Source organism: Aeromicrobium tamlense (assembly GCF_013408555.1).
In the GTDB taxonomy this organism is placed as follows: domain Bacteria; phylum Actinomycetota; class Actinomycetes; order Propionibacteriales; family Nocardioidaceae; genus Aeromicrobium; species Aeromicrobium tamlense.
The window spans coordinates 3035357-3092506 of the sequence record NZ_JACBZN010000001.1; the positions used below are offsets into that span (position 1 = coordinate 3035357).

Here is a 57150-nt window from a genome sequence, read left to right on the forward strand (position 1 = left end):
GTCTGACCACGCTCGCGCGCCACGTCGGCCAGACCGCGCAGCCGGTCGCGGTTGCCCTCGACCACCGAGGCGTCGAACGACGACCGCCCCCCGGACCGCTCGACCGGCTCGTCGCCGAGGTAGCGGTCGGTGAGCAGGCCCTGCGCGAGCGGCGTGAAGGCGATCGAGCCCATGCCCGTGTCCTCCAGGGTGGCGAACAGCTCGTCCTCGACCCAGCGGTTGACCATCGAGTACGCGGGCTGGTGGATCACCAGCGGCGTGCCGAGGTCGGCCGCCACCTCGGCCGCGCGCCGCGTGCGCTCGGCCGAGTACGAGGAGATGCCCACGTAGAGGGCCTTGCCCTGGCGCACCGCGGTGTCGAGCGCGCCCACGGTCTCCTCGACGGGCGTGTCCGGATCGGCACGGTGCGAGTAGAAGATGTCGACGTGGTCGAGGCTCATCCGCTGCAGCGACGCGTCGAGGCTCGACAGCAGGTACTTGCGCGACCCGAGGAAGCCGTACGGGCCCGGCCACATGTCCCAGCCGGCCTTCGTGGAGATGACGAGCTCGTCGCGGTAGGGCGCGAAGTCACCGCGCATCATGCGGCCGAAGTTCTCCTCGGCGGAGCCGTAGGGCGGGCCGTAGTTGTTGGCCAGGTCGAAGTGCGAGATGCCGAGGTCGAACGCGTGGCGCAGCACCTCGCGCTGGGTGTCGAACGTGCGGTTGTCGCCGAAGTTCCACCACAGGCCGAGGCTGATCGGGGGCAGCAGCAGGCCCGACCGGCCCACGCGGCGGTACTCCAGGCCCTGGTAGCGGTCGGCGTCGGCCTGCCACGGCTGATGGGTCTCGGGAACGCGGTTGCGGGTCCAGTCGGTGCTCATGGCTCCACCGTAGGGCGCGCCGCGGACACCGGCGACCGGCGCGGGAGCCAACCGTCCCGCGCTCAGGCCAGGCGAGTGATCTCGACCTCGACGGCGGTGCTGAACTCACCGCTGGTGGAGTAGATGCCGCGCAGGTTCGGGTTGTCGTCGAAGTCGCGGCCGCGGGAGACCACGATGTGGCGCTCGCCCGGGGCCTCGCCGTGCGTGACGTCCCAGCCCACCCAGCGGCCGTCCCACCACTCGAGCCAGGCGTGCGGCTCGGACGCCACGGGAGCGTCGACCTCCGGGTCGGCCTCGGGGTGCACGTAGCCGGCCACGAAGCGCGCCGGGACCTGCGCGTGGCGGAGCGCGCCGATCGCGACGTGGGTGATGTCGTGCGTGACGCCCTTGCCGGACTCCCAGGTCTCCTCGGCGGTCGCGCTGACGTGGGTGGCCGCGACGAGGCGCTTGACGCGACCGCGGATCAGCTCGACGACCCGCTCCACGTAGGCGCTCGGGGCGGCGGACTCGGCGCGGATCGCATCGAGCTCGGCCACGAGGGACTCGGCGGGGCGCACCTTGTCCTGCTGGTGCACGAACTCGCAGTACCGGTCGAGGGTGTTGGCGTCGAGAGCGTCCCAGCCGATCGACTCGCCGGGCTCGGCCGGGTCGGCGGTGTCGACCACCGACGTGGCCACGACGGTGAGCTCGTCGTGCGGGTCGGTCACCTCGAACGCGGTGACCGTGGCGCCCCAGTAGTCGCGGTACTCCTGCGACCACGCGGTCGGCGCGATCTCCAGGCGCGTGCGGCGGACGTACTGGTCGGCGGTGGTCTGCGGCGTCAGGCGGGCCTCGCTGTACGAGGCCACCGTCGGCTCGGAGTAGGTGTAGGTCGTCGCGTGACGCACCCGCATACGCATGCTCACGCCGCCACCTCGTTCACTCGCTGACGCTCGCTCACAGTGACACCCTCCCCGTCCAGCTGTGCCAGTCCTCCTGCGCGAAGTACCGCGCCGTGATCGCGTCGCTCGCGGCGGCACAGGCGCGCTGCAGGCGCTCCATCTCGAACGGCATCGTCTCGAGGATCTCGTTCAGGGGGCGGTACTCGATCTCGGTGCGCGCCCGGCCCAGCAGCCGCAGGCCCTCGTCGGAGAAGCCCGCGCGACGGCCGGCGACGTCGAGCCGGGTCAGCGCCCGCTCGGCCTCGCTCAGGCTCGACACGATCGAGCGCGGGAACCACCGGTCGAGCAGCAGGTACTCGGCGGCGGCGGTGTCGCGCTCGATGCCGCGGTAGGTCCGCAGGAAGCTCTCGTAGCCGCCGCAGGCGCGCAGCGTGTTCTGCCACGCGATCCCCGAGGCGCCGGCGCTGGCCGCGGTGGACAGCAGCCGGGCGGTCATGTCGGTGCGCTCGATGCTGCGGCCCAGGACGTAGAAGTACCAGCCCTGGTCGCGCGGCATGGAGTCGTCGGCGGTGCCCGAGATCATCGCGGTGCGGCGACGCACCCAGTTGAACATCTCCACCGGGCGCATCGACGTGGCGGCCGGGACGCCCTGCCACGTGGTGTTGATCGCCGACCAGACGTCGGTGGAGAGGGTCTCGCGGGCGCTGCGGGCGGCCTCGCGCATCGAGCCGATCACCGAGGCGATCGCGCTCGGCGACTTCTGGTCGTAGGCCAGCAGGTCGAGCATCGACCAACGGTTGGGCACGCCCTCGAAGTCCTCGATGCCCATGACGGCGAACAGCTGCTGGCAGCTGGTGACCTCGTCGGTGGCGGGGTCCTCCACGAGCATCTGCATCTGCACGTCGAGCAGGCGCGCGGTGTCGTCGGCTCGCTCCAGGTAGCGGCCGATCCAGAAGAGCGACTCGGCGATGCGGCTGAGCATCAGGCCTCCCCCCTCAGCGGAGCGGTGATCGGTGCCATGGTCTGCGTGCTGGTGACGGGGTCGAGGTCGTCGTCGGGCTCCTCGATCGGCTCGGTGGGCCGGGCCAGCACCCACGTGTCCTTCGAGCCGCCGCCGCGGCTGGAGTTCACGATCAGCTCGCCCTCGGGAAGCGCCACGCGGGTGAGGCCGCCGGGCAGGACCCACACGTCGTCGCCGTCGTTGACCGCGAACGGGCGCAGGTCGACGTGACGCGGACGGATGCCGTCCTCCACGAGCGTGGGCACGGTGGACAGCGAGATCACCGGCTGGGCGATCCAGTCGCGCGGCGCCGCGATGACCTTGGCGCGCAGCTCGTCGAGCTCCTCGCCGGTGGCCGACGGGCCGATCACGATGCCCTTGCCGCCCGAGCCGTCGACCGGCTTGAGCACGAGCTCGTCGAGGCGGTCGAGCACCTCCTCGCGCTGTTCGGCGTCGCCGCAGCGCCACGTGTCGACGTTGCGCAGGATCGGCTCCTCGTGCAGGTAGTACCGGATCAGGTCGGGCACGTAGGTGTAGAGCAGCTTGTCGTCGGCGACGCCGTTGCCGACCGCGTTGGCGATCGTCACGTTGCCGGCGCGCGCGGCGTTGATGAGGCCGGGGACGCCCAGCGCGGAGTCGGCGCGGAACGACAGCGGGTCGAGGAAGTCGTCGTCGATGCGGCGGTAGATGACGTGCACCGGCGCGAGGCCGTCGGTGGTGCGCATCATGACGCGGCCGCCGTGGCACACCAGGTCGCGGCCCTCGACGAGCTCGACGCCCATCGTGCGCGCCAGCAGCGTGTGCTCGAAGTACGCGGAGTTGTAGACGCCGGGGGTCAGGACGACGACGGTCGGGTCGCTCACGCCGGCGGGCGCCGCGGCGCGCAGGGCCGAGAGCAGCTGGCGCGAGTAGCGCGCGACGGGCCGGATGCGGTGGTCGGCGAAGACCTCGGGCAGGCCGCTGGACATCGCACGGCGGTTGGTCATGACGTAGGAGACGCCCGACGGCACGCGCGCGTTGTCCTCCAGCACGCGGAAGTCGCCGTTCCCATCGCGGATCAGGTCGATGCCCGAGACGTGGATCCGCACGCCGTTCGCGGGGTCGATGCCGGCGACGACGCGGTGGTAGTGGCTCGAGGTCACGACGGTCTCGCGCGGGACGACGCCGTCGCGGAAGAGCTCTCCGGCGCCGTACGCGTCGGCCAGGAACGCCTCGAGCGCCTTGACCCGCTGCTTGACGCCGGCCTCGACCTCGTCCCAGGCGTCGGCCTCGATGATGCGCGGCACGATGTCGAGCGGGAAGGGTCGCTCCTCGCCCGCGACGCCGAACGTGATGCCCTGCTCGAGGTAGGACGAGGCGAGCCCGTCGGCCCGCTGACGGACCTCCTCGGGCGGCATCTTGCCGAAGGCCGCGTGCACGGCGGTGTAGAGGTCGCGGACGCCCGACTCGCCGTACATCTCGTCGTAGCCCGCGACGGGTCCGTATCCCTCGAACAGCTGCGCCTCGGTCACGAGACCACCTTAGGGGCGGTTTGTCACTTGCACGTTTCGGCGAGCGTTCACCCCGGAATGACCGCGTTCTGGTTACGCTTCGTAGCGGAAAGGGGCGCGCCCATGACCGCTGGTGACGTCTTGGTGCTCAACGCGAGCTACGAACCTCTGCAGCGCGTGTCGCTGCGCCACGCGATCAAGATGCTGGTGCGCGAGGTGGCGGTCATCGAGGAGGCGGCCGACGACTCGTTCGGCCCCTTCCCCCGGCCCCGGGTGCTGCGCCTGGTCCGCTACGTCGTCGCGCGGTGGATGCACCGCCGCTCGCACCTGTGCACGAAGAGCGCCATCAAGGCCCGCGACCGCTCGTGCGCCTACTGCGGCGGCCTGGCCGAGACCGTCGACCACGTGATCCCGCGCTCGCGCGGCGGGGCGCTCACGTGGGAGAACGCCGTCGCGGCCTGCCTGCGCTGCAACCACAAGAAGGGGAACCGCACCCCGGCCGAGGCCGGCATGCCCCTGCTCATCACCCCGTCGCGCCCGGCCTCGTTCGTCGCCTGATCCGCCTGCTGGACGGCCGGGTGACCCCGCTCGCCACATCGGTTAGGCTCGCCTAACTCGACGAGGAGGAGCCATGGCGAAGGCGAGCGAGCTGGTCAAGCCGGACCGTCAGCAGCTGATCCGGCTGGAGGTCCTGCGGAGCGAGCGGATCTCGCCGCACTTCCAGCGCGTCACGGTCGGCGGCGGGTCGATCGAGCAGTTCACGCCGATGGGCTGGGACCAGTGGTTCCGCATGTTCATCCCCACCGCTGGCGAGACCGGACTCGACCAGCTGCCCGACCGGGTCAACCTGCTCGGCTACCTGCGCTACCTGCGGATCGACAAGGGCGAGCGGCCCGTGCTGCGGAACTACACGGTGCGGGCGTTCCGGTCCGTCGGCGTCGACGGGCCCGAGCTGGACATCGACTTCGTCCTGCACGGCAACGTCGAGGACGGCACCGCCGGCCCCGCCTCGACGTGGGCGCAGACCTGCCGGCCGGGCGACCCGATCGGCATCGTCGACGAGGGCATCGCGTTCAACCCCGGCCGCGGGACCGACCGCGTGCTGCTGCTGGCCGACGAGACCGGCGTGCCCGCGGTGGCGGGCGTCCTGTCCAGCCTGCCGGACTCCGCGACCGGCACCGCCATCCTCGAGGTGCCGACGCAGGAGGACCGGTTCGACCTGTCCCACCCGCCGGGCGTCGACGTGTGGTGGCTCAGCCGTCCCCCGGAGGCGCACGCAGGCGACATCGCCCTGCCGGCCCTGGTCACCGTCCCACCCGGCACCGACGTGCACGCGTTCCTCGTCGGCGAGCAGTCGATGGTGCAGGGGGCCCGCCGCCACCTCGTCGCCGCCGGCGTCCCCAAGGACCGGATCAGCTTCGTCGGCTACTGGCGCCGCGGCGCCGCCGGCCACTGACCGCGCCTCCGGCGCGCGAGATCTGTAGCGGTAACCACCGTTTCTCCGGCAGATCGGCCGAAAAAGGGTGGACAGCCCTACACATCTGGCCCGCCGGAGGCGGGACTCAAAGGCCGACGGACTCGTAGATCGTGTCGAGCTCGTCGAGGTAGGCGCCCTCGTCCTCGCCGGCGCGCTGGTAGGCCTCCATGGCCTGGGCCTGCACCTGCTCGGCGACCTGCTGGTAGCGCGCGTTCCACTTCTCGGCCTCGATCTGCCAGTAGCCGCAGGTGTAGAACGACGTCTGCGGCCAGCCGAGCTCGCGCCGCAGGTGCTTGCGGGTGGCGCGTCCGGCGCGGGCCTCGCCGGCCACCCAGACGTAGCGACCGGACGGGTCGGCGGGCAGGTCGCGTCCGCGGACGACGGCCTCGATCGCATCGGGGATGTCGTGGTCGTTCTCAACGACCTGCCACGTCACCGCGACGTCGGCGACGGACGGCAGCGGGACCTCGTCGGCGGCATCGGTGAGGACGACGTGCACGTCAGCGCGGACCTCGGGCTCGAGACCACGCAGGATGCGCGCGAGCGCGGGCACGCCGGTGAGGTCGCATACGAGCAGCTGGTCGGTGGCGTCCGCCGCGGGGCGGTAGAGGCCGTGCGGCTCGAGGATGCCGACACGGTCGCCAGGCTCGCACTTGCGGGCCCAGTCGGAGCCGACGCCGTGGTCGTGCAGAGCGACGTCGATGTCCACGCGCACGCGGCCGTCGACGATGCGGTGGTCGGAGATCGTGTAGACGCGGGGCACGAGCTCCTCGGCGCCCTCGGGGTACGTGATCGACCAGTCCTCACCGATCTCGGGCAGCACCACCGGTGCACCGGGACGCGGCGGCAGCAGTAGGCGGACGTACTCGTCCGGGATGCCCGTGGACTCCCACGCGTCGATGTCACCCAGGGTGATCGAGACGAGGTGGGGGGTCAGGACACGGCGACCGAGCACGGTCGCGACAAAGGTCTTCACGAGGATTCCTCCGATGTTTCGGCCGCGAGGCCGACGGCCCGGAACGACGGTCGGGCCCGTCCGGGGTGCTTCGTTAGGAGAGCCTAACAAACATTGTTGGATAGCCTCGAGCCGTGAGCTTGCACGTACGGACCATCGGACCCGATCAGCACCTGGCGTTCGTCGCCTCGCGCGGTTCCGCGAGTTTCCTGCAGACGCCCGCGTGGGCGGCGGTCAAGGGCGAATGGCGCGGGGAGTCGATCGGCTGGTTCCGGCGCGACGAGCTCGTCGGCGTCGGCCTCGTCCTCTACCGCCAGGTGCCGAAGCTGAAGCGCTACCTGGCCTACCTGCCCGAGGGTCCGGTCCTCGACTGGAGCGGCGACGTCGCCGAGGCGCTCGACGCGATGCGCACCCACCTCAAGGCGAACGGCGCGTTCGGCATTCGCATGGGTCCCGCGCTGGTGACCCGCCGCTGGGGCGCCGCCACGCTCAAGGCCGCGCTGGCCGACGACGTCCTCACCCGGCTCGGTGACGTCCCCGCCGACCACACCGACGACGCCGCGGTCGCGGTGGCCGACCAGCTGCGCTCGCTGGGCTGGAAGGAGCAGGCCGCCGAGGGCGGCTTCTCCGCAGGGCAGCCGAAGTACAACTTCCAGGTGCCGCTGGCCGGCCGCTCGGAGGACGACGTCCTCGCCGGCATGAACCAGCTGTGGCGCCGCAACATTCGCAAGGCCGCGAAGCAGGGCGTCGAGGTCACCACGGGTATCCGCGAGGACCTCGCCGAGTTCCACCGCGTGTACGTCGAGACCGCCGAGCGCGACCACTTCACGCCGCGGCCGCTGTCGTACTTCGAGACGATGTGGGACGCGATGACCGCCGAGGACCCGCAGCGGCTGCGGCTCTACCTCGCCCGCCACGAGGGCGACCTCGTCGCCGCCACCACGCTCGTGCAGGTGGGCACGCACGCCTGGTACTCCTACGGCGCGTCCACCACCGCGAAGCGCGAGGTCCGCGGCTCGAACGCGGTGCAGTGGCAGATGATGCGCGACTCGCTCGCGGGCGGCGCCGAGGTCTACGACCTGCGCGGCATCACCGACACGCTCGACACCGACGACTCCCACGTGGGCCTGCTGCAGTTCAAGGTCGGCACGGGCGGCGAGGCCGTGGAGTACCTCGGCGAGTGGGACCTGCCCATCAACAAGCCGCTGTACGCCGCCTTCACCGCCTACATGAAGCGCCGCGGCTGACCTCGTCCTGACGGCACGCGGGCTCGCCCGCGCCAGATCTGTAGCGGTAACCACCGTTTTTCGGCCGATCCGCCTGAGAAAAGGTGGATACCGCTACACATCTCGCCCGCCGGAGGCGGGACCTCGGGAGCGGTCCGGAATGATGGAGCCATGGCGTTCGACCTCGAGATCCGTGCCGCCGACTGGCGGGCCCACCTGGCCGCGACCCACGCCGCCCTGCCGGGGCTCGTGCCGGTCGTCAAGGGCAACGGCTACGGCCTCGGGCGCCAGCGACTCGCGCACGAGGCCAGCCGGCTCGGCGCCGACCTGATCGCCGTCGGCACGTACGAGGAGGCCCACGAGCTGCTCGGCTCGTTCCTCGGCGACGTGCAGGTGCTGACGCCGTGGCGCCCGTTCCTGCCGCGCGTGGCCGACCCCCGGCTCGTGCACACGCTCGGCCGCCTCGCGGACATCCCCGCCCTCGCCCAGCAGCAGCCCGGTGCGCGCGTGGTCGTCGAGATCGAGACGTCGATGGCACGCCACGGCTTCGACCGCCACCACCTCGCCGAGGCCGCCCGCGCGATCGCGGAGGCCGGCCTCACGGTCGAGGGCTTCGCGATGCACCTGCCGATGACCGGCGGCAACCTCGACGAGGCCCGCCTGTGGTGCGCCGTCCTGGAGGCGTCGGCCCTCGAGACCACCACCGTCTTCTGCTCGCACCTGACCCTGACCGAGCTCGAGCAGCTGCGCGGCGAGCGTCCGAACCTCACGCTGCGCCCCCGCGTGGGCACGCAGCTGTGGCTGGGCCGGCTGGACACCCTTGCCGTGCGCGCCACCGTGATGGACGTCCACACCGTGCAGCGTGGCGAGCGGATCGGCTACCGCCAGGGCCGCGTGCCCCGCGCCGGCCACGTGCTGGTGATCGCCGGCGGCACCAGCCACGGCATCGGCCTCGAGGCGCCGCGCGCGGTCGCCGGGGTCGCGGGTCGCGGCAAGGCCGCCGCCAAGGGAGGCCTCGCGGCCGCCGGGCTCGCCCTCTCACCGTTCACGATCGACGGCAAGCTGCGCTGGTTCGCCGAGCCCCCGCACATGCAGGCCAGCATGGTGCTGCTGCCCGAGGGCGCGAAGCTGCCCGCCGTCGGCGACACCGTGACGGCGCAGGTGCGCTACACGATCGCCAGCTTCGACACCGTCCGCGAGATCTGAGAGGCCCGCCCACCCCGAGGGGTGAGCGGGCCCCGGCTCAGTCCTGACCGGCTCCGTCGCCGGGCGCCGGGATCGACGGCTCGGTCGGATCCGGGGACGGCGGAGGCGTCGTGACCGGCGGCGGCGTCGTCGGCGCCGGGGTGGTGGGCGCCGGCGTCGTCGGCTTGGGCGCCGGCGTGGTCGGACGCTTCGTGGGCTCGGTCTTCTTCTTCTCCGGCTCCTTCTTCTTCGGAGCCTGGTTGAAGATCTTCGTGCCCTTCTCGCCCTTGATGTTCGCGCGCGCCGGGAACGAGCCGCACTCCGATCCCTCGAGCGCGCTGTTCATGTACGCGCGGAACGTCTGCGCCGGGTACGTGCCGCCGAAGAACGGGTTGAGGTAGCCCTCGAGCTCCTCGTTGCCCTTGCCGCGGTTGTACATGACGGCCGTGGCCATCTTCGGCGTCGCGCCGACGAACCACGAGGACGAGACGCGCTCGTTGTCGCCGTCGCCGTCGGTGGCCGTGGCCGTTCCGGTCTTGCCAGCCGTGGGGCAGAACGTCCGGGCCTGGACGCCGGAGCCGCTGCGGACCACGGTCTGCATCGCCGCGAGCGTGTCGGCCGCGACGTCCTCGTCGATCGCCTGTGTGGTGGCGACCTTGTGCTCGAAGACCCGGGTGCCGCGCGCATCGTTCACCCGGTCGATGACGAACCAGTCGGCGCGCTTGCCGTCGGCCGCGAGCGTCGCGTACGCGTTGGCCATGTCGATCGGCGACACCGGGGCGTAGCCCAGCGAGACGCCGATGACGGGCTCGATGCGGTCGATCGTGGACTCGGGGATGCCGGCCTCGCGGGCGGCCTCGATGATCTTCTCCGGACCGTCCTCCATCTGGTCGGTCAGGTCGACGAACGCGGTGTTCACCGAGAACTCGGTGGCGCGCTCGAGGTTGATCTGGCCGTACGAGCGACCGCCGGAATCACCCTGGTTCTGGATCTCGGCGTCGCCGATCCGCAGCGGCGCGTTGCCGTTCAGGCTGGTCTGCAGGCTGTAGCCGTTCTCCAGCGCCGCGACCACCGCGAACACCTTGAACGTCGAACCCGGCTGCGTGCCGAGCGTGGCCCAGTTCAGCTGGTTCTTCAGGTAGTCGGGGCCGCCGTACAGCGAGCGGACCGCGCCGGTGCCCGGCTCCACCGAGACGAGCGCGGTGTTGAGCTCGTCGAGGCCGTCGGGACGAACCTCCTTGACGGCGGCCACGGCGTCGTCCTGCATGTCCTTGTCGATCGTGGTGACGACCCGCAGGCCGCCGCCCTCGATCTCGGAGTCGAGGAAGCCCTCGGTGCGCATCTGCTTGCGGACCAGGTCGAGCACGTGACCCTTCGGACCCTCGAACCGCTGGTTGGCGCGCTGCTTCTTGAACTTGGGGAACTTGCCCTTGTGCGCGGCGGCCTGCTCGGCGGTGATCGAGCCCTGCTTGACCATGCCGTCGAGCACGTAGTTGTAGCGCGGCAGCACACGGTCGGCGGCGCCCTCGGCGTACGGGTCGAAGTACGAGGGGTTGTTGATGACGGTGGCCAGGAACGCGGCCTGACCGACGTTGAGCTTCGCGGCCGGCTTGCCGAAGTAGGTGCGCGACGCGACCTCGACCCCGTACGAGCCGTTGCCGTAGTAGATCGTGTTGAGGTAGCCCTCGAGGATCTCGGACTTGGTCAGCTGGTTGTGGATCTTGACCGAGAGGATGGCCTCCTTGATCTTGCGCGTGTACGAGCGCTCCTGGTTCAGGTACAGGATCTTCACGTACTGCTGCGTGATCGTGGAGCCGCCGCCGGTGATCTGGCCGCTCGTGGCGTTGTTGCGCGCGGCGCGGACGATGCCCTTGACGTCGATGCCCTGGTTCTCCCAGAACGTGCGGTCCTCGGCGGCCACGACGGCGTCGCGCATGACCTCGGGGATCTCGTCGAAGTCGAGGCTCTCGCGGTTCTGGGTCGCGAAGCTGCCGAGCTTCGTCTTGCCGTCGGAGTAGTAGACGTTCGTCGTCTCGGTCTGGAAGTCCGCGTTGGGGTCGGGGATCTTCGTGGTGGCGTACAGGATCGCCACGGCGAGCGCGCCGAGGACGAATCCGATCACACCGAGGAACAGCAACCACCGCAGGACGCGCACGGGCCACGACCCGGTGCCGCCGATCCTGCGGGCGAACCGCGAGAGCGGTCCTTTCTTCTGCTTCGTGCGAGTTGACGCCACGAATCGGTTCCTTTCGGAGGACGACTACCAACGAGCCAGTCTGACGGAGATTCCTGAGAAACGAATGACCAGCCGGGCCGGGGTCTCGATATTCGCCCGACTCGATGTATCGTACCGATATAGCCATTCGTGGCATCGAATGGAACCGTGCGGGGAAGGGGGCGACACATGGCACGACGCGGAGCAGCTCTGGAGCTGGCCGTCCTCGGCCTGCTCGCCGACTCGCCCATGCACGGCTACGAGCTGCGCAAGCACGTCAACGGCCTGCTGGGCTGGACCCGGCTGCTGTCCTACGGCACGCTCTACCCCTGCCTCAAGCAGCTCACCCGAGGCGGCTTCATCGCCGCCGACAGCGAGACGTCGCCTCGCGGCAAGCGTCCGCGGATCGTCTACCGGCTCACCGCCGAGGGCAAGGAGTACTTCACCTCCCTGCTCGAGGACGGCGGCCCGTCGGCGTGGGACGACGAGAACTTCGGGGTGCGGTTCGCCCTGTTCGCCCGCACCAGCTCCCCCACCCGGGTTCGCATCCTCGAGGGACGTCGGTCCCGCCTCGAGGAACGCCTCGAGAACGTCCGTTCGGCCGCGGTCCAGCGCCGCGAGCGGATGGACGCCTACACCCGAGAACTCCAGCGACACGGCCTCGAGTCCGTGGAGCGCGAGATCAACTGGTTGACCGAGTTGATCGACCGTGAGCGCGCCGACGCGTTCACGGAGCAGGAAGAAACCAGTACGACAGACAAGGAAAAGTGAGGTCTCCATGAGTTCGGAGAACAAGGTCCGCGTGGCCATCGTCGGCGTTGGAAACTGCGCCACGTCCCTGATCCAGGGCGTCGAGTTCTACAAGGACGCCGACCCGGAGGGCACCGTCCCCGGGCTCATGCACGTCTCGTTCGGCCCGTACCACGTCGGTGACGTGGAGTTCGTCGCCGCGTTCGACGTCGACGCCAAGAAGGTCGGCTTCGACCTGTCCGAGGCCACGCAGGCCAGCGAGAACAACACCATCAAGATCACCGACGTCCCGCCGCTCGGCGTGACCGTGCAGCGTGGTCCGACGCTCGACGGCCTGGGCAAGTACTACCGCCAGACCATCGAGGAGTCCGACGCCGAGGCCGTCGACGTCGTCCAGGTCCTCAAGGACACCCAGGCCGACGTGCTGGTCTCGTACCTGCCCGTGGGCTCGGAGGAGGCCGACAAGTTCTACGCGCAGTGCGCCATCGACGCGAAGGTCGCGTTCGTCAACGCCCTGCCCGTGTTCATCGCGTCCGACCCCGAGTGGGCCAAGAAGTTCGAGGACGCCGGCGTCCCGATCATCGGCGACGACATCAAGAGCCAGGTCGGCGCCACCATCACGCACCGCGTCATGGCGAAGCTGTTCGAGGACCGGGGCGTCGCCCTGGACCGCACGTACCAGCTGAACGTCGGCGGCAACATGGACTTCAAGAACATGCTCGAGCGCGAGCGCCTGGAGTCCAAGAAGGTGTCGAAGACGCAGGCCGTCACGTCCAACCTGCACGGCTCGCTGGCCGGCAAGGTCGACGACAAGAACGTCCACATCGGTCCCTCGGACTACGTGGCGTGGCTCGACGACCGCAAGTGGGCCTACGTGCGCCTCGAGGGCCGCGCGTTCGGCGACGCGCCCCTGAACCTGGAGTACAAGCTCGAGGTCTGGGACTCGCCGAACTCGGCCGGCATCATCATCGACGCCATCCGCGCGGCGAAGATCGCCAAGGACCGTGGCGTCTCGGGCGCCCTGCTCTCGGCCTCGTCCTACCTGATGAAGTCGCCGCCGGAGCAGCGTCCCGACGAGGAGGGCCGCGCCCGCCTCGAGGCCTTCATCGAGGGCACCGAGGAGCGCTGAGCCAGCCTCACCCCCTGTAGTGAGCGACGCACCGGATCCTTCGGGATCCGGTGCGTCTCTCGTCTCGGGCGGCCGTAGCATGCGGTCGTGACGACCTACCTGTCCTTCCTGCTGTTCGCGACGCTGCTGGCGGTCGCCCCGGGACCGGACACCTTCCTGACCCTGCGCGCCTCCGTGGTCGGCGGCCGCCGCCGCGGCCTGTTCACCGCCGCCGGCATCACGCTGGCCTGCGCGGTGCAGGGCATCCTCGCCGCCTCGGGCCTGGGCGCGGTCATCGCGCACGCCGAGCCGGTGTTCCAGGCGATCCGCTGGGCGGGCGTGGCGTACCTGACGTGGCTGGGCTTCACGGCCCTGCGCTCGGCGCTGCGTCGCGACTCCAGCGTGTGGGCCGTCGGTCAGTCCGGCCCGAGCGTGAGCGCGCGCGCCGCCTTCCGTCAGGGCTTCGTCTGCAACATCACCAACCCGAAGGTGCTGGCGTTCAACCTGGCCGTGCTGCCTCAGTTCGTCAGCCCAGGCCAGGGCCTACCGGCGCTGCTGGCCTACGCCCTGACCCTGGTCGCGGTGGGCGCCGTCGTGCTGCTCGTCGTGATCGAGATCGCGAACGCCGCGGCCAACAAGCTGGTGCGGCCCACGTTCCGCCGCGTGGTGGACGGCTCGACGGGCGCGGTCATGCTCGGCTTCGCCACCGCGCTCGCCGTGGAGTCCTGACACTCCCGCTCAGTGCGCCGCGGAGGCCTTGCCGCGGCGAAGGCGCTTGACGCCGTTGACCAGCAGCACCACCACGGCGCCGATCAGCAGGCCGAGGACGGCGGAGGCCGCGGTGTTGGCGACCCACTCGAAGGCGCCGTCCGCGAAGGGCATGACGTCGGCGATCCAGTGCTCGAGGTCGTGCACCCAGCCGTAGATCGTGTGCCAGCCGAGGTCGTCGGTGCCGACGAGGATGATGTGCCCGCCGACCCACAGCATCGCCGCGATGCCGATCACCGCGAGCGCCGAGAGGACCTTGGGCATCGCCTTGACGAGTAGGGTGCCGGTGCGCTGGGCGAGCGTGGAGGTGCGGCCGGCGAGGCTGACGCCCACGTCGTCCATCCGCACGATCAGCGCCACGACGCCGTAGACCAGCGCGGTGATGCCCAGCGCCACGAGCACCAGGATCACGGCCCGCGAGAGGAAGGGCTCGTCCGCGACCTCGTTGAGCGAGATGACCATGATCTCGGTCGAGAGGATGAAGTCGGTGCGGATCGCGCCGGAGACCACGTGCTGCTCGGCCTCGGGGCCCTGCGCACTGGAGGGCTCCTCCTTCTTCTCGTGGTGCGGGTGCAGCACGTGCCAGATCTTCTCGGCGCCCTCGAAGCACAGGTAGGCGCCACCAACCATGAGCAGCGGGGTCAGCACCCACGGCAGGAACTGGCTGAGCAGCAGCAGTCCGGGAAGGATGAAGAGCAGCTTGTTGCGCAGCGAGCCCTTGGCGATCCGGCCGATGATGCTGAGCTCGCGCTTCGGGTCGACGCCGTGCACGTAGCGGGGCGTCACGGCCGCGTCGTCGACGACGACACCGGCCGCCTTCGCGCTCGCCTTGCCGGCCGCCGCAGCGACGTCGTCGACCGACGCCGCCGCGAGTCGGGCGAGCGCAGCCACGTCGTCGAGCAGGGCGACAAGTCCTCCAGCCATGCGCTCAGCGTAAGGCCGGGCGTTGACACCCACGAGCGGACGCCGCGAGGATGACCCCCATTGTCCGCGATCTCGGGGGAGCCTCTCCATGTCCGCACGCCGCCACCTGCTCGTTCGACGGTCGCTGGCGACCACCGGAGCCGTCGCGTTGGCGGTGAGCCTGCTGTCCACCACGGCCACGGGCGCCGTCGCGGATCCCGGCCCGGTCGACCTCGGCGGGGCCCCGCGGTCCGCTGCCGCGGCTCCCGGTGAGGCCAGCAAGGCCGCTCGCACGCCGGCCTCCTCGAGCACGGACTACTCCCAGGGCGCCATCAACCGCTCCGCCCGGATCGCCGCCCCGCTGCCCTCGCCGAACGACGGCACCGTGGTGCGCACCGACGTGGTCCAGGACCTCGCCGCGCAGCGACTCAAGGCGACCGTGACCTTCCGCGGCACCCCCGCGGCCAACGCGGCGGTGCTGGTCTACTTCGGCGAGCTCAGCGGGTCGAGCTGCGTCCGCCGGGCCGCCATCGGCGGCGCAGCGAGAACCTCGGAGACGGACGGGCAGTTCCTCGAGGACGGCGCGAAGTTCGCGGTGAGCCGCTCGCGCTCGGGCTCCGTCCTCACCCTCACCTCGCAGGCACTCTCGACGTTCCGCACCGCTGAGTACGACTGCGCCTACGTCTACGTCACCGATGGCGCCAGCACGGTCACCCAGGCGTTCTACGCCGAGAGTCTCGTGACCCGATGGACGCCGCGACTCTCGATCGCCGGCGGTCACCCGGTCAAGGCCGCCCAGAAGGGCAAGTGGGTCCGCGTGCGGCTCGAGGTCAACAACTCCGGCCGCGCCGCGGCCGCGAACACCCGGATCGTCGCGAGCGGGGCCGGTCTGAAGATCTCGCCGCGCAGCCGCAGCCTGGGCACGATCGGCGCCCGCTCCACGAAGTACGGCGTGACGTTCAAGGTGCGCGTCGCGAAGGGCGCGAAGACCCGCAACCTGCGCTTCACCGCCACGGCGGGCGGCGCCCGGGCCACCAAGGCCTACAAGGTCGGCGTGGCACCCAAGCCGCGCACGTACAAGAGCCTCAGCGGCCGGTACTTCTGGGGCTTCGCCACCACCTCGCTCTCCGACAGCCGAGGCTGGGACACCCAGACCGTCTGGTTCCTCAACAAGCGCTGGGCGTACGTCGGCGAGGTCAGGAACGGCGTCGTGCCGAAGTGCCGCAAGACCACGAGGACCTGCAAGAAGTACTCCTACAACGCCAAGAAGGGCATCGCGCGCATCGGCGGCCAGAAGTTCAAGGTGAACACCTACGGCTTCACGTACCGCGCCAACCGCAAGGACGAGCGGCGCTCCTACGAGCCCGCGACCTTCCCGCGCAAGGGCGCCCGCATCGGCGCGAGCCTGACGAACCGCGACTGGAGCGGCAACTGCCTCATCTCCTGCACGTCGACCACGACGAATCTCACCCTCGACCGCGCCGGTCGGTTCGTCCGCAGCAGCGTGTCGATCGGCTCGTGGCCGGGCCTCGGCTCGTCGTGGGCCTCGTTCCCGCCCGACCAGCGCGGCACCTACCGGATCATCTCGAAGGGTCGCATCGAGCTGCGGTTCGCCAACCGCAAGATCGAGCGTCACCGCATCGGCCTGCTGCACGACGCGCTCAACCGTCCGTCGGCCACGACGGGCCTCGTCCTGGGCACCACGAACTACTACTTCGAGGACTGAGCGGACGCCGCGACACCCGGAAGCGTCGCCGAGCGACCTCGCGCCGCTAGGGTTCTGGCATGGCCATGGGGTTCGGGATCGACATCGGCGGCACGGGCACGAAGGGAGCACCGGTCGACCTCGACCAGGGCACCCTCGTGGGTGAGCGGTTCCGCATCCCCACACCCAAGCCCGCCACCCCGCGCGCCGTCGCCGAGGTCGCGGCGCAGATCGTCGACCACTTCCCCGACGCGGCCGACGTGCCGCAGATCGGCGTTGCCATCCCGGCCGTCGTGCAGCGTGGCGTGGCCCGGTCTGCCGCCAACATCGACCCCTCGTGGATCGACACCGACGTCGACGCGCTCTTCACCGAGGTGCTGGGGCGCAACGTGCACGTGGTCAACGACGCCGACGCCGCGGGCGTCGCCGAGAACGACCACGGCGCAGCCCTCGAGGAGCACGGCCTGGTCTGCGTGATCACCCTCGGCACGGGCATCGGCTCGGCGCTCATCAACGCCGGCACGCTGGTGCCGAACACCGAGTTCGGCCACCTCGAGGTCGCGGGGCACCCGAACGCGGAGAAGTGGTGCGCCACGAGCGCCCGCGAGCGCGAGGACCTCACGTGGGAGGAGTGGGCCGAGCGCCTGCAGGTCTACTTCAGCCACCTCGAGAAGATCCTGTCGCCCGACCTGTTCGTCGTGGGCGGAGGCGTCAGCAAGAACAGCGAGAAGTTCCTGCCGCTGCTCAACCTGCGCACTCCGATCGTCCCGGCGACGCACCGCAACAACGCGGGCATCATCGGCGCTGCCGCCCTCGGCGCCCGGGGCTGACTGAACGAGGTTTCCTGTCACTTCACGTGGTTCGCGAACCTCGTGAAGTGACAGTTTCCCCGGTTGACCGGGGAAACCGTCAGACCGAGGCCAGCAGGGCGCGCACGGCGCGCTCCATCACCCGACGGCAGCGCTCGGCGGAGTAGCCGTGGTCGTCGAAGAGCAGCGACCAGGCGTTCCAGCTGACGGCGACCGTGAGCGAGTCCACGAGCTGCACGGGGTCGTCGGCGCGGGCGAGCTCGGTGGCGAAGGCCCGTTCGATGTCGGCGCGCACCCGGGCGATGTGCCCCTGACGGCTCGCACGCAGCGCCTCGTACTCGGGCTCGCCCAGCACGGCGGCCCGCGCGGCGGGCGCGATGTTGACCAGCCGGCGCTGGCGCTCGGCGCAGAACCGGTCGATCCGCTCCTCCAAGGGCGCGGACGGATCGATCTCGGCCCGCAGCTCGTCATCGAGACGGAACCAGTGCGCCACGGTGCTGCCGAGCAGGTTCTCCATGTCGTGGAAGTTGGTCCACAGCGTGCGCCGCGACACGCCCGCGCGCTCGGAGATCTGCGCGGCCGTGGGCTTGAGGACGCCCTCGCGCAGCAGGTCGACGTGCGCCTGCACGATCAACGCACGGGTGCGCTCGCTGCGCTGCATCCGTCCGTCGGTCTGCCGATATTCCATTGCTCCCACCGCTCCATGGTCGTGCAGGGATCTTCCCGCACGACTTTCGACACACCGAGTGTAGATAGGTAGTGACTTGACTCACAACGTATGTGAGGATGTCGTCACCTTCATTTGAGGGGCTGCCGAACGAATCGAGGGAGTGAAGGTTTGCTGACGGTCAAGAACCTGGAGGTCGTCTACAACGACGTCATCCTGGTCCTGCGCGGCGTGAGCCTGACGGTGCCGCAGGGTCAGATCGTGGCCCTGCTGGGTGCCAACGGCGCCGGCAAGACGACATTGCTGCGCGCGCTATCGGGCCTGCTGGACATCCACGACGGCGAGATCACCAAGGGTGAGATCACCCTGCGCGACACCCCGATCCAGTCGGCCGACGCGCCCAAGATCGTCGCCGCCGGCCTCGGCCAGGTGCTCGAGGGTCGCCGCGTGTTCGGCGAGTTCACGGTGGAGGAGAACCTGCGCGTCGGCGGCCACACCCGTCGCGGCAGCCTCGCCGAGGGCATCGAGGAGGTCTACGAGCTCTTCCCCGTGCTGAAGGAGCGCCGCAAGAAGACCGCGGGCTACCTCTCCGGCGGCGAGCAGCAGATGCTCGCCATGGGTCGCGCTCTCGTCGCCCAGCCCGAGATCCTGCTGCTCGACGAGCCGAGCCTGGGCCTCGCGCCCCGCATCGTCTCGCAGATCAAGGACATCGTCGTCCAGATCAACGAGCGCGGCACCACCGTGCTGCTGGTGGAGCAGAACGCCACGATGGCGCTCTCGATCGCCCAGCACGGCTACGTGATGGAGCACGGGAAGATCGTGATGGACAAGCCCGCCGCCGAGCTGCTCGACGACGAGGACATCCGCGACTTCTACCTCGGCCGCGGCGACATGGCCACGAGCTACCGCGACGTCAAGCACTACAAGCGCAGGAAGCGCTGGCTGTCGTGACCCCTGCGTCCCCCCACGTCCCCCTTCCCACACCGTCCCGTCCCGGAGGGTTCCCTTGTCACAACCAGTCGTGAGTGTCCGAGACGTCAACCTGTCGTTCAGCGGGGTCAAGGCCCTGCAGGGCGTCGACTTCGACGTCTTCGACAACGAGCTGTTCGCCGTGATCGGCCCGAACGGCGCCGGAAAGACCTCGATCTTCAACGTCCTGTCGGGGGTCTACCGTCCGCAGCAGGGCTCGGTCGAGTTCGCCGGCGCCGACATCCGCGGCATGCGGCCGCACCGCATCGCGAACCTCGGCATGGCCCGCACGTTCCAGAACATCGAGCTCTTCGAGAACCTCGACGTCGTCGACAACCTCATGCTCGGCCGCCACGCCCACCTGGGCTACGGCTGGCCCGCCGCGGTGGCCTGGCTCGGCAAGGCGAAGCACGCCGAGGTCGCCAACCGCCGCCGGGTGGAGGAGATCATCGACTTCCTCGAGATCGAGGGCTACCGCCAGCTGCCCGTCGGGATGCTGCCGTACGGCATCCAGAAGCGGATCGAGCTGGGCCGCGCGCTGGCGATGGAGCCGAAGCTGCTGCTGCTCGACGAGCCCGTCGCCGGCATGAACGGCGAGGAGACCGAGGACATGGCCCGGTTCATCCTCGACATCCGCAACGAGCTGCACATCCCGATGATCCTCGTCGAGCACGACATGGGCCTGGTCATGGACCTGGCCGATCGCGTCATGGCGATGGACTTCGGCAAGCCGGTCGCCACCGGCACCCCGCACGAGGTGCAGTCCCATCCCGACGTCATCCGCGCCTACCTCGGGCCCGTCGACGACGCCACGCTGGCCGAGGTGCAGGGGGAACTGGCATGACCACGCTGCCGCAGCGCATCCGCACGCGCGCCCAGGAGACACCCGACCGCATCGCGATGCGCGAGAAGAACTACGGCCTGTGGGACGAGATCACGTGGGCCGACTACTGGGAGCGCTCCTCCCTCGTCGGTCACGCGCTGCTCGCCCTCGGCGTCGAGGTCGGCGACCGCGTCGCCGTCCACAGCGAGAACCGCTGCGAGTGGCTGTTCTCCGACATCGGCATCACCGCCGTCCGTGCCGGCACGGTGGGGCTCTACCCGACCAACCCGGCGCCCGAGGTGCTGCACGTCCTGCGCGACTCCGGCTCGTGCGTCCTCATCGCCGAGGACCAGGAGCAGGTCGACAAGTACCTCGAGATCGCCGACGAGCTGCCGGATCTGCGCACGGTCGTCTACATCGACCCGCGCGGCATCCACGACCGCTACACCGACGAGCGGCTCATGTCGTGGGACGCGTTCCTCGCGCTCGGCGAGCAGCACCGCACCGACCACCCGAACGCCGTCACCGAGCGGCTCGAGGCCGCCCGCCCCGAGGACCTCGCCACGCTCGTCTACACATCGGGCACCACGGGTCCGCCCAAGGGCGCGATGCTCTCGATGGACAACGTCGAGTTCGTCATCGAGACGCTGCAGAGCGGCGGCGCGTTCGTCGACCCGCCGGCCAGCGACCGCGACCTCGTCGTGTCCTACCTGCCGCTGTGCCACGTGGCCGAGCGCGTGTTCACCACGTGGTTCAACGCCGCCGTCGGCTCGCAGGTGAACTTCGCCGAGTCGATCGAGACGGTGCAGCAGGCGCTGCGCGAGGTGCAGCCCACGCTGCTGTTCGGCGTGCCGCGCATCTGGGAGAAGATCGCGGCCGGCGTGCACATCCGCATGAGTGGCGCGTCGTGGTTCAAGCGCAAGAACTTCGAGTTCTGGATGAAGCGCGCCGAGTGGATCGGCCGCACCCTCGTGGAGAACCAGGGCAACCACACGGCCTCCACCAAGGCGGTCTACGCGCTCGGCTGGCTGTGCCTCTACCGCCCGTTGCGCGAGCGACTCGGCCTGGCCAAGGTCCGCTACGCGGCCTCGGGCGCCGCGCCGATCGCGCCGGAGGTGCTCGAGTTCTTCATGGGCATCGGCATCCCGATGCACGAGGTCTACGGCATGACCGAGAACTCGGCGATCGCCACGGCCAACATGGCCGGACGCGTCAAGGTCGGCACCGTCGGCGAGCCCCAGGTGGGCGCCGAGGTGCGGATCGACGACGAGACCGGCGAGATCCTCACCCGCCACCGCGGCACGTTCGTCGGCTACTGGAACAACCCGGAGGCCACGGCGCGCACGATCGACGCCGACGGCTGGCTGCACACCGGCGACGTCGGCGAGTGGGTCGACGGCTCGCACATCAAGATCACGGACCGGATCAAGGACATCATCATCACCGCGGGCGGCAAGAACATCAGCCCCAGCGAGATCGAGAACAGCCTGAAGTCCTCCCCGTACATCAAGGAGGCCATCGTCATCGGCGACCGCCGCAAGTACCTGACGGCCCTCATCGGCATCGAGCTCGACACCGTGGGCAACTGGGCCCAGGAGCGCAAGCTCGGCTTCACCACCTACCGCGACCTGTCGCAGAAGCCCGAGGTCATCGCACTCGTGCAGTCCATCGTCGACGAGACCAACCGCAAGTTCGCCAGCGTCGAGACCATCAAGCGCTTCGCGATGCTGCCGAAGGAGCTCGATCACGAGGAGGGCGAGCTGACCGCCACCCAGAAGATCAAGCGCTCGGCCATCAACGAGCGGTTCGCCGAGGCGATCGAAGGCCTCTACTCCGACTCGAGCCAGGAGGTGAAGGCATGAGCGAGCGACAGCGAGTGACCATGAGATCGGTCATGCCGGCACCTACCTACCGTGCCCTTTCCCAGGAGGTGGCGGCATGACCACGTTTCTGCAATCGCTGCTGAACGGCCTGGCGCAGGGCTCCATCTACGCGCTGCTGGCCCTGGGCTACGTGATGATCTACAAGGCCACCCACGTCATCAGCTTCGCCCAGCCGGCGCTCATGGTGTGCGGCGGACTCTTCGCCTACCACGCGACGAGCGAGTGGGGCCTGGGCTTCTGGCCCGCGCTCGTCGTCGCCGTCATCCTCGGCGCGCTGCTGGGCATGCTGGTCGAGCGGCTCGCGCTGCGCCCCATGGTGGGCAAGCCGGTGTTCACGCTGGCGATCATCACGATCGGCGTCGACATCGTGCTGCGCATCTTCGCCAACCGGTACATGGGCCCCGACCCGCGGTCGGTGCCCTACCCGGGCGGCAGCGAGCGCTACGAGTTCTGGGGCCTGTCGATCTCGCACCAGCGGCTCGGCCTGATCGCCGTCACCACCGTCACCGTCATCGCGTTGGCGCTGTTCTTCCGGTACGCCAAGACCGGCCTGGCGATGCGCGCCACCGCGCTCAGCCAGGAGACGGCGCTCGCGCAGGGCATCCGGGTGGGCGCGATCTTCGCCCTCGCCTGGGCGATCGCGGGCGGCCTCGCCGCCATCGCGGGCACCTTCGTCGCCGCGACCGGCGCCGGCCTGGAGCAGAACACCTGGATCATCGCGCTGAAGGCGCTGCCGGCCATCATCATCGGCGGCCTCGACAGCATCCCCGGCGCCGTCATCGGCGGTCTGGCCGTGGGGGTGGTCGAGTCGGTCACCGCCGTCTACCAGCCCGACGTCGCGCCGTGGCTCGGCAACAACTTCGCCCTCGTGGCGCCCTACGCCCTCATGTTCGTGGTGCTGCTCGTCAGACCGTACGGACTCTTCGGCACGAAGGAGGTGGAGCGGGTATGACCACGATGCTGCGCTCGACGCCCTCGAAGCACGCTCGCAAGGCCACCGGACTCCGGGGCCGCCCCCTGCTGCGGACCAGCTACGACCAGGACCTCACCCTGGCGAACACCCCGGCCAAGCGCCGCAGTGTCGTCGCCCTGGTGATCGCCTCGTTCGTGGTGCCCTTCCTGCTCACCGACGACCTGCTGCAGGTCCTGACCCTCGGCATGATCTCGGCCGTCGGCGCGATCGGCCTCAACCTGGTCACCGGCTACGCCGGCCAGGTCTCGCTGGGTCACGCCTTCTTCATCGGCGTCGGCGCCTACACCGGTGCGGTGCTCGGCGGTGACCCCGACGGGGCGCTGCTCGGCTACGGCCTGCCGATGTGGATCTGGCTGCCGGCCGCCGGCGTCGTCGCCGCGGTCGCGGGCCTGCTGGTCGGACCGCTCGCGGTGCGACTGCGCGGTCTCTACCTCGCGATCGTCACCCTCGGACTGGTGTTCCTGGGCGACCACATCTTCCGCGAGGCGCGGAACATCACCGGTGGTCCCGGCGTGGGCCGCCGCGGCGCCGAGCTCGAGCTGTTCGGCATCGACTTCGCTTCCATGGAGCCCATCTCCGGCCTCTCGCGCGGACAGGCCCAGTTCTTCCTTGGGCTGGTGTTCCTCATCGTCTTCGCGATCCTGGGCCGCAACATCGCCCGCTCGGGCGTGGGCCGCGCCTTCGGCGCCGTCCGCGACCGCGACGTGGCCGCCGCCGTCATCGGCGTCGACCTCACGAAGTACAAGGTCATGGCGTTCGCGATGTCGTCGTTCTTCGCCGGCGTCACCGGTGCCCTCTACTACGCCGTGATCGGCGTGTTCGAGCCCGGCGCGTTCAGCCTGCTGCTGTCGATCCAGTACCTCGCCATGGTGCTGATCGGCGGCGTCGCCACCATCAGCGGATCGATCATGGGCGCGCTGTTCATCGCGCTGCTGCCGCGGATCAGCCAGTTCATCGCGCACTACGTGCCCGGCGAGCTGCTGACCGTGTTCCAGCTCGAGGCGATCCTCTACGGCCTGCTGATCATGGGCTTCCTGATCTTCGAGCCGCGCGGACTCTTCGGGATCTGGACCCGAATCCGCAACTACTGGAAGGGCTGGCCCTTCTCCTACTAGACCCCGGCCGCGAGGCCGTGGCGGTGCGTCCGCACCGTCGAACCACCCAGGAGGAAAACAATGAAGCAACACCGCAAGTTGGCCCGCGTGGTCGCCGGTGCGGCGGTGGCGGCCCTCGTGCTGACGGGCTGCCGCGGCGGCGGGGACGATGACAGTGCGTCGGGCCCCGGCATCACCGAGGAGGCGTGTCCCGACGCCGTGAACGAGGACAACGGCTGCATCTACCTGGGTGCGATCTCCGACCTCACCAAGGGCCCGTTCGCTCCGCTCGCCGTGCCGATCACCGAGGCGCAGAAGGCGTTCTGGGACAAGGTCAACCAGGACGGCGGCGTCGGTGGCTTCGACGTCAACATCGACAAGTACGTCGCGGACGCCGAGTACAACCCCGAGATCCACAACAAGAAGTACCAGGAGATGCGCAACGACATCCTGGCGCTCGGCCAGACCCTGGGCTCCTCCCAGACCTTGGCGATCCTCGAGGACATGAAGGCAGACAACGTCATCGGCGTCCCGGCCTCGTGGAACTCGGCGTGGGACTTCGAGGACCAGATCCTCCAGTCCGGTGCGAACTACTGCTTCGAGGCCATGAACGGCGTCGACTGGGCCGTCGCCAACCGCGGCGTCAAGGGCAAGGTCCTGGCGATCCACTACCCGAACGACTACGGCGGAGACGCGGCCGCGGGCGTCGAGGCGGCCGCGAAGGCCAACAACCTCGACTTCAAGGCCATCGAGACCGCCACGGGCCAGGACAACCAGGCCGGTGCCGTCGCGGCGGTGCTGAAGGAGAAGCCGTCGATGCTCTACATCACCACGGGTCCGGCCGAGATGGCCACGATCCTCGGTGGCGCGGCCGCTCAGGGCTGGAAGGGCACCGTCGTGGGCTCGAGCCCCACGTGGAACCCGGCGCTGCTGCAGACCGAGGCCGCTCCGGCGCTCGAGGCGATGTACTTCCAGGCGGGGCCGTGGGGTCCGTGGGGCACCGAGTCGGACGGTCACGCGGCCATGCGTGACGCGCTCGCCGACGTCGACTCGCCCAGCGACGGCTACACGGCCGGCTGGGTGTGGGAGTACCCGCTGCTGGCCGCGCTGAAGTCGGCGGCCGACATGGACGGCGGCATCACCCGCGAGAACGTCGTCAAGGCGGCCACCGAGCTCGACAGCGTCGACTACGAGGGCATGCTTCCCGACGAGGCGTTCAACCAGACCGGCGAGCCGAACGACGTCGCCTGGCGTCAGAGCGTGATCTCGAAGGTCGACAAGGAGGCGCCCACCGGCGTCTCGATCGAGCAGGAGATGCAGGCCGGCCCGACGGCCGAGGGCTACGACTACACCGAGCCCTGCTTCGCCCTGGGCTGATCCAGCACCACGTGAAGGGGGCCGACCCGGCTGGGTCGGCCCCCTTTCGCGTGTCCCGACGTTTCCCCTGTCAACCGGGTCTTCTGTCACAGAGCGGGGGGAACTTCACCCCACCTCGAGCCTGCGGTCGAGGGCGAGATCGGCCAGGAAGGGCTCGTCGTGGCTGACGACGAGCAGGGCGCCGCGATAGGCCTCGAGCACCTCGGTGAGGTGGGCGACGCTCGCGAGGTCGAGGTTGTTGGTCGGCTCGTCGAGCACCAGCAGCTGGGGCGCCGGCGTGGCGAGCAGCAGGCTCGCGAGGGTGGCACGCCAGCGCTCGCCACCCGAGAGCGTGCCGGTCACCTGGTCGACCGCATTGCCCCGGAACAGGAACCGCGCGAGCTGCGCACGCACGGCGTGGGGCTCGGCCTCGGGAGCGGCCCGGCGCACGTTCTCCAGGACCGTCAGCTCGGGGTCGAGCAGGTCCACCCCCTGCGGGAGGTAGCGCCACGGCACGTGGACCGTGACCTGTCCGGCCCGAGGCTCCTGCCGTCCCAGCATCGCCCGCAGCAGCGACGACTTCCCGGCGCCGTTGCGGCCCACGAGTGCGATCCGCTCGGGCCCGCGCAGGTCGAGGTCCATCGGTCGCGCGGTGCCGAAGGCCGGCACCAGCCCCTCGGCGCGCAGCACCTCGCGGCGCGGCGGCACCTCGGTGTCCGGCAGGTCGACGCGGATCCTCCGGTCGTCGCGCACGCGGTCCTCCGCGGCCGTCAGGACCGAGCGCGAGCTCTCCAGCCGGTCCTCGTGCATCCCGCGGAGCCGCCCGGCGCTGACCTCGGCCTTGCGCTGGTAGGCGCCGGCCACGATCCTCGGCAGGCTGCCGGCGTTGGCGCGTCCCTGGCGGTCGCGCCGCGCCTGCTTGGTCTGCTGGTCGACGAGGTCCTGGCGCTGCCGGCGCACGTCGGCCTTCGCGGCGGACACCGCACGCAGCGCGGCCTCCTGCTCGGCCTCGACCGCGGACGCGTAGTCGCTGAACGCGCCACCGAACCAGCGCACGGCGCCGGCGCGCACCTCGCCGATGTGGTCCATCCGCTCGAGCAGCCGACGGTCGTGGCTGACCACGACGAGCACGCCGGTGAACGCGTCGACGATGTCCTCGAGCCGCTCGCGCGCCGGGCCGTCGAGGTCGTTCGTCGGCTCGTCGAGCAGCAGGATCTCGGGGTCGGCGAGCATCAACCCGACCAGTCGCAGCAGGGTCGCCTCGCCGCCCGACACCGAGCTCACGGGTCGGGAGGGCTCGATCCCGGCGAGCCCGACGCGGTCGAGCCAGCGCTCGATGCGGTCGGGCAGGTCCCAGCCGTCGCCGACGAGGTCGTAGTCGGCGGGGTCGACCGAGCCACCCTCGATGCGGGCCAGCGCGGCGAGTGCCGCGGCCACCCCGAGCACGTCGGCGACGGTGGCACCGGCGGCCGCCCGCGCCTGCGGCAGGTACGCCAGCCGGCCGTGGACGTCGATCGTCCCTGCCGTGGGCGCCAGCTCGCCGGCCATCAGCCGCAACAGCGTGGACTTGCCGCTGCCGTTGTCACCGACGAGTCCGTGACGACCCGGCGCGAGGCCGAACGTGAGGTCGTGGAGGATCGTGCGCCCCGCGGGCAGCACGAACGAGGCATGGGAAAGAGAGAGGAAGGATGACATGAGATCTCCGGGGTCGCGGGTGGGCGTGGCGGGATCTCAGTTCTCCATGTGCGCCAGCATACGTGACGTCACGGCGTCACCGATAGACTCGACCCTCGTGGCTGAGCTGACTGCGCACGAGACGACGCGCCTCGACGAGCTGCGGGCGAACCACCCCGTGCTCACCGAGCTGGGCGCCCGATTCTCGGACGCCGGTCACGAGATCGCCCTCGTCGGCGGACCCGTCCGCGACGCCCTGCTGGGCCGCGCCGTCACCGACCTGGACTTCACGACCTCGGCCTCGCCCGAGCAGATCGAGGCGATCGTCGAGGGCTGGGCCGACACCACGTGGGACGTGGGACGCGCCTTCGGCACGATCGGCGTGCGCAAGGGCGCCGAGATGCTCGAGATCACCACGTACCGCGCCGACGAGTACGACCCCGAGTCCCGCAAGCCCGTCGTCGCGTTCGGCACGAACCTGTCCGACGACCTCGCCCGCCGCGACTTCACCGTCAACGCGATGGCCGTGCGGCTGCCCGACCTCGAGTTCGTCGACGTCCACGGCGGCCTCGACGACCTCGCCGACCGCACCCTGCGCACGCCGATCGGGCCCGACGTCTCCTTCGGCGACGACCCGCTCCGGATGATGCGCGCCGCGCGCTTCGTGGGCCAGCTCGGCTTCCTCTGCGCGCCCGACGTCACCGAGGCGATGGTCGCGATGGCCGACCGCATCGAGATCGTCTCGGCCGAGCGCGTCCGCGACGAGCTCAACAAGCTGCTGCTGTCCGACCACCCCGTGCAGGGCCTGCGCGTGCTCGTCGACACCGGACTGGCCGAGCGGGTGCTGCCCGAGCTGCCGGCGCTGCAGCTCGAGCGCGACGAGCACCACCGCCACAAGGACGTCTACGAGCACTCGCTCACCGTCCTGGAGCAGGCGATCGAGCTGGAGCACCGGCTCGACGAGCGTCCCGACCTCACGATCCGGCTGGCGGCGCTGCTGCACGACATCGGCAAGCCGAGGACGCGCCGCTTCACCGGCGACGGCCAGGTGACGTTCCACCACCACGACGTGGTCGGCGCGAAGCTCGCCCGCAAGCGGATGCGCGCCCTGCGGTACCCGAACGAGATCACCGACGACGTCTCCACCCTCGTCGAGCTGCACCTGCGGTTCCACGGCTACGGGTCGGGCGAGTGGACCGACTCGGCGGTGCGCCGCTACGTGCGCGACGCCGGCCCGCTGCTCGAGCGGCTGCACATCCTCACCCGCGCCGACAGCACCACGCGCAACCAGCGCAAGGCGCTGCGGCTCCAGCGCACCTACGACGACCTCGAGACCCGGATCGCCCAGCTCGAGGCGCAGGAGGAGCTCCAGTCCATCCGGCCCGACCTCGACGGCAACCGGATCATGGAGGTGCTGGGGATCGGACCCGGCCGCGAGGTGGGCGAGGCGTACCGCTTCCTGCTCGACCTGCGCATGGATCGCGGCCCCCTGCCCGAGGACCAGGCGATCGAGGCGCTGCGCGCGTGGTGGGCCGCGCGCTGAGTCGCAGCCGCGGAAGCCGTCGCCCGTCCCACTACGATGACGTGGTGACGTTCCGCGCCTGGCTGACCGCCTTCGTGGTCGCGGTGTCACTGCTGGTGGGCTCGCCGAGCCCCACGGCCACCGCCTCCGACGGCTCGCTGGGGGTGCGGATCGACGGTCTGACGCCCACGCGGCTGTCCGCGAAGGCCACCATCACGATGAGCGGCATCGTCCGCAACACCGGCTCCACGCCGTGGACCTCGGTGCAGGCCTACCTGGTCATCCCGCGCAGCCCGTTCGAGTCGCGCGCGCAGATCGAGGCGGCGATCGAGGACGGCCAGTCCTACACGGGCGAGCGCGTGGTCGACGCTGGCTCGTTCGCCGAGCTGGGCGACATCGCGCCGGGCTCGTTCCGTCGCTTCCGCATCGAGGTGCCGGTGTCGAAGCTGGGCCTCTCCGGCGCCGGCGGCGTCTATCCCGTCGGCGTGCAGGTGCTGGCCACCGACGAGGAGGGCCAGCGCTCGAACGACGCGGTGGCGCGCGCCACCACCTTCCTGCCGTGGGTGCCCAATCCCGCCACGCCGATCCCCGCCGGCCTCGTCTGGCCGTTCACCCCCACGTGGACGCCCGAGGAGGCCGAGCCCGAGGAGATCCTCGCCTCCGTGCAGGACGGACAGCTGCGCCACTACCTCGACGCCGCCGCCGCGACGCCGCGCGAGGGTCGAACCGTGGTGCTCGACCCCTCCCTGCTCGACGAGCTCGCGCCGCTGACCGACGCGGAGAGTCCGCCGAAGGACGTCGAGCTGACCACCGACCAGGCCGCGGCGGTGGTCGACTGGCTGGCCGACCTGCGCGAGCTCGCCCTCGGCTCCACCACGTGGATCGTCTCCTACGCCCGGCCCGACGAGCTGGCGCTCAACCGCTACCCCGAGAACGCCGAGACGCTGTGGAACGTCGTCGACGACGCGACGGCCGACGCGCTCGCCGACCACGCGCTCACCGGGCCGCGCGCGTCGTGGCCCACCATCGCGGGCACCACGCTGCCCATGCTCGAGGACATCCGCAGCCGCGGCGAGGGCCCCACCGTGGTGTCGCGCCAGAGCGTGCCCGGGTGGGAGCCGCGGCTGGGCTCGGTCGTGAGCCTCGAGACGCGCAACGGCCCGCTGCCGCTGCTGGTCAACGGCGCCCTCCCCGACGTTCCCGGCAGCGAGACCGCCGTGACCCTGCGCCAGCGAATCCTCACCGACGCCGCACTGGGAGCGCTCGAGCGCGAGAGCGACCCGAAGTCGCGCGCCGACGCGATGACGATCGTCGATCCCAGCTGGGATCCCGGCACCACGGGCGGCCAGGTGGTCGCGCGCGTGATCACCACGCGCGGCTCGGGCGGCCTGACCCGGCCGGCCACCGCCACCGAGCTGGTCCGCTCCGCGCCCGTCAGCTACAGCGGCGCCGTGCTGGAGGAGGTCGACACCACCTCGCTCGGCGCCTCCACGCTCGACCGCATCGCCAACCTGTCGAAGGTCGCCGACCTCCACGACGCGATCGTGGTGGACCCCAACCGGCCCGACCACGACCGCGACCTCGCCTCGCTGCTGTCCGTGCGCTGGCGCACCGAGCAGGCCGCCCTCGACGCGAGGATCGCCGCCGAGACCGAGGCGCTCGAGTCCGAGCTCGACGACATCTCCATCGACAGTCCCTCCACCATCACGCTGTCGAGCAGCCGCGGCGGGTTCCCGCTCACGCTCTCCAACGAGACCGCCAGCACCGTGCGCGTGGGGCTCGAGCTCGTCGCCGACAACCCCGGGTTGAGCGTCGACGACATCGAGCCCGTCGAGATCGACGCCGGCGAGCGGCACACGTTCACCGTCCAGGTCGACCTCGGCGACCAGACCTCCAGCACCGTGAGCGCCCGCCTGGCCACCGAGGCCGGCGTGACCTTCGGCGAGCCCGCCGTCTTCAACATCCGCACCAGCAACGTCGGCCTGATCGTGTGGGCCACGATGGCCGCCGCCGGACTCCTCGTGATCTTCACGTGGGCCCGCCGGTTCCTCGGCCGCCGGCGCCGCCGGGGTGCCGAGGCCGCCGCCCCCGCGACCGACGCCGAGGACCTCGATGACTGACCCGAACCTCGCCCGCGCCAGCGCCTGGATGGCGCTCGGGACGATCGTCTCGCGCATCACGGGCCTGCTGCGCTCGCTCGTGCTGCTGGCCGTGGTCGGCTCCGCGCTGAACGGCTCGCTGTTCAACGTCGCGAACTCGATCCCGAACTCGCTCTACATCCTCGTCGCGGGCGGCATCTTCAACGTCGTCCTCGTACCGCAGCTGGTGCGCGCGATGAAGAACGATCCCGACGGCGGCGACGCGTACGCCAACCGGATCATCACCCTCGGCCTGCTCGTCCTGGGCATCGCCACGGTCGTGCTCATGCTCGCGGTGCCGGTGCTGCTGCGGCTGCTGTTCGGTCCCGACCTGTTCACCGACGACTTCACGCGCCAGCGCGAGTCGGCCCAGCTGCTGATGCTGCTGTGCATGCCGCAGGTGTTCTTCTACGGCGCCTTCGTGCTGGTGGGCCAGATCCTGAACTCGCGCCAGCGGTTCGGCCCGATGATGTGGGCGCCGATCGTCAACAACCTCGTCGCCCTCGGCGTGCTGGGCGCCTACGCCGTGGTCTTCGGGGTCGCCACCCCGGGCGCCGCCGACGGCTTCAGCACCGGTGAGGCCTGGCTGCTCGGCCTGGGCTCCACGCTCGGCATCGCGGTGCAGGCGCTCGTGCTCGTGCCGTACCTGCGTCAGGTGGGCTTCCGCTTCCGCCCGCGCTTCGACTTTCGCGGGGTCGGCCTCGGGCACACCCTGCGCCTCGGCGCGTGGACCCTCGCGTTCATCGTGGTCAACCAGATCTCGTACTTCGTGATCGTGCGCCTGGCGTCCAGCGCCGACATCGAGGGCAAGAAGGAGGGCGTCCCGAGTGCGGGCCAGGTCGTCTACGACGTCGGCTTCCTCATCAGCCAGGTGCCGCACGGCGTCATCACGGTGTCGCTGGCGACGGCGATCATCCCCACGCTGGCGGCCCGAGCGGCCGAGCACGACTACGCCCGGATGCGCCTCGAGCTGAGCCGCACCCTGCGGCTGGCCCTCATGCTGATCGCGCCGATCGCGGTCGCGGTGGCGTGCCTGGGCTCGCCCGTGGCCTCGGTGCTCGCTGGCTTCGGCGCCGCGCGCGGCAACACCGACGCGATCGGCACCACGATCTCGGCCTTCGCCCTCGCGCTCGTGATGTTCAGCCTGCACTACGTCGTGCTGCGCGGCTTCTACGCACTCGAGGACACGCGCACCCCGTTCTTCATCCAGACCGTGATCGCCGTGGCCAACATCGCTCTGGCCGTCGCGGTCACCACCGGCGCCCCGCCGATCGAGGTCTCCACGCGCCTCGCCCTGGCGTACGGCCTGGCCTACACGATCGGCCTCGCCGTCTCGGCCACCGTGCTGTCGCGCCGCATCGGCACCCTGACCGATCCCGAGACCGTCCGCTTCGTGGTGCGGCTCGTCCTCGTGTGCGCCGTCGCGGCCGTCGTGATGCTGCTCGGGCGCTGGGGCTGGGAGCGGTTCCTGGTGACCGGGAACCCCTCTCCCGCCTGGGCTCTCGGCGAGCTCGTCGTCGTCGGAGCGGCCGGTGCCGCGGCCACCGTGCTGGCCGCGCGACTGCTGCGCGTCGAGGAGCTGCGCTATGTCGTCTCCAGCGTCCTGCGTCGAGGCTGACGCACGTACGATGGTCGGAGGTGCGCCCGCACCGGCCGAGGAGGACTGATGAGCGACCGGAGACCGCACGTCTCCGGCGACGTGCTCGCCTCGCGGTACGAGCTGGCCGACCTCGTCAGCGAGAGCCTCGGTGCCTCCAACTGGCGCGCGGTCGACCGGGTGCTGCACCGCAACGTGCGGGTCGAGCTGCTGCCGGCCGACGACCCTCGCGGCGCCAACTTCCTCGAGGCCGCCCGCCGCTCCACCAGCGTCACCGACCACCGCTTCCTGCGGGTCCTCGACCTGCTGCAGGACGAGGACGGCGTGCACGTGGTGGTGCGCGAGTGGGCCAAGGCCACGCCGCTGAGCCGGCTGCTGGCCCAGTCGCCGCTGCCCAACCGTCGTGCCGCCGCGATCGTGGCGGAGGTGGCCGAGTCCCTCGCGCACGCCCACGACCGGGGCCTCGTGCACCGGCGCCTCACGCCGCACCAGATCCTCCTCAAGGAGTCCGGCGCGGTGCGCATCGTGGGTCTGGGCGTCGCCACCGCGCTGGCTCCCGCCGACCACCAGGACTCCGACGACGACCTCGCCTCGTACCGTGCGGCTGATGTGGTCGCGCTGGGCAAGGTCCTCTACGCCTGCCTCGTCAGCCGGTGGCCGGGCGGCCACGTCGACGGCCTGCGCGCCGCCCCCACCGAGCACGGGCACCTGCTGCGGCCCCGTCAAGTGCGCGCCGGCGTGCTGCGTGACGTCGACGAGATCTGCGACCGCATCCTCGAGCCGTCGCGGCACCCCTACGACGCCCTGACGTCGGCCGAGGAGATCGCGCGGGCGCTCTACGAGGCCGGCGAGGGCGACGAGGACCTCTTCGACGAGCCGCTCGGCTACGACGTGACCTCGCCCGACCTGCTGCGCCTCGACCCCGTGGTGGAGCCGTCGGGCCCGCCCCCCGGTCTCGAGCCCCCGAGGCGCCGGCCCAAGGCGTACGAGCCGAAGCCGCCCACGCGTCGCGAGCGGTTCACCGCGCGCATGCAGATGATGACGCACGGCGACCGCGCTCTGATCCTGCTGGGACTCATCACCGCGATCGTGCTGTCGGGCGTGCTGGCGTTCCTCGTCGGGCGTGAAGCCGGCCAGGTGGGCGACCCGTACGCCCAGTCGGCGCCCGAGACGCCCGTGCGGGTGCTGCCGCTGGCACGCGTCGTCGACTTCGACCCGCAGGGCGAGGACCGCCGCGAGAACCCCGAGCTCACCCAGGCGATCCTCGACGACGACCCCGAGACCGGCTGGCGCACCTCCACGTACTACGGACGCGCCGACCTCGGCGGTCTCAAGGACGGCGTCGGGCTGATCCTCGACCTCGGCACCGTGCGCCAGGTGGAGCAGGTGCGGCTGCGCCTCGCGGGCACCCCGACCGACCTGTCGATCCTCACGGCGCCCTCCTCGATCTCGGAGCTGCCGCGGAACCTCGACGACCTGCGCGAGGTCGCCACCCTCAACAGCGCGGCCGAGGACCTCTCGGTCGCCCTGCCACGCGACGTGCGCACCCGCTACGTCGTCGTGTGGCTCCGCGAGCTGCCCCAGATCGGCGACGGCGAGTACCGCGGGGAGATCCGCCGCGCGATCGTCCGCGGCCGGTGAGCCGACCGCGACGCCGGGGAACATTCACCGCCTAGAATCCGTTGAAGCACGTGAACCCGATCGAAAGCGCTCCTTCATGACCGACGTCCGCAGTCTCATCATCATCGGCTCCGGCCCCTCCGGGTACACCGCTGCCATCTACGCCGCACGTGCCAACCTCAAGCCGCTCGTCTTCGAGGGCTCCGTGACGGCCGGTGGTGCCCTGATGAACACCACCGACGTGGAGAACTTCCCCGGCTTCCCCGACGGCATCATGGGCCCGGCGCTCATGGACAACCTCCGCGCCCAGGCCGAGCGCTTCGGTGCCGACCTCGTCGCCGACGACGTCACCTCGGTCGACCTCACGGGCGACGTCAAGACCGTGAAGCTCGCCGACGGCTCCACCTTCCAGGCGCACGCGGTGATCCTGGCGATGGGCTCGGGCTACCGCAAGCTCGGCATCGAGGGCGAGGACGCGCTGTCCGGTCACGGTGTCAGCTGGTGCGCCACGTGCGACGGCTTCTTCTTCCGCGGCAAGGACATCGCCGTGGTCGGCGGTGGCGACTCCGCCGTCGAGGAGGCCCTGTTCCTCACCCGCTTCGCCGACAAGGTCACCCTCGTGCACCGCCGCGACGAGCTGCGCGCCAGCAAGATCATGGCCGACCGTGCCTTCGCGAACGACAAGCTCGAGTTCGCGTGGAACAGCGAGGTCGCCGAGATCCACGGCGATGGCATCCTCGAGGGCGTCACCCTGCGCGACACCACGAACGGCGAGACGCGCCGCCTCGACATCAGCGGTCTGTTCATCGCGATCGGCCACGACCCGCGCTCGGAGCTGCTGGTCGGCCAGGTCGACCTCGACGACGAGGGCTACGTGCTGACGCAGGCCGGCTCCACCGCCACGAACCTGCGCGGCGTCTTCGCGGCCGGCGACCTCGTCGACCACACCTACCGCCAGGCGATCACCGCCGCCGGCACCGGCTGCCAGGCCGCCCTGGACGCCGAGCGCTTCCTGGCCGACATCGAGCATGCCGGCCTCCCCGAGCCCGCGGTCGCTCTGACCGACTGACCACCACACCACCCCTGAGGAGAATCCATGGCTGACATCGCCGCCGTCACCGACGCCGACTTCGAGTCCACCGTCCTGAAGGCCGAGGGCCCCGTGCTCGTCGACTTCTGGGCGTCCTGGTGCGGCCCGTGCCGCCAGCTCGCCCCCATTCTCGAGGAGATCGCGAACGAGAAGGAGGGCGCGCTGACCGTCGTCAAGATGGACGCCGACGCCAACCCCGTCACGCCCGCGCAGTACCGGGTCACCGGCCTGCCGACGATCAACCTGTACTACCAGGGCGAGCTCGTCCGCTCCATCGTGGGCGTGCGTCCGAAGTCCGCGATCCTCACCGAGATCTCGGAGTTCGTCGCCTGACACACCACCAACAACAAAGCCACTTGTCGATTTGTCGACAAGTGGCTTTGTAGTTTTGTGGACTAGTGGACCGTCAGTCTGGCTTCGGAACGGGGTCCATGAGGTCGACGATGCGCTCCAGGTCGCCGATCGTGGCGAACTCGACCACGATCTTGCCCTTGGACTTGCCGAAGTCGACCTTCACCCGGGTGTCGAAGCGCTCGGAGAGCCGGTGCGCCAGCTCGCCCACGCGGGGCGAGGTGGGACGGGTGTTGAGCTTGCGAGCCGAGGGCGTGGCCTCCTCGTCGCCGAAGCGGACGATCTCCTCCAGCTGACGCACCGAGATGCCCTCGGCGACCACGCGCGAGGCGAGTCGGTCCTGCAGCTCGGGGTTCGGCACCGCCAGGAGCGCCCGGGCGTGGCCCGCGGACAGGACCCCGGCCGCCACGCGGCGCTGGACCGCCGGGGGGAGCTTCAGGAGCCGGATCGTGTTCGTGATTTGCGGGCGGGAGCGGCCGATGCGCTCGGAGAGCTCCTCCTGCGTGCAGCCGAAGTCCTCCAGCAGTTGCTGGTAGGCGGCCGCCTCCTCCAAGGGGTTCAGCTCGGACCGGTGGAGGTTCTCCAGCAGTGCGTCGCGCAGCAGGTCCTCGTCGGTGGTCTCACGGACGACCGCGGTGATGGCGTCGAGTCCGGCCTTCTGGTGGGCGCGCCAGCGCCGCTCCCCCATGATCAGCTCGTAGGCCTCGGGACCGGTCTGCCGCACCACGATGGGCTGGAGCAGTCCGATCTCCTTGATGGAGTGCACCAGCTCGGCCATGGCCTCCTCGTCGAAGACCGAGCGCGGCTGGCGCGGGTTCGGCGAGATCTGGCCGACCGGGATGTCACGCAGGCGCGCTCCCGTGACCTCCGCCAGACCTGTCTCCTTCGCCTGCGCCGGCGACGTGGGGATCAGGGCGGACAGTCCACGGCCGAGGCCGGGTCGGGGGTTGCTCATGACGATGCTCCTTGGTCGGCCGGCGCCGCGCCGCGCTGGGTGATCTCGCGGGCGGCCTCCAGGTAGGACAGCGCTCCCGTCGAGTTGGGATCGTACGTGATGATCGTCTGCTGATAGCCCGGTGCCTCGCTGATGCGCACCGAGCGCGGGATCGCCGTGGAGAGCACGCGATCGCCGAAATGCCCTCGAACCTCAGCAGCGACGCTGGACGAGAGGTTGGTGCGCGCGTCGTGCATCGTCAGCAGGATCGTGGAGACGTCGAGATCGGAGTTCAGGTGCTGCTGCACCAGCTCGATGTTGCCGAGCAGCTGGCTCAGGCCCTCCAGCGCGTAGTACTCGCACTGGATCGGGATCAGTACTTCACGGGCGGCGACCATGGCGTTGACGGTCAGCAGGCCGAGCGACGGGGGACAGTCGATGAAGACGTAGTCGACATCGCGACCCGGCCCGGCGAGGTAGGTGTCGATGGCCTTGCGGAGCCGCCGCTCGCGCTGCTCGAGCATCACCAACTCGATCTCGGCGCCGGCGAGGTCGATCGTGGCCGGCACCACGCGCAGTCCCGGCACGTCCGGACTCGTCTGGACGGCCTGGTCGATGGGCAGCTCGTCCAGGAGCACCTCGTAGGTGCCCGGCGTGCCCGATGCGTGCGGGATCGCCGCCGCGGTGGAGGCATTGCCCTGGGGGTCGAGATCGATGAGTAGCACGGACAGTCCGCGGGCCGCCATCGCCGCGGCGAGGTTCACCGACGTGGTGGTCTTGCCGACGCCACCCTTCTGGTTGGCGACGACGAACACCCGCGTCTGGCGCGGTCGCTCGTAGCGACCAGTGGAGGCAAGGCGCTCCATGAGTTGGACGTGATAGCCGGCCTGGTCGGCGAGGGGGGTGGACGCTGACGTCCCCAGCGGCTCCTCGGCGAAGTCAGCGGCGGTCGGAATCGTCACTACGGCTCCTGTCATGTTTCACGTGGAACATTCGCTGTTCCACGGCGTGTCATCGGCGCTGGACTTCGACGAGCGTGGTCGGAACCTCGAGGTCCCACCGGTGCCCGTACGTCGCCACCACGATATCGCCGGCCTTGAGCCGAGCGAGGGTGGCGCGCGCAGCCTCCACCTCTTCTGCTGCACTGCGTCCCTTGAGGGCGAGCAGCAATCCTCCGGGGCGAACCAGCGGCATGCACCAGCGCGCGAGCTTGTCGAGTGCCGCGACGGCGCGGGCCGTCACCACGTCGAAGGTCTGATCGACATCCTCGGCGCGGGACCGCAGCACGGTCACCTGGCTCTCGAGGCCCAGATCGGCGACGACTTCCTCCAGCCACGTCGTGCGGCGGAGGAGGGGTTCGATCAGCGTCACGTGCAGATCGGGACGAGAGATCGCCCAGACCATGCCGGGGAGTCCGGCGCCCGCACCGACATCGGCGACGGACGCACCCTCAGGCACGCGGGCGACCGGGGCAGCGCAGTTGAAGAGGTGGCGCTCCCACAGGCGGTCGACCTCGCGAGGGCCGATCAGGCCGCGCTCAACGCCCGACGTCGCCAGGAGTTCGGCGTAGCGCTCGGCGAGCGGAAGCCGCTCGCCGAACACTGTTTCACGTGAAACGGTCACTCGGCCGGAAGCACGACGACATGGCGACCAGCGCCCGCACCGTCGGACTCGCTGCGCAGGCCGGCGTCGGCGACCGCGTCGTGAATGACCTTGCGCTCGAAGGGGGACATGGCGTCGAGGGCCACGGACTCGCCCTCGGCCTGCACGCGCTCGATGGCCTCCGCGGCGATCTTGACGAGCTCGGCCTTGCGGGCGGCTCGGTGGCCGTCGACGTCGAGCATCAGACGGCTGCGCACACCGGTCTCGCGGTACACGGCCAGGCGGGTGAGCTCCTGCAGGGCGTCGAGAACCTCGCCGTCGCGACCCACGAGGTGGCTCAGGTTGCCCCCGATGATCTCCACGGCGGCACGGTCGCCGTCCACATCGATGTCGATGTCGCCGTCCAGGTCGGCGATGTCGAGCAGCTCCTCCAGGAAGTCGGCGGCGATGTCGCCCTCGCGCTCCAGATCGGTCTCACTCATCGGAATCCTCCTTGCGGGGCTGGGACTGCTTGGGCGGCGTGCCGCCCTTGCGACGCTGGTCGCGGGACTTCTTCTTGGGCTGCTGACGCTTGGCCTTCTGCTCCTCGGCCGACTGCTTCGCCTCGACGACGGGGTCGGCCTGGACGATCTTGCCCTTGGCGGCGTCGCGCTTCTGCTTGGCAGCGAAGGCCGGAGTGCCGGGGGCGGGGTTGTTGCGGATGACCCAGAACTGCTGGCCCATGGTCCACAGGTTCGAGGTGGTCCAGTAGACCAGCACGCCGAGGGGGAACGCCACACCCGACACCGCGAAGACGACGGGGAGTACGTACAGCAGGATCTTCTGCTGCTGGGCGAACGGGCCGTTGAGCGCCTCCGGCGGCATGTTCTTGGCCATCAGCTGCTTCTGCGTGAAGAACTGCGTGGCACACATCGCCACGACCATGACCATCGCGATGATCTTCGTCTCGAGGTGCTCGCTGGAGATGAACGTGTCGGCGATCTTGCCGCCGAGCCACTGGGCGTTGGCGATCGACTCGGCCTGGTCGGGCGAGAGGAAGCCCTTCGCGCCCTCCGCACCCTTGCGGGACGCTTGGTCGATCATCCGGAACAGGGCGAAGAAGATCGGCATCTGCAGCAGCAGCGGCATGCAGGAGGAGAACGGGTTCGTTCCAGTCTCCTGGAACAGCTTCATCTGCTCCTGGGCGAAGCGCTCGCGGTCGTGACCGTACTTCTTGCGCAGCTCCTGCAATTGCGGCTGGATCAGCTGCATGTTGCGGCTGGAGTTGATCTGCTTGACGAACAGCGGGATCAGCATCGCGCGGATCGTGATGGTCAGACCGACGATGGACAGGACCCAGGTCCAGCCGCCGTCGGGATCCATGCCGATCTGCTCGAAGAGCCAGTGCCACGCCAGGATGATTCCCGACACGAAGTAGTACAGCGGCGTCATGATGGCGCTGCCGATGGTGCCTAGGAAGTCGAACATGCTTCTCCTCGATCACGGCCCGGAACGGGGTCGAACCCGCCCGCGGCCCAGGGGTGACAGCGGCCCAGTCGACGGATCGCGAGCCAGCAGCCCTTGAGGGCGCCGTGCGTCTCGACCGCCTCGAGGGCGTATGCCGAACAGCTGGGGTGGTAGCGGCACACCTGCCCGTACATCGGGCTGATGACCAGTCGGTAGGCGCGCAGCAGGCTCGCCACGATCCAGCGCATCATGGCCGGATCCGCGACGACGCCGTGTGCAGCGCCTGGTCGAGTTGGGGTCCGAGGTCTGCCGCGCGTCGGTGGGCCGAGCCGGGAAGGGCACGGATCACCACGCGTGAGCCCGTGGGGACGGCGTCGATGCGCTCGCGCATGAGGTGACGGAGCCGGCGCTTCACGCGATTGCGATCGTGCGCCGGACCGACCTTCTTCGACACGACGAAACCGACGGACGTGACGTCCGTCGGTTCGACAGGTCCACCCACGTGGACGACGAGGTCGGGCTGGACACCCTTGCCACCGCGGCGGATCGCCTGGCGGAACACCTCACCGTCGCGCATGCGGTGCACGCGCGGCAGCACGCGGAATCAGGCCGACAGCTTGTCGCGGCCCTTGCGGCGGCGCGCGGCCAGGATCGAGCGGCCGGCACGCGTGCGCATGCGGAGACGGAAGCCGTGCTTCTTGGCGCGGCGACGGTTGTTCGGCTGGTAGGTGCGCTTGCTCACAGGAGGTCCTTCGGTACGGATTCGTGGCCGGTTGGAGTGGCCACCGCTCGCCCATGACCGGAACTGTTCATGGGCACGCGGCGGACGTCGTTCGAGACGACCCCTCAACGGTACGCGGGGCGGCCTGACGTGGTCAAACCGACCCAAAGCGGCCAGTCTTATCCTGAACCGCGGAAGGCGTCCACGCGACACGCCGAAGCGTCCCCACAAATCGCCGAACCCGCTTGTGACGGGTCGGCACCGGCTGCTAGCGTCACCGGATATCCACAGGACACCTCCCCTGAACGGACGTGTCGTCCACCCGATTCATACACAACGTGTGGACAACAGTGTGAACAACCGTCGTCGGTCGACCTCGATGCCGGGAAGAACTCGGGAAACGTCCTGCCATGGGTGGGAAGGAAGGCTGTGCGGTGCGCGACGAGGCTGAGCTGGAGCTGGAGACCGTCTGGCGCGATTCCGTCGCCACCTTGTCCCCCGGAGCCAAGGTCTTCGTCTACGCGGCCAAGCCGCTCTCGCTGCACAACGGCATCCTCATCGTCGCCGTCCACGACGACCTCTCGCGCGCCCAGCTCGAGTCGCGCGTGCGCCCGGCCCTCGAGCAGGCGCTGACGACCCAGGCCGGCGAGGACATCCGCCTCGTGGTCACGATCGATCCCGACGTCGTCGACGAGGCGCCCGACCTGGTGTCCGGGCCCATCACCGTCGAGGAGGAACCAGAAGGCGACAAGTCGACAAATCGTCTTGTCGACCGCGACGAGGACTTCGAGGACGACGACGACTCGCTGACCCCCAGCTGGGTCAGCCGCCCGACCGCACGACAGGGCGGCCCCGGCCCCACCCACCGCGCGAACATCGCCGAGGCCCGACTCAACTCGCGCTACCAGTTCGAGAACTTCGTCATCGGCTCGTCGAACCGCTTCGCCCACGCGGCCGCCGTCGCCGCGGCCGAGGCGCCGGGCAAGGCCTACAACCCGCTCGTCATCCACGGCGACTCCGGCCTGGGCAAGACCCACCTGCTGCACGCCATCGGTCACTACGTGATCAACCTCTACCCCTCGTCGCGCGTCCGCTACGTCAGCTCCGAGGAGTTCGTGAACGACGTCATCAACGCTATCGGCGAGAACCGCACCCCCGCGCTGCGCCGCAAGTACCGCGAGATCGACGTCCTGCTCGTCGACGACATCCAGTTCATCGAGAACAAGGACGCGACGCAGGAGGAGTTCTTCCACACCTTCAACGCGCTGCACAACGAGAACAAGCAGATCGTGATGACGTCCGACCGGCCGCCGGCCGAGCTGCGCACCCTCGAGGAGCGCCTGCGCAACCGGTTCAGCTGGGGGCTGCAGACCGAGATGCTGCCGCCCGACCTCGAGACCCGCATCGCCATCCTGCGCAAGAAGGCCGCCACCGAGAAGCTCACAGCGCCGGCCGACGTTCTCGAGTTCATCGCCAGCAAGGTGCAGACCAACATCCGTGAGCTCGAGGGCGCGCTCATCCGCGCCACGGCCTTCGCCAACCTCAACGGCACCACGGTCGACCTCCAGCTCGCGCAGATCGTGCTGAAGGACCTGATCGCCGAGGGCGACGACCCCGAGATCACCGCCGGCATGATCATGGCCCAGACCGCGGCCTACTCCGAGTACACGATCGAGGAGCTGTGCGGCCCCAACCGCTCGCGCAACCTCGTCCTGGCCCGCCAGATCGCGATGTACCTGTGCCGCGAGCTGACCGAGATGTCCCTGCCGCAGATCGGCAGCGAGTTCGGCGGCCGCGACCACACCACGGTGATGCACGCCGAGCGCAAGATCCGCAAGCTCATGGCCGAGAAGCACGCCGTCTACAACCAGGTCACCGAGCTGACGGCACGCATCCGCCAGCAGGCTCGCCAGTCTTGACGTGCTGCGGCGCCCACACCTGGGGAAACGCCTGTGCATGAACGGCCCTCATCGGTGCATCCGGGCGATCTGCATGTGAATCACATGTGAACACGCGATGATCGTCCACAGCCCGGACGAGTCCCCCCACTGCACGAACCACAACTTCATCCACCGACAGATTTCCCGCAGCGCAGCACAAACGAGGGTTGTCCACCGAATCCACAGCCCCTACTACGACGACGGAAAGTACAAAGACCGAAACCCGAGTCGAAGTCACGTGCACCCATGGGTGTGGAAGAACGCTCACCGTGGCAGGATTCGACTGACGAATGAGAGGCCTCCGAACGTGAAGTTCCGCATCGATCGCGACACCCTCGCCGACGCCGTCGGCTGGACCGCCCGCAGCCTGCCGACCCGCCCGAGCGTCCCGGTGCTCACGGGCCTGCTGCTGGAGACGGTCGGCGACGAGCTGCACCTCTCGGGCTTCGACTACGACACCTCCACGCGCGCCACGCTGCCCGCCGAGGTCAGCGACGAGGGCAAGGCGCTCGTCTCGGGCCGCCTCCTCGCCGAGATCGTCCGCGCGCTGCCTGCCGGCAAGCCCGTCGACCTCGTCCACGACGGCACCAAGGTCCAAGTCACGTGCGGCAGCTCGCGCTTCAGCCTGCAGACGATGCCGGTCGACGAGTACCCCCAGCTCCCCGCGATGCCCACCTCGTCCGGCACGGTCAAGGCCGAGGACTTCGCCACCGCCGTCGGCCAGGCCAGCGCCGCCGCCTCGCGCGACGAGATGCTGCCGCTGCTCACCGGCATCCGCCTCGAGCTCGAGGGCTCGACGATCTCCCTCATGGCCACCGACCGGTTCCGCGCCAGCCTGCGCGACCTCGCCTGGTACCCCGAGGCCTCCGACATCTCGGCGCGTGCACTCGTGCCCGCCCGCGTGCTGTCCGACACCGCCAAGGCGCTCACCGCAGGCGGCGACATCACGATCGCGGTCTCCACCAGCGAGTCCGGCGACGGCCTCATCGGCTTCGAAGGCACGGTCGGCGGCGGCGTCCGCCGCACCACCACCCGTCTGCTCGAGGGCGACTTCCCGCGCGTGCGCCAGCTGTTCACGGCGCAGGCCGAGACGGTCGCCTACGTCGGCACCCAGACGCTCGTCGACGCCGTGAAGCGCGTGGCCCTCGTGGCCGAGCGCAACACGCCCGTGCGGCTGTCGTTCTCCGAGGGCCAGGTGCTCCTCGAGGCCGGCAGCGGCGACGAGGCCCAGGCCTCCGAGAGCGTCGAGGCCACGATCGAGGGCAACGACATCTCGATCGGCTTCAACCCGAACTACATGCTGGAAGGGCTGTCGGTCATGACCGAGCCGGTCGTGCACCTGTCCTTCACGCAGCACACCAAGCCCGCCGCGATGTCCGGAGTCGCGGAGGTGGGAGCGGATCCCGATGGCGCGTTCCGCTACCTGATCATGCCGGTTCGTCTTCAGAACTGAACGCGCCACGACGTCGGGAGGCGCCCATGCACATCGGACTCGTCGGATTGGGAAAGATGGGCGGCAACATGCGCGAACGCATGCGCAATGCCGGCCTCACGGTCATCGGCTACGACCGCGATCCCGAGCTGAGCGACGTGACGTCGCTCGCCGAGCTGGTCGACCAGCTGCCCAGCCCCAAGGTGGTGTGGGTGATGGTCCCGCACGGGGACCCCACGCACAGCACGATCACCGAGCTCAAGGAGCTGCTCTCCGAGGGCGACGTGGTCGTCGACGGCGGCAACTCGCGCTGGACCGATGACGAGATCCACGCGGCGCAGCTGGCCGAGAAGAACATCGGCTACGTCGACTGCGGCGTGAGCGGCGGCGTCTGGGGACTGGAGAACGGCTACGCGCTGATGGCCGGCGGCGACGCCGACGACATCGCGAAGGTCCAGCCCGCGTTCGACGCACTGCGTCCCGATGCCGAGAACGGCTTCGTGCACGCGGGCCGTGTGGGCGCCGGCCACTTCAGCAAGATGGTCCACAACGGCATCGAGTACGCGATGATGCAGGCCTACGCCGAGGGCTACGAGCTGCTCGAGGCCGTCGACATGGTCGAGAACGTCACCGAGGTGCTCGACTCCTGGCGCGTCGGCACGGTCGTGCGCTCGTGGCTGCTCGACCTGCTGGTCAAGGCGCTCGAGGAGGATCCGGGCCTGTCGAAGGTCCGCGGCTACGCCGAGGACTCGGGCGAGGGTCGCTGGACCGTCGAGGCCGCGATCGCCAACGCGGTGCCCGCCCCCACGATCGCCGCCTCGCTCTTCGCGCGCTTCGTCTCGCGCCAGGACGAGTCGGCCGCGATGCAGGCCGTCGCCGCGATGCGGCAGCAGTTCGGCGGCCACGCGGTCCGCGCTGCCCAGGAGAGCCCCGACGTCCCGCCGGCCTGATCCTGTCGCTCCCGCGACCCAGATCTGTAGCGGTATCCACCCTTTCAGCGCCGAAATCGGCTGAAACAGGTGGACACCGCTACAGATCTCGCCGGCCGTAGGCTGGGCGCATGCACGTGACCCGGCTCGAGCTGACCGACTTCCGGTCCTACGGCTCGGTCGCGATCGAGCTGGCCGCGGGTCCGGTGGCCTTCATCGGCGCCAACGGCCAGGGCAAGACCAATCTCGTGGAGGCGATCGACTACCTCGCCACGCTGGACTCGCACCGCGTCTCCTCCGACACTCCGCTCGTGCGCGCCGGCGCCGACCGCGCGATCGTGCGCGCGCAACTGCAGCGCGAGGACCGCTCCGCGCTGCTCGAGCTCGAGATCACGCCGGGCAAGTCGAACCGCGCGCGGGTGAACGGCAACCCGCTGCCGCGTGTGCGCGACCTCGTCGGGATCGCGCGCACCGTGCTGTTCTCCCCCGAGGACCTGGCCCTCGTGAAGGGCGACCCGTCCGACCGCCGCCGCTTCCTCGACCACCTCATCGTCATGCGCACGCCGCGCCTGGCCGGTGCGAAGGCCGACTACGACCGGGTGCTCAAGCAGCGCAACACGCTGCTGAAGACCGCCGGCCGCCGCAGCAACATCGAGATCTCCACGCTGGACATCTGGGACGAGAACCTCGCGCGGGTCGGCGGCCAGCTGGTCGCGGCGCGGCTCGCGCTCCTCGACGCCCTGGCCCCGCACGCCACCGACGCGTACCGTGACGTCGCGGCTGGCGCCGCCGCGGACCGGCAGGTCGTGTCGCTGGACTACAAGCCCTCGGTCGAGGGGGTGCAGGACCTGCGCGATCCCGACGACATCGCCAAGGCGCTGCTCGACGAGATCGGTCGCCGCCGGCGCGAGGAACTCGAGCGCGGCATCAGCCTCGTCGGTCCGCACCGCGACGACGTGCTGCTCTCGATCGGCGCGCTTCCCGCGAAGGGATATGCGAGCCACGGTGAGTCGTGGTCGCTCGCGCTGGCCCTGCGACTGGCGGCGTTCGCGCTGCTGCGCGAGGAGGGCGACGACCCGATCCTCATCCTCGACGACGTGTTCGCCGAGCTCGACAGCGATCGACGCTCGCGGCTGGCCGCCCGGGTGGCCGCGGCCGAGCAGGTCCTGGTGACGGCGGCGGTCGAGGGCGACGTGCCGCCCGAGCTGGTGGGCCAGTCGTTCGACGTCGCGGCCGCGGTGGTGACCCCGCGTGGCTGACGACGACGTCCTGCGCCTCGCGCGCGAGATCGCCGACGCCTACCGCAACGGCAACGCGCCGCCCGCTCGCACCCGCCGGCCGATGAGCCGCAACGCCCCACCGCGTCGCGGCGGCCGCGAGGACGCCGTCGCACTGGGCGACGTCCTCGGCGAGATGGTGCAGAACCAGGGCTGGAACGACCGGCTCGCCGCGTCGCGGGTGTTCTCCGACTGGGCCGCGATCGTGGGCCCCGAGGTGGCGCAGCACTGCAGGGTCGACAGCTTCTCCGACGGTGTCGTGCACCTCGAGACCTCCTCGACCGCGTGGGCCAAGGAGCTCAAGCTGCTCGCCCCGCGCCTGGTGGCCAAGCTCAACGAGGAGCTCGGCGACGGCCAGGTGCTGCGGATCGACGTCCGGGGTCCGCAGGCGCCGAGCTGGAAGAAGGGCCGCCGCTCGGTGAAGGGCCGCGGTCCGCGCGACACCTACGGGTGAGCACGCAGGATGAGGCATTCGGGCACCCCAGCGGGGCGCAATGCCTCATCGTTCGTCACCCCGGAGGGGCGGGCTCAGGCGTCGGGCGCGATCCAGGCCATCGCCGACACCGTGACAGCGGTGACCGAGGCGACGGCGCCGAGCACCAGGGAGGCGTCGACGAAGCCGTCCATCCCCTCCACCGGACGCACGCCGATCAGCACGATCGCGATCAGGGCGGCGACGGCGCCGACCAGCGCAGTGGGCAGCACGGCCCGAGCCCTCGCCCGACGACCGCCCTGCACCACGACGGCCACCGCGAACCAGCCGAGCGCGACCACGAGCGCAGCGACGACATCGGCGGGCCGGTGCCACCCCGCGACGATCGTCGAGAGGCCGGTCAGCCCGACGGCGAACGTGCCGAGTCCCGCCACGGCGGCCCGCGCCCCCGCCGGCACGACCAGCATCAGCGCGGCGACGACCGACGCGGCCACCGTGACGTGCCCGCTCGGCAGCGAGTTGTGGAAGCCGTACCCGAGGTCGGGCCGCTCGAGGACACCCTGCTTGAGGACCTGCGTGGTGACGTTCGCGCCCACGATCACGACCGCCGCGCCGATGACGGCGCGCCAGTGGTGGCGCCGGGCGGCCAGCAGCAGGCACACGACCGCGAGCGTCGCGCCGGACCAGATCGGCACGCGCCCCAGGATCGACAGCAGGGTCAGCTCGGCCTCGCGCCCGGCTGCCACCGTGAGCATCGCGTGCTCGTCGGCGGCCTGGCCGCGCTCGGACATCAGGGCGACGCGCACGAGCACGACGAACGCGGTGACGGCGGCGGCGCCGACCACCAGCGCCGGCCCCGACACCCGTGACGGGACGCGGGTCGTGGAGCTCACCCCTCCACTTTCCCAGACCGTGGGTGACAGCCAGGTTGCGGAGAGCCTCGCGGACGCCCCAGAAGGCTCGTGGACGATGGGAACCTTGATCGACCCCCTCGTCGTGACTCCCAGCGGCCTTCTAGCGCCGTTCAGCGGCACTTGTGGATGAAGGAACAACGCTCCACAGAAGGTGTCGTGCCGTGAGACGCACAGAATGGCCCCGTATACTGGTTCAGTGACCCAGGCGCCCGAGACACCCAGCACGTACGACGCGAGCAACATCCAGGTCCTGGAAGGGCTCGAGGCGGTCCGCAAGCGACCCGGCATGTACATCGGCTCCACCGGTGAGCGTGGCCTGCACCACCTCGTCTACGAGGTCGTCGACAACTCGGTCGACGAGGCCCTCGCCGGCTACGCCACCAACATCCAGGTGGTGCTGCAGGCCGACGGCGGCGTCAAGGTCGTCGACGACGGCCGTGGCATCCCGGTCGACGAGCACCCCGAGGAGAAGATCCCCGCGGTCACGCTGGTGCTCACGTCGCTGCACGCCGGCGGCAAGTTCGGCGGCGGCGGCTACAAGGTGTCCGGTGGTCTGCACGGCGTCGGCGTCTCGGTCGTGAACGCGCTCTCCACGAAGATGCACGTCGAGGTCAAGCGCGACGGCTACCGCTGGACCCAGTCGTTCACGTACGGAGTCCCGGACGCTCCCCTCGAGCGCGGCGAGGCCACCGACGAGACCGGCACCACCACCACGTTCTACGCCTCGGCCGACATCTTCGAGACCACCACCTACGAGTACGAGACGCTCAAGACGCGCTTTCGTGAGATGGCGTTCCTCAACAAGGGCCTCGAGATCACGCTGCGCGACGAGCGCCACGAGGGCGAGGACGACCCCAACGGCGTCGCCGACGACGTCGAGCGCGAGGTCACGTTCCGCTACGACGGCGGCCTGGTCGACTACGTCAACCACATCAACGTCGGCAGCAAGGCGCCGATCCACCGCGACGTCATCAACCTCGAGCGCGAGGACGAGGCGAACGGCCTGTCGCTCGAGCTCGCGATGCAGTGGAACGACAGCTTCAGCGAGTCGGTCCACACCTTCGCCAACACGATCAACACGCACGAGGGCGGCACGCACGAGGAGGGCTTCCGCGCGGCGCTGACCACCACGGTCAACCGCTTCGCCGAGACCAACAACCTCATCAAGAAGAAGGAAGACCGCCTCACCGGCGACGACATCCGCGAGGGCCTCACCGCGATCATCTCGGTCAAGCTCGCCGAGCCGCAGTTCGAGGGCCAGACCAAGACCAAGCTCGGCAACACCGAGGCCAAGGGCTTCGTCCAGCAGGTGCTGAACGACGAGCTCGGCGCCTGGTTCGAGCGCAACCCCGCCGAGGGCAAGAACATCGTCCGCAAGTCGATCGACGCCGCCGCGGCGCGCGTGGCCGCCCGCAAGGCGCGCGACCTCGCCCGCAACCGCAAGGGCTTCGGCTCCGGCGGCGGCCTCCCGGGCAAGCTGGTGGACTGCTCCAGCCGCAACCCGGAGGAGTGCGAGATCTTCGTGGTGGAGGGCAACTCCGCCGGCGGCTCGGCCCGCAACGGCCGCGATCCCGCGACCCAGGCGATCCTGCCCCTGCGCGGCAAGATCCTCAACGTCGAGAAGGCGCGGATCGACAAGATCCTGCAGAACACCGAGGTCCAGGCGATCATCAGCGCCCTCGGCACCGGCGTCCACGAGGACTTCGACATCGCCAAGCTGCGCTATCACAAGATCGTGCTGATGGCCGACGCCGACGTCGACGGCCAGCACATCACCACGCTGCTGCTGACCCTGCTGTTCCGGTTCATGAAGCCGCTCATCGACGCCGGCCACGTGTTCCTCGCGCAGCCCCCGCTGTACAAGGTCAAGTGGACGAACCACGCGCACGAGCTGGCGTACTCCGACGCCGAGCGCGACGCGGTGGTCGCCGCGGGCACCGAGGCCGGCTACCGCCTGCCCAAGGAGGCTCCGGTGCAGCGCTACAAGGGTCTCGGCGAGATGAACGCCAGCGAGCTGTGGGAGACCACGATGGATCCCGACGGCCGCCTGCTGCGCCAGGTCACCCTCGCCGACGCCGCCGTGGCCGACGAGATCTTCACGATCCTCATGGGCGAGGACGTCGACCAGCGACGCTCGTTCATCCAGCGGAACGCCAAGGACGTCCGCTTCCTCGACATCTGACCTCCACCTCCCCGGTGGTCGGCGGCGCGCTGCGTAGCCCGGCCACAGACAGAAGGACACAGAAGTGACCGACACCCCGATCGAGCGCGACCGCATCGAACCGGTCGAGCTGCAGGACGAGATGCAGCGTTCGTACATCGACTACGCGATGAGCGTGATCGTGGCGCGCGCGCTGCCCGACGTGCGCGACGGCCTCAAGCCGGTGCACCGTCGTGTCCTGTACGCGATGTACGACGGCGGCTACCGCCCCGACCGCGGCTTCAACAAGTGCAGCCGCATCGTCGGTGACGTCATGGGTCAGTACCACCCGCACGGCGACTCGGCGATCTACGACACCCTCGTGCGTCTGGCGCAGCCGTGGTCGATGCGCGCGCCGATGATCAGCGGCCAGGGCAACTTCGGCTCGCCGGGCGACGACCCGGCCGCCGCGATGCGGTACACCGAGTGCAAGCTCGCGCCCATCGCGATGGAGATGCTCCGCGACATCGAGCAGGAGACCGTCGACTTCAAGCCGAACTACGACGGCCGCTCGCAGGAGCCCACCGTCCTGCCGGCGCGCATCCCGAACCTGCTGGTCAACGGCTCGGCCGGCATCGCCGTCGGCATGGCCACCAACATCCCGCCGCACAACCTCCGCGAGGTCGCCGAGGGCGTGCAGTGGGCCCTCGAGCACCCCGACGCGTCTCGCGAAGAGCTCCTCGAGGCGCTGCTGGCCCGCATCAAGGGCCCCGACTTCCCCACCGACGGCCTCATCGTCGGAACCCACGGCATCGAGGAGATGTACCGCACGGGCCGTGGCTCAGTGCCGATGCGCGCCGTGGTGAACATCGAGGAGGACACGAAGGGCCGCATGCAGCTCGTCGTCTCCGAGCTGCCGTACCAGGTGAACCCGGACGCGCTGATGCGCAAGATCGCCGACCTGGCGCAGACGGGCCGCGTGCAGGGCATCTCCGACCTGCGCGACGAGTCCAGCGACCGCGCCGGCCGCCGCATCGTCATCGAGGTGCGCCGCGACGCCGTGGCCCGGGTCGTGCTGAACAACCTCTACAAGCACACCGACCTGCAGACGAACTTCAGCGCCAACATGCTCGCGATCGTCGACGACGTCCCGCGCACGCTGACCCTCGACGGCTTCATCTCGCACTGGATCCGCCACCAGGTCGACGTCATCCGTCGTCGCACCGAGTACCGCCTGCGCAAGGCCGAGGAGCGCGCCCACATCCTGCGTGGCCTCGTGAAGGCCCTCGACCAGCTCGACGACGTGATCGCGCTGATCCGTCGCAGCCCCACGGTCGACGAGGCCCGCCACGGCCTGATGGAGCTGCTCGACATCGACGAGCTCCAGGCCACCGCGATCCTCGACATGCAGCTGCGTCGCCTGGCCGCGCTCGAGCGTCAGAAGATCATCGACGAGCTCGGCGAGATCGAGGCCGAGATCGCCGAGTACAAGGCGATCCTGGCCAGCGAGAAGCGTCAGCGCGAGATCGTCGGCGAGGAGCTGGCCGAGATCGTCGCGAAGTACGGCGAGGACCGCCGCTCGCGCATCATCGCGGCCGACGGCGACCTCTCGGACGAGGACCTGATCCCCGACGAGGAGCTCGTCGTCACGATCACCAAGGGCGGCTACGCCAAGCGCACGAAGACCGAGCTCTACCGCGTGCAGAACCGCGGCGGCAAGGGCGTGCGGGGTGCGTCGCTGCGCGGTGAGGACGTCGTCGAGCACGTGTTCTCCACGACCGCGCACCACTGGATCCTGTTCTTCACCACGGCGGGCCGGGTCTACCGCGCGAAGGCGTACCACCTTCCCGAGGGCGGTCGCGACGCGCGCGGCGGTCACGTGGCCGGTCTGCTGGCGTTCCTGCCCGACGAGGAGATCGCGCAGGTGCTGGCGGTCCGCGACTACGAGCAGGCGCCCTACCTGGTGCTCGCCACGAAGCGCGGCCTCGTGAAGAAGACACGCCTCACGGACTACAACAGCCCGCGCCAGGCCGGCGTCATCGCGATCAACTTCCGCGACGAGGACGACGAGCTGGTCGGGGCCGAGCTGGTCTCGCCCGAGGACGACATCCTGCTGATCAGCCGCAAGGCGCAGTCGATCCGCTTCCGCGCCGACGACGAGCAGCTGCGTCCGATGGGTCGCGCCACCTCGGGCGTCACGGGCATGAAGTTCCGCGACGACGACTCCCTGCTGTCGATGACGGTCATCAAGGCCGGCGCCGACGAGGAGGGCGAGGGCGAGGACGACGACAGCCAGAAGCTGTACGTCTTCACCGTCACGGACGGCGGCTACGCCAAGAAGACGCGCATCGACGAGTACCGCGTCCAGGGCCGTGGCGGACTGGGCATCAAGGCCATGCAGATCACCGAGTCGCGCGGCGAGCTGGTGGGCGGTCTGGTGCTGCGCGACACCGACGACGTCATCAGCGTGACCGAGTCCGGACAGATCACACGCAGCCTCGTGTCCGGCGTTCCTGTGAAGGGCCGTGGCACGATGGGAGTGAGTTTCGTGAAGTTCAAGGGCAACGACCGCGTGGTCACCATCGCCCGGAACACCGAGGTCACCACCCCGGAGAGCACGGACGAGAACGACGAGACGGCCGAGCAGTCGAACGCGAGCGGGGACGACAGTGAGTGAGCAGAAGCCGGAGAACGGTCAGCAGAACGGCATGCCTGCCAAGAACGCCAAGGCGAACGGGACGACCCCTTCGGTCACCGCGCGCCGGCCGCTGAGCAAGGCGGAGTACGCGCGCACCACCAAGGCATCGCCCGACGCGACCTCGGTGATCCCGGCGGTCCGTGACGACCAGCCGGCCCCGCCGAAGGCGCCCGCGCCGTCGGCCGACGACCGTCCCACGCAGACGATGAAGGCCGTGCCGGCCCAGCCGGTGGCGAAGCCTGAGCCGAAGAAGGCCGAGCCGAAGAAGGCGCCCTCGCGTCCTGAGGCCAAGGCTGCTCCGGCGCCGAAGGGTCCGGGCGCGGGTGCTGCCGTCGGTGGCGCCGCTGCCGCTGCCGGGGGTGCCGCTGCCGCCGCGTCGGCGTCCACGCAGGCCGCGGCCGCTCCGGCTGCCGCCCCTGCCGCCGCGCCGGCGACGACTCCCGCCGCGAAGCCTCAGCAGAAGGCCGAGCCGAAGCCGGCTCCCGCCAAGAAGCAGAAGCCCGAGCCCAAGAAGGCGCCGAAGCAGGCAGAGTCCGCGGGCGAGGTCACCAAGACCGCTCCGGCGGCCTCGGGTCGCTCCGCGCGCCTCAAGCTCAGCCACGTCGAGCCGTGGAGCGTCACGAAGATGGCGTTCGTCGTCTCGGTGGCGCTCATGGTCGTCAGCGTCGTCGCGGTCACGGTGTTCTGGCTGGTCATGCAGATCACCGGCGTCTGGGGCGCCCTGAACGACAGCGTCTCCAACGTGCTCGCCGACGACGCCTCCGGCTTCGACATCACCGAGTACCTGGGCTTCGGCCGGGTCGTCGGCCTGACGCTCCTCGTGTCGAGCCTCAACGTCATCTTCATGACGGCCCTCGCCACGATCGCCGCCCACCTCTACAACCTCGCCTCCGGCATCCTCGGCGGCATCGAGATGACGTTCGGCGAGCGCCAGTAACGCCTGCAGCCGCCCCTCCCCGCGAGTGGCGCGAAACGGCCCGCCACTCGACGAGTGGCGGGCCGTTTCGCGCCACTGGACGGCACGTGATCCACCACTCGCCGACCCGATTGGAACTCGCCGGGGACCTTCGGGTAATCTCTTCTATTGCTGCCCGGGGCCTATAGCTCAGCTCGGTTAGAGCGCTTCCCTGATAAGGAAGAGGTCGATGGTTCAAGTCCATCTAGGCCCACCGAAGGAGGAATCGACGTGAAGAAGATCCTCACCCTGGCACTCGCGGTCGCCGGAGCCGTCTGGTTCTCCAGCCGCCGCAAGGCCGCTGCGCAGCCCGATCCCTGGGCGCAGCACAGCGACTCCGTCTGACACACCCACCACGGGGCCTTGGCGCAATTGGTAGCGCACCTGCTTTGCAAGCAGGGGGTTAGGGGTTCGAGTCCCCTAGGCTCCACCACTCACTGCTGGCCCTCCTTGGATGCCCGCCGATGCGGCCTCGAACGTGGTCTCCAGCTGACACGCTGACCCTGTGAGCTCCTGGACAGGCGGACCGTGAGGACCCGAGTGGTCGGCACCTCCGGCGCACTCGCCGCCGCCGTCGCGAACGCGTCGCTGGGTCATCGTCGCCGTGGTCGTGACCCTCGCCGTTCCCGTCGTCGCGTTCGTGGGTATGTGGGGCATGTGGGGCACGTGGGCCTGGGGGATGTACGCCTATGCCACGCACGACCGGCTCGGGTTCATCGAGAACAGTACGGTCATCGCCGCCGTGGAGGAGCCATGCGCGGAGATGGTCCGATCCGCGAAGGGCGGGTTGCCAGAACAGCCCGCTCAGCGGTCGACAGCCCTGACCGCGTTCCGTTCGACGGCACGTAGCATCCCGACTGCGATCGAATCGGTGCCGGCGCGGGAACTCGGGAAAGACCTGCCCGCCGCGTGGTGGGCCGAGGACTGGACCACGCTGCTGAGTGCCGTCGACGAGTACGCGTCGTCCCTTCGTCAGAAGGGCATGAAAGCACGGTTCGCCATGCCACTGACCGAAGACGGAGTCTCGATCGTGACTCGAATGAACATGGCCGCACCGGAAGGGCGTGCGGTGCCCGACATGCTGGTCGCCCTCGACCCTTCGGCACCGGTCGCCGCCGACTGATCCGACCGCAACGCTGGAGGTCCGCCCTACGATCGTCAGCATGCAGAGACTGATCGTGGGTGCCCGATGACCGCGGGGATCGACACGCCGGACCGCCGGGGGCGCATCGGACTGCACCTCACCGGGCGGGACCTGGACCGCAACCCCGACGTCGTCGTGAAAGACGTCGAGGTGCTCGCGAACGACTGGTACGTCCTGCGGGCGACGACGTTCGAGCAGCGGATGTCCGACGGCACGTGGCGCACGGAGCGGCGCGAGACCTACGACCGTGGTGACGGCGCCACGATCCTGCTCTATGACGCCGACGCCAGGACCATCCTCCTGACGCGGCAGTTCCGCTTTCCCGTCTACGTCAACGGGCACCCCGACGGGATGCTGATCGAGACCGCCGCGGGACTGCTCGACGAGGACGACGCCGAGGCCGCGATCCGGCGCGAGGCCGCCGAGGAGACCGGCATCGAGGTCGGGCCCGTGCAGCACGTCTTCGACGTGTTCATGAGCCCCGGCTCCGTCACGGAGCGGCTCCACTTCTTCGCCGCGCCCTACCGCTCGGACGACGCGCACGAGACCCGCCACGGCGTCGCCCACGAGGGCGAGGACATCGAGATCGTCGAGCTCGGCATCGACGAGGCGCGCGCCGCGATCGGGACCGACATCGTCGACGCCAAGACGATCATGCTGATCCAGTGGGCGCTTCTCGACGGCCCTTTCGCCTGAGGCGCTGTCCGACCCGCGTGTCAGGGATCAGCTCGCGTCGAGAAATGCCTGGTATCGAGCCTCGAGCAGCAACCGATCGGGGTGCTGTGCTCGCCGTTCCGGAATCACCATCAGCCTCTTGCCATGGAACTCTTGGATGCCGTGTCGCAGCATCGGACCGTCGACTTCCTGCAAGACGGCGGCGTTGACGCGGACCTCATACGACGGCGTGATCCCCACGATCCTCCGGTCATAGGCAGCATGGTGCATCTTGCACAGTGACAGACCATTGGTGACCACCGGACGTCCGCCAGCGCCATCCTCCTGAATGTGGGCCGCGTCGAGAAGATCGCTGTGGCGAAGCGAGCAGACGGCGCACGACGTGCGGTAGGCGCGTAATACGGCTGCTCGGAAAGGTCGCTGATGCAGGCGGAGTTTGGTGAGCTGCTCGCGGTAAGAGGGATCGAGTTCGATGTCCACCTGCGAGGCAGCGATGTCGGGTTGAGGAACCGCGTCGATATCGACGACGAACTGCAAATCTGCCCGCTCCTCGCCGATCAAGTAGATGGGGTAGAGCGCGCTATAGCCGCCAGGCACTCCCTGCCACCAGATCAGAGGAAGCTGTTCCGCCATCGCCTCGCGCAAGGCACGGTTTTGATAGTGATGGGGATCGTCGCCGCGCATCTTGTACCGGTAGAGCCCGTCGCCTCCCACGTTGTCGTCATACGGCCGAAGACTCTCGTCTGATCGGTAGACCGTGCGGAACGAGAGCGCCGCCTGAAGATTCCCCGGCTTCCAGATTCCCTGCTGAGTCGGCATCAGGCGAATGGTCTCGCCTGCCAACGAAAGGCCAGTGGTGTCCTGCTGCGTGAATGTTTCGTGACCCGCTGCTCGCTGACGGTCGAGCCACGCGAACGCAGCATGCCGGATGGCGAGCTCGCGCAGCCTTTCCTCAGGAGTCACACCGAGATCATTCCAGGATCGTCGGTCGTGTGTGCCGACTTTGTCGGGCTTTGCTTCGCGCCGTGAGGTGAAGGGCTGCAGCTGAGCTCTGGCGCAAATGACCGCGGGGCCCCATGCCTGACCTGCAGGGACGCGTTCTCATCCGACGAGCGGCTTCGTCTCGACTGCGGTACCAAGGAATGAGAGGGCCCGGCGCACCAGCGTCGACCGACGCAGCCGCGGCCCGCGGACGGAGAAGTGCGATGGACAACGTCGACACCTGGGTCTGGATCCTGATCGCCGTCGTGGCGGTCCTGCTGCTGCTGGCGCTCGTGGCCGCGCTGGCGAAGAGGGGGAGCAAGGCCAAGGAGGAGCGCCGACTGGAGCAGGAGCGCCGTCACCGCGAGGAGGCCGCGCAGCTGCGCGACGAGGCTCGGGAGGCCTCGGTCACCGCGAACCAGACCGCGGCGGGCGCCGCCGCGGCTCGGGCTGACGCCGATCAGGCGCGCCTCGATGCCGAGCGACTCGAGCGTCAGGCGAAGGACCTCGAGCACGAGGCCAACGAGACCAAGCAGCACGCCGATCACCGCCTGTCGAAGGCGGACGAGATCGACCCGGACGTCATCACCGACAAGGACGGCAACGTGGTGCACCGGAACGAGACCGCCGATCAACCGCTGGCCGGGGAGCAGCACGAGCACCACGTCGGCGAGCGCGCCGTGACGGACGAGAACGGCAACGTGCAGTACGGCGACACGCCGGGCGACCAGCCCGGCGACGCGCGGTACGACGAGACCCGCGAGGACGTGCTCCGCTCGGAGCCCGACACCGGACCGGACACGCCGCGCCGCTGACGGTGACCGCCCGCTCTCGGTCCTGAATCGGCTCCTCGCGGCTCTCCATCCACACGGACGAGCACGACGGAGGACGACATGAGCGAGAGCGAGGCGTGAGCCGTGGTCGCCCTGGTGCTCGCGTTCCTGTGCGGCATGGCCTTCACCGTGTCGGTGGCCGTCCTGTTGGCCACCGGCATGGTGACCCGGGCCGTCGCCTCGTTCTCGCTCGCCGAGGAGGACCCGGGAGTGGACGACTTCGCCCACCTCCGATGACCGCGGCAGACGCCCGGTTTGTCCCCAGCTGTGCACAGACGTGTGGACAAACTACGCCGATGTGATTCCTGCGATTCCGGGCGATTTCGCGTGCCGACCCGCCCGGCCACCATCCGCGACGCTCCGTCCTCAGTAGGATGGTCGAATGCCGCTGATCGCCCCTGACGCCCTGCGCGCGGCGGGCGTCGTGAGCGTCGTCGCGGCGACGATCGAGGGCGGCTGGATGGGGTTCGCCCTGTTCTTCCTCGTGCTCGGCGGCCTGTTCATCCCGCGAGCGATCGGCACCGGCCCCGCGCTCGACGTCGCCTACTGCGGCACCCTCCTGCTCGGCGGATGGGCCGCGCAGCTCGATTGGTACCTCGCGGTCCCGGAGCTCGACATCGTGGTCCACGCCGCGGCCACCGGCCTCATCGCCGCGCTCACGTGGCAGGTCCTGGTGAAGGTCGGCGCGCTGCCGGCCCACGACGACCCGCGCATCGCGCGACCCCGTCTCGGCGCGTTCATCGTCACGATCACCACCGCCGTCGCCCTCGCCGTCGTGTGGGAGTTCCTCGAGTGGATGGGCCACACGTGGCTCGACGACCGCATCCAGGTGGGGTACGACGACACCGTCGGCGACCTGGCCGCCGGCGCCATCGGGGCGGTCGTCGCGGCACTCGTCGTCAGCCGCACCTCCGCCGCGGAGCCGCGATGACAGCGCGCACCGTCTCGGTCGTCATCCCCGTCCACGACGACGCCGCCGAGCTGGCTGAGTGCCTGCGCCTCCTGGC

General features: G+C 69.9%; 54 protein-coding genes and 2 tRNA genes (2 of these 56 only partly in view). 37 read left to right on the forward strand and 19 right to left on the reverse strand.

Translation table 11 applies throughout. The features are described from left to right. The 4 genes from BJ975_RS14820 to BJ975_RS14835 all read right to left on the reverse strand — a co-directional run. Positions 1–860: the 5' portion of an aldo/keto reductase gene (locus tag BJ975_RS14820; protein ID WP_179427304.1), read on the reverse strand. The gene continues 214 nt to the left of window position 1, outside the view; 860 of the gene's 1074 nt are visible here — the first part of the coding sequence; its start codon is at positions 858–860; its stop codon lies off the left edge, out of view. Positions 861–922: 62 nt separating this feature from the next. Continuing rightward, complete coding sequence (locus BJ975_RS14825; protein ID WP_223303159.1) at positions 923–1759, reverse strand: transglutaminase family protein; 837 nt, start codon at positions 1757–1759, stop codon at positions 923–925. A 37-nt stretch (positions 1760–1796) separates the two neighbouring features. Further along, positions 1797–2723, reverse strand: coding sequence for an alpha-E domain-containing protein (locus BJ975_RS14830; protein WP_179427308.1), 927 nt, complete (start codon positions 2721–2723; stop codon positions 1797–1799). Continuing rightward, positions 2723–4252, reverse strand: a complete 1530-nt coding sequence (locus tag BJ975_RS14835) for a circularly permuted type 2 ATP-grasp protein (RefSeq protein WP_317628257.1) — start codon at positions 4250–4252, stop codon at positions 2723–2725. The genes BJ975_RS14830 and BJ975_RS14835 overlap by 1 nt, the downstream gene beginning before the upstream one ends. A gap of 102 nt (positions 4253–4354) precedes the next feature. Here BJ975_RS14835 and BJ975_RS14840 point away from each other — a divergent pair, with 102 nt between their 5' ends. Both BJ975_RS14840 and BJ975_RS14845 read left to right on the forward strand, forming a co-directional pair. Continuing rightward, entirely contained in the window at positions 4355–4789 is a 435-nt protein-coding gene (locus tag BJ975_RS14840) for an HNH endonuclease (RefSeq protein ID WP_179427310.1), read from the forward strand. A gap of 73 nt (positions 4790–4862) precedes the next feature. Beyond that, on the forward strand, positions 4863–5687 hold the full coding sequence (locus BJ975_RS14845; RefSeq protein WP_179427312.1) for a siderophore-interacting protein: 825 nt from the start codon (positions 4863–4865) through the stop codon (positions 5685–5687). Between the two features lie 106 nt (positions 5688–5793). Here the strand turns inward: BJ975_RS14845 and BJ975_RS14850 are convergent, their stop codons facing one another. Further along, positions 5794–6684 carry a siderophore-interacting protein gene (locus BJ975_RS14850; RefSeq protein ID WP_179427314.1) on the reverse strand — a complete coding sequence of 297 codons (891 nt, stop codon included), beginning with the start codon at positions 6682–6684 and terminating at the stop codon, positions 5794–5796. A 113-nt stretch (positions 6685–6797) separates the two neighbouring features. Here BJ975_RS14850 and BJ975_RS14855 point away from each other — a divergent pair, with 113 nt between their 5' ends. Both BJ975_RS14855 and BJ975_RS14860 read left to right on the forward strand, forming a co-directional pair. After that, positions 6798–7910 carry a lipid II:glycine glycyltransferase FemX gene (locus BJ975_RS14855; RefSeq protein WP_179427316.1) on the forward strand — a complete coding sequence of 371 codons (1113 nt, stop codon included), beginning with the start codon at positions 6798–6800 and terminating at the stop codon, positions 7908–7910. A 150-nt stretch (positions 7911–8060) separates the two neighbouring features. After that, on the forward strand, positions 8061–9095 hold the full coding sequence (locus tag BJ975_RS14860) for an alanine racemase (RefSeq protein WP_179427318.1): 1035 nt from the start codon (positions 8061–8063) through the stop codon (positions 9093–9095). Between the two features lie 37 nt (positions 9096–9132). On the opposite strand, the gene BJ975_RS14865 is transcribed toward BJ975_RS14860, so the two are convergent. Further along, the gene (locus tag BJ975_RS14865; RefSeq protein WP_179427320.1) at positions 9133–11310 is read right to left on the reverse strand and encodes a transglycosylase domain-containing protein; all 2178 of its coding nucleotides are present in this window, start codon (positions 11308–11310) and stop codon (positions 9133–9135) included. Positions 11311–11478: 168 nt separating this feature from the next. Here BJ975_RS14865 and BJ975_RS14870 point away from each other — a divergent pair, with 168 nt between their 5' ends. From BJ975_RS14870 to BJ975_RS14880, 3 genes are all read left to right on the forward strand, one after another. After that, positions 11479–12060: a PadR family transcriptional regulator gene (locus tag BJ975_RS14870; protein WP_179427322.1), complete on the forward strand. Its 582-nt coding sequence runs from the start codon at positions 11479–11481 to the stop codon at positions 12058–12060. A 7-nt stretch (positions 12061–12067) separates the two neighbouring features. Further along, on the forward strand, positions 12068–13168 hold the full coding sequence (locus tag BJ975_RS14875; RefSeq protein WP_179427324.1) for an inositol-3-phosphate synthase: 1101 nt from the start codon (positions 12068–12070) through the stop codon (positions 13166–13168). Positions 13169–13255: 87 nt separating this feature from the next. Beyond that, positions 13256–13876: a LysE family translocator gene (locus tag BJ975_RS14880; protein WP_179427327.1), complete on the forward strand. Its 621-nt coding sequence runs from the start codon at positions 13256–13258 to the stop codon at positions 13874–13876. Positions 13877–13885: 9 nt separating this feature from the next. On the opposite strand, the gene BJ975_RS14885 is transcribed toward BJ975_RS14880, so the two are convergent. Next, entirely contained in the window at positions 13886–14839 is a 954-nt protein-coding gene (locus tag BJ975_RS14885) for a DUF808 domain-containing protein (RefSeq protein ID WP_179427329.1), read from the reverse strand. Between the two features lie 88 nt (positions 14840–14927). On the opposite strand from BJ975_RS14885, the gene BJ975_RS14890 reads away from it, so the two are divergent. Beyond that, positions 14928–16544: a hypothetical protein gene (locus tag BJ975_RS14890; protein WP_179427331.1), complete on the forward strand. Its 1617-nt coding sequence runs from the start codon at positions 14928–14930 to the stop codon at positions 16542–16544. Positions 16545–16603: 59 nt separating this feature from the next. Beyond that, positions 16604–17353: a polyphosphate--glucose phosphotransferase gene (ppgK, locus tag BJ975_RS14895; protein ID WP_179427333.1), complete on the forward strand. Its 750-nt coding sequence runs from the start codon at positions 16604–16606 to the stop codon at positions 17351–17353. A 79-nt stretch (positions 17354–17432) separates the two neighbouring features. Here ppgK and BJ975_RS14900 read toward each other — a convergent pair whose 3' ends face one another. Next, positions 17433–18020, reverse strand: coding sequence for a TetR/AcrR family transcriptional regulator (locus tag BJ975_RS14900; RefSeq protein ID WP_179427335.1), 588 nt, complete (start codon positions 18018–18020; stop codon positions 17433–17435). A 150-nt stretch (positions 18021–18170) separates the two neighbouring features. Between BJ975_RS14900 and BJ975_RS14905 the strand changes: the two genes are divergently transcribed. The 6 genes from BJ975_RS14905 to BJ975_RS14930 all read left to right on the forward strand — a co-directional run bounded on the left by BJ975_RS14905 (position 18171) and on the right by BJ975_RS14930 (position 25118). After that, positions 18171–18950 (forward strand): ABC transporter ATP-binding protein, encoded by a 780-nt coding sequence (locus BJ975_RS14905; protein ID WP_179427337.1) that lies wholly within the window; start codon positions 18171–18173, stop codon positions 18948–18950. Between the two features lie 70 nt (positions 18951–19020). Then, positions 19021–19812, forward strand: a complete 792-nt coding sequence (locus BJ975_RS14910) for an ABC transporter ATP-binding protein (RefSeq protein WP_317628256.1) — start codon at positions 19021–19023, stop codon at positions 19810–19812. Next, entirely contained in the window at positions 19809–21653 is a 1845-nt protein-coding gene (locus BJ975_RS14915; RefSeq protein ID WP_179427342.1) for an AMP-dependent synthetase/ligase, read from the forward strand. The genes BJ975_RS14910 and BJ975_RS14915 overlap by 4 nt, the downstream gene beginning before the upstream one ends. A gap of 76 nt (positions 21654–21729) precedes the next feature. Continuing rightward, complete coding sequence (locus BJ975_RS14920) at positions 21730–22626, forward strand: branched-chain amino acid ABC transporter permease (protein ID WP_179427344.1); 897 nt, start codon at positions 21730–21732, stop codon at positions 22624–22626. After that, positions 22623–23762: a branched-chain amino acid ABC transporter permease gene (locus BJ975_RS14925; protein ID WP_223302983.1), complete on the forward strand. Its 1140-nt coding sequence runs from the start codon at positions 22623–22625 to the stop codon at positions 23760–23762. The genes BJ975_RS14920 and BJ975_RS14925 overlap by 4 nt, the downstream gene beginning before the upstream one ends. 60 nt (positions 23763–23822) lie before the next feature. Beyond that, positions 23823–25118, forward strand: coding sequence for an ABC transporter substrate-binding protein (locus BJ975_RS14930; protein ID WP_179427346.1), 1296 nt, complete (start codon positions 23823–23825; stop codon positions 25116–25118). A gap of 105 nt (positions 25119–25223) precedes the next feature. On the opposite strand, the gene BJ975_RS14935 is transcribed toward BJ975_RS14930, so the two are convergent. Continuing rightward, positions 25224–26792, reverse strand: a complete 1569-nt coding sequence (locus BJ975_RS14935) for an ABC-F family ATP-binding cassette domain-containing protein (RefSeq protein WP_179427348.1) — start codon at positions 26790–26792, stop codon at positions 25224–25226. 46 nt (positions 26793–26838) lie between these two features. On the opposite strand from BJ975_RS14935, the gene BJ975_RS14940 reads away from it, so the two are divergent. From BJ975_RS14940 to trxA, 6 genes are all read left to right on the forward strand, one after another. Beyond that, positions 26839–28314 carry a CCA tRNA nucleotidyltransferase gene (locus tag BJ975_RS14940; RefSeq protein WP_179428354.1) on the forward strand — a complete coding sequence of 492 codons (1476 nt, stop codon included), beginning with the start codon at positions 26839–26841 and terminating at the stop codon, positions 28312–28314. Between the two features lie 44 nt (positions 28315–28358). Next, positions 28359–30413, forward strand: a complete 2055-nt coding sequence (locus BJ975_RS14945) for a DUF6049 family protein (RefSeq protein ID WP_179427350.1) — start codon at positions 28359–28361, stop codon at positions 30411–30413. Further along, the gene (gene murJ, locus BJ975_RS14950; RefSeq protein ID WP_179427352.1) at positions 30406–32049 is read left to right on the forward strand and encodes a murein biosynthesis integral membrane protein MurJ; all 1644 of its coding nucleotides are present in this window, start codon (positions 30406–30408) and stop codon (positions 32047–32049) included. Before BJ975_RS14945 ends, murJ begins: the two co-directional genes overlap by 8 nt. A 48-nt stretch (positions 32050–32097) precedes the next feature. After that, positions 32098–33669 carry a protein kinase family protein gene (locus BJ975_RS14955; RefSeq protein ID WP_179427355.1) on the forward strand — a complete coding sequence of 524 codons (1572 nt, stop codon included), beginning with the start codon at positions 32098–32100 and terminating at the stop codon, positions 33667–33669. Between the two features lie 76 nt (positions 33670–33745). Further along, positions 33746–34717 carry a thioredoxin-disulfide reductase gene (gene trxB / locus BJ975_RS14960; RefSeq protein WP_179427357.1) on the forward strand — a complete coding sequence of 324 codons (972 nt, stop codon included), beginning with the start codon at positions 33746–33748 and terminating at the stop codon, positions 34715–34717. Positions 34718–34744: 27 nt separating this feature from the next. Next, positions 34745–35071 (forward strand): thioredoxin, encoded by a 327-nt coding sequence (trxA, locus tag BJ975_RS14965; RefSeq protein WP_179427359.1) that lies wholly within the window; start codon positions 34745–34747, stop codon positions 35069–35071. Positions 35072–35144: 73 nt separating this feature from the next. Here the strand turns inward: trxA and BJ975_RS14970 are convergent, their stop codons facing one another. The 8 genes from BJ975_RS14970 to rpmH form a co-directional block, all read right to left on the reverse strand. Further along, positions 35145–36044: a ParB/RepB/Spo0J family partition protein gene (locus BJ975_RS14970; RefSeq protein ID WP_179427361.1), complete on the reverse strand. Its 900-nt coding sequence runs from the start codon at positions 36042–36044 to the stop codon at positions 35145–35147. Beyond that, on the reverse strand, positions 36041–36889 hold the full coding sequence (locus BJ975_RS14975) for a ParA family protein (RefSeq protein ID WP_223303155.1): 849 nt from the start codon (positions 36887–36889) through the stop codon (positions 36041–36043). The genes BJ975_RS14970 and BJ975_RS14975 overlap by 4 nt, the downstream gene beginning before the upstream one ends. Before the next feature lie 145 nt (positions 36890–37034). After that, complete coding sequence (gene rsmG, locus BJ975_RS14980; RefSeq protein WP_317628254.1) at positions 37035–37625, reverse strand: 16S rRNA (guanine(527)-N(7))-methyltransferase RsmG; 591 nt, start codon at positions 37623–37625, stop codon at positions 37035–37037. A 17-nt stretch (positions 37626–37642) separates the two neighbouring features. Further along, positions 37643–38107, reverse strand: a complete 465-nt coding sequence (locus BJ975_RS14985; protein WP_179427367.1) for a Jag family protein — start codon at positions 38105–38107, stop codon at positions 37643–37645. Continuing rightward, positions 38100–39092: a membrane protein insertase YidC gene (gene yidC / locus BJ975_RS14990; RefSeq protein WP_179427369.1), complete on the reverse strand. Its 993-nt coding sequence runs from the start codon at positions 39090–39092 to the stop codon at positions 38100–38102. The genes BJ975_RS14985 and yidC overlap by 8 nt, the downstream gene beginning before the upstream one ends. Continuing rightward, complete coding sequence (gene yidD, locus BJ975_RS14995; protein ID WP_223302982.1) at positions 39077–39322, reverse strand: membrane protein insertion efficiency factor YidD; 246 nt, start codon at positions 39320–39322, stop codon at positions 39077–39079. The genes yidC and yidD overlap by 16 nt, the downstream gene beginning before the upstream one ends. Continuing rightward, positions 39319–39669: a ribonuclease P protein component gene (rnpA, locus tag BJ975_RS15000; protein ID WP_179427371.1), complete on the reverse strand. Its 351-nt coding sequence runs from the start codon at positions 39667–39669 to the stop codon at positions 39319–39321. Before rnpA ends, yidD begins: the two co-directional genes overlap by 4 nt. A gap of 6 nt (positions 39670–39675) precedes the next feature. Next, on the reverse strand, positions 39676–39813 hold the full coding sequence (rpmH, locus tag BJ975_RS16865) for a 50S ribosomal protein L34 (RefSeq protein WP_078699619.1): 138 nt from the start codon (positions 39811–39813) through the stop codon (positions 39676–39678). 389 nt (positions 39814–40202) lie between these two features. On the opposite strand from rpmH, the gene dnaA reads away from it, so the two are divergent. The 5 genes from dnaA to BJ975_RS15030 all read left to right on the forward strand — a co-directional run bounded on the left by dnaA (position 40203) and on the right by BJ975_RS15030 (position 45824). Continuing rightward, on the forward strand, positions 40203–41711 hold the full coding sequence (dnaA, locus tag BJ975_RS15010; RefSeq protein ID WP_179427373.1) for a chromosomal replication initiator protein DnaA: 1509 nt from the start codon (positions 40203–40205) through the stop codon (positions 41709–41711). 328 nt (positions 41712–42039) lie between these two features. Beyond that, complete coding sequence (gene dnaN / locus BJ975_RS15015) at positions 42040–43185, forward strand: DNA polymerase III subunit beta (protein ID WP_179427376.1); 1146 nt, start codon at positions 42040–42042, stop codon at positions 43183–43185. 26 nt (positions 43186–43211) lie between these two features. After that, complete coding sequence (gene gnd / locus BJ975_RS15020; protein WP_179427378.1) at positions 43212–44114, forward strand: phosphogluconate dehydrogenase (NAD(+)-dependent, decarboxylating); 903 nt, start codon at positions 43212–43214, stop codon at positions 44112–44114. A 110-nt stretch (positions 44115–44224) separates the two neighbouring features. Then, entirely contained in the window at positions 44225–45352 is a 1128-nt protein-coding gene (recF, locus tag BJ975_RS15025; protein ID WP_179427380.1) for a DNA replication/repair protein RecF, read from the forward strand. Beyond that, positions 45345–45824, forward strand: a complete 480-nt coding sequence (locus BJ975_RS15030; RefSeq protein ID WP_317628253.1) for a DUF721 domain-containing protein — start codon at positions 45345–45347, stop codon at positions 45822–45824. Before recF ends, BJ975_RS15030 begins: the two co-directional genes overlap by 8 nt. 74 nt (positions 45825–45898) lie before the next feature. Here BJ975_RS15030 and BJ975_RS15035 read toward each other — a convergent pair whose 3' ends face one another. After that, positions 45899–46696, reverse strand: coding sequence for a phosphatase PAP2 family protein (locus BJ975_RS15035; RefSeq protein ID WP_179427382.1), 798 nt, complete (start codon positions 46694–46696; stop codon positions 45899–45901). A 196-nt stretch (positions 46697–46892) separates the two neighbouring features. On the opposite strand from BJ975_RS15035, the gene gyrB reads away from it, so the two are divergent. The 7 genes from gyrB to BJ975_RS15070 all read left to right on the forward strand — a co-directional run bounded on the left by gyrB (position 46893) and on the right by BJ975_RS15070 (position 54350). Then, positions 46893–48899 carry a DNA topoisomerase (ATP-hydrolyzing) subunit B gene (gene gyrB, locus BJ975_RS15040; RefSeq protein ID WP_179427384.1) on the forward strand — a complete coding sequence of 669 codons (2007 nt, stop codon included), beginning with the start codon at positions 46893–46895 and terminating at the stop codon, positions 48897–48899. 64 nt (positions 48900–48963) lie between these two features. Continuing rightward, positions 48964–51534: a DNA gyrase subunit A gene (gene gyrA, locus BJ975_RS15045; RefSeq protein ID WP_179427386.1), complete on the forward strand. Its 2571-nt coding sequence runs from the start codon at positions 48964–48966 to the stop codon at positions 51532–51534. Positions 51535–51565: 31 nt separating this feature from the next. Continuing rightward, a complete protein-coding gene (locus BJ975_RS15050; protein WP_223302981.1) occupies positions 51566–52492 on the forward strand; it encodes a DUF3566 domain-containing protein in 927 nt (308 codons plus the stop codon). Positions 52493–52649: 157 nt separating this feature from the next. Continuing rightward, positions 52650–52724 (forward strand) — tRNA-Ile (locus BJ975_RS15055). A 143-nt stretch (positions 52725–52867) separates the two neighbouring features. Then, positions 52868–52943, forward strand: a tRNA-Ala gene (locus BJ975_RS15060). A 171-nt stretch (positions 52944–53114) separates the two neighbouring features. After that, positions 53115–53633 (forward strand): hypothetical protein, encoded by a 519-nt coding sequence (locus BJ975_RS15065; RefSeq protein ID WP_179427388.1) that lies wholly within the window; start codon positions 53115–53117, stop codon positions 53631–53633. A 66-nt stretch (positions 53634–53699) separates the two neighbouring features. After that, positions 53700–54350, forward strand: a complete 651-nt coding sequence (locus BJ975_RS15070; RefSeq protein WP_179427390.1) for an NUDIX domain-containing protein — start codon at positions 53700–53702, stop codon at positions 54348–54350. 27 nt (positions 54351–54377) lie between these two features. On the opposite strand, the gene BJ975_RS15075 is transcribed toward BJ975_RS15070, so the two are convergent. Continuing rightward, positions 54378–55292, reverse strand: a complete 915-nt coding sequence (locus BJ975_RS15075) for an HNH endonuclease (protein WP_218845964.1) — start codon at positions 55290–55292, stop codon at positions 54378–54380. A 242-nt stretch (positions 55293–55534) separates the two neighbouring features. On the opposite strand from BJ975_RS15075, the gene BJ975_RS15080 reads away from it, so the two are divergent. The 4 genes from BJ975_RS15080 to BJ975_RS15095 all read left to right on the forward strand — a co-directional run. Further along, positions 55535–56125 (forward strand): hypothetical protein, encoded by a 591-nt coding sequence (locus BJ975_RS15080; protein ID WP_179427392.1) that lies wholly within the window; start codon positions 55535–55537, stop codon positions 56123–56125. A 102-nt stretch (positions 56126–56227) separates the two neighbouring features. Beyond that, positions 56228–56380, forward strand: coding sequence for a hypothetical protein (locus tag BJ975_RS15085; RefSeq protein WP_179427394.1), 153 nt, complete (start codon positions 56228–56230; stop codon positions 56378–56380). 145 nt (positions 56381–56525) lie between these two features. Then, positions 56526–57074: a hypothetical protein gene (locus tag BJ975_RS15090; protein WP_179427396.1), complete on the forward strand. Its 549-nt coding sequence runs from the start codon at positions 56526–56528 to the stop codon at positions 57072–57074. Next, positions 57071–57150: the start of a glycosyltransferase family 2 protein gene (locus BJ975_RS15095; RefSeq protein ID WP_179427398.1), read on the forward strand. 652 nt of this gene lie beyond the right edge of the window; only the first 80 of its 732 coding nucleotides appear in the window; it begins with the start codon at positions 57071–57073; the stop codon falls past the right edge of the window. The genes BJ975_RS15090 and BJ975_RS15095 overlap by 4 nt, the downstream gene beginning before the upstream one ends.

Bases quoted from the DNA above. Each gene is read 5' to 3' on its own strand.
- recF (WP_179427380.1), top strand. From the start codon at position 44,225: ATGCACGTGACCCGGCTCGAGCTGACCGACTTCCGGTCCTACGGCTCG.
- BJ975_RS14930 (WP_179427346.1), top strand. From the start codon at position 23,823: ATGAAGCAACACCGCAAGTTGGCCCGCGTGGTCGCCGGTGCGGCGGTG.
- dnaA (WP_179427373.1), top strand. From the start codon at position 40,203: ATGGGTGGGAAGGAAGGCTGTGCGGTGCGCGACGAGGCTGAGCTGGAG.
- BJ975_RS15070 (WP_179427390.1), top strand. From the start codon at position 53,700: ATGACCGCGGGGATCGACACGCCGGACCGCCGGGGGCGCATCGGACTG.
- BJ975_RS14845 (WP_179427312.1), top strand. From the start codon at position 4,863: ATGGCGAAGGCGAGCGAGCTGGTCAAGCCGGACCGTCAGCAGCTGATC.
- BJ975_RS15090 (WP_179427396.1), top strand. From the start codon at position 56,526: ATGCCGCTGATCGCCCCTGACGCCCTGCGCGCGGCGGGCGTCGTGAGC.
- BJ975_RS15080 (WP_179427392.1), top strand. From the start codon at position 55,535: ATGGACAACGTCGACACCTGGGTCTGGATCCTGATCGCCGTCGTGGCG.
- gyrB (WP_179427384.1), top strand. From the start codon at position 46,893: ATGGCCCCGTATACTGGTTCAGTGACCCAGGCGCCCGAGACACCCAGC.
- yidD (WP_223302982.1), bottom strand. From the start codon at position 39,322: ATGATGCGCTGGATCGTGGCGAGCCTGCTGCGCGCCTACCGACTGGTC.
- BJ975_RS14915 (WP_179427342.1), top strand. From the start codon at position 19,809: ATGACCACGCTGCCGCAGCGCATCCGCACGCGCGCCCAGGAGACACCC.
- BJ975_RS15050 (WP_223302981.1), top strand. From the start codon at position 51,566: ATGCCTGCCAAGAACGCCAAGGCGAACGGGACGACCCCTTCGGTCACC.
- BJ975_RS14985 (WP_179427367.1), bottom strand. From the start codon at position 38,107: ATGAGTGAGACCGATCTGGAGCGCGAGGGCGACATCGCCGCCGACTTC.
- BJ975_RS14975 (WP_223303155.1), bottom strand. From the start codon at position 36,889: ATGGAGCGCCTTGCCTCCACTGGTCGCTACGAGCGACCGCGCCAGACG.
- BJ975_RS14970 (WP_179427361.1), bottom strand. From the start codon at position 36,044: ATGAGCAACCCCCGACCCGGCCTCGGCCGTGGACTGTCCGCCCTGATC.
- murJ (WP_179427352.1), top strand. From the start codon at position 30,406: ATGACTGACCCGAACCTCGCCCGCGCCAGCGCCTGGATGGCGCTCGGG.
- BJ975_RS14830 (WP_179427308.1), bottom strand. From the start codon at position 2,723: ATGCTCAGCCGCATCGCCGAGTCGCTCTTCTGGATCGGCCGCTACCTG.
- BJ975_RS14890 (WP_179427331.1), top strand. From the start codon at position 14,928: ATGTCCGCACGCCGCCACCTGCTCGTTCGACGGTCGCTGGCGACCACC.
- BJ975_RS14955 (WP_179427355.1), top strand. From the start codon at position 32,098: ATGAGCGACCGGAGACCGCACGTCTCCGGCGACGTGCTCGCCTCGCGG.
- BJ975_RS14840 (WP_179427310.1), top strand. From the start codon at position 4,355: ATGACCGCTGGTGACGTCTTGGTGCTCAACGCGAGCTACGAACCTCTG.
- BJ975_RS14885 (WP_179427329.1), bottom strand. From the start codon at position 14,839: ATGGCTGGAGGACTTGTCGCCCTGCTCGACGACGTGGCTGCGCTCGCC.
- BJ975_RS14875 (WP_179427324.1), top strand. From the start codon at position 12,068: ATGAGTTCGGAGAACAAGGTCCGCGTGGCCATCGTCGGCGTTGGAAAC.
- gnd (WP_179427378.1), top strand. From the start codon at position 43,212: ATGCACATCGGACTCGTCGGATTGGGAAAGATGGGCGGCAACATGCGC.
- BJ975_RS14870 (WP_179427322.1), top strand. From the start codon at position 11,479: ATGGCACGACGCGGAGCAGCTCTGGAGCTGGCCGTCCTCGGCCTGCTC.
- BJ975_RS14935 (WP_179427348.1), bottom strand. From the start codon at position 26,792: ATGTCATCCTTCCTCTCTCTTTCCCATGCCTCGTTCGTGCTGCCCGCG.
- BJ975_RS14920 (WP_179427344.1), top strand. From the start codon at position 21,730: ATGACCACGTTTCTGCAATCGCTGCTGAACGGCCTGGCGCAGGGCTCC.
- BJ975_RS14825 (WP_223303159.1), bottom strand. From the start codon at position 1,759: ATGCGTATGCGGGTGCGTCACGCGACGACCTACACCTACTCCGAGCCG.
- ppgK (WP_179427333.1), top strand. From the start codon at position 16,604: ATGGCCATGGGGTTCGGGATCGACATCGGCGGCACGGGCACGAAGGGA.
- BJ975_RS14940 (WP_179428354.1), top strand. From the start codon at position 26,839: ATGTGCGCCAGCATACGTGACGTCACGGCGTCACCGATAGACTCGACC.
- BJ975_RS14900 (WP_179427335.1), bottom strand. From the start codon at position 18,020: ATGGAATATCGGCAGACCGACGGACGGATGCAGCGCAGCGAGCGCACC.
- trxB (WP_179427357.1), top strand. From the start codon at position 33,746: ATGACCGACGTCCGCAGTCTCATCATCATCGGCTCCGGCCCCTCCGGG.
- BJ975_RS14925 (WP_223302983.1), top strand. From the start codon at position 22,623: ATGACCACGATGCTGCGCTCGACGCCCTCGAAGCACGCTCGCAAGGCC.
- yidC (WP_179427369.1), bottom strand. From the start codon at position 39,092: ATGTTCGACTTCCTAGGCACCATCGGCAGCGCCATCATGACGCCGCTG.
- trxA (WP_179427359.1), top strand. From the start codon at position 34,745: ATGGCTGACATCGCCGCCGTCACCGACGCCGACTTCGAGTCCACCGTC.
- BJ975_RS14860 (WP_179427318.1), top strand. From the start codon at position 8,061: ATGGCGTTCGACCTCGAGATCCGTGCCGCCGACTGGCGGGCCCACCTG.